Genomic DNA, 57,671 nt, shown 5'->3' with positions numbered 1-57,671 from the left:
ACAGCTCGCCCGTTACACCGACAGGGACCGGACGCATCCTGTCATCAACAATATATAACTTATGATTCGGTAGAGCTCTGCCGATAGGGACAATACCGGACAGAGGCAATTTTTCCAGCTCGTCCTCATAAAAACTAGATTCGATTGCGGCTTCGGTAACTCCATACGTATTAATAATCCGCATTTTGCTGCCAAAGCGGGTCAACATCTTACGGTAATCAGCAACAGCCAAGCTATCTGCTCCAGTAGTAAGCAGCTTTAGAGAACTGATATTTGTACCATGCTCATAGATGTAATTCAATAGCAGAGCTAAAAGCACAGGCGGCGTCTCAAACGTAGTAATCTCCTGCTGCTCCAACAGTGTAGCCAAGGCAGCTGGATCATTTCTCACGTTTTCAGGACAAATGACCAAGGTACCTCCATTGACAAATACCTTGGCCAAATCGCATGCAAACACATCAAACGACATGCTGGCAATTTGCAGTAGCTTAATAGGGAAATCTTTAAATCCTTGGCTGTGTCTGTAACCGAGTGCGGTGTTGACATATTGTTGATGTTCAACCATAACGCCTTTGGGCTTACCTGTGGTACCCGATGTATAAATGACATACGCCAAAGAGCTGGGCTCATATGTGGAGATATACTGCTTGTTCGAATCCATCTCGGACTGGAGTGGCAAGGTAGCGAGATCGACTACCTCGCCCATAAAATCCATTGTTTTCAGCCAGCCCTTCAGGTGAGATTGCGTAAGCACAATCGTCGTTCCGCAGTCACGCAGCATATATTCAATACGTTCTTCTGGATACACGGGATCTACTGGCACATAGGCAGCTCCGGCTTTCATAATGCCCAGCACCGCCACTATCATCTCAACAGACCTGTCAACCATGACAGCGACCAGACTCTCCCGTGTAATTCCACGCTTCTGCAAAAGATGGGCAAGAGCGTCTGCTCTATCATTAAGTTGTCTGTAAGTGAGCATCGTATCTTCATATATGACGGCCGCTTGTTCTGGTGTACGCTCCGTCTGCGCTTCGAATATCCCGTGAAAAGTAAGTGCAGGAAACTGGACAACGGGTCCGCTCCATAATTTCGTCATATTAGCCTCTTCTTCGGTTGTTAACAGCCGAACGTCACGGAGGCAAACCTCTGCATTACTGGCAATTTGCAGGAAGACATGCTTCAAATAATGGGCCAGATGCTTCATCGCTTCACTGCTATAGACCTTGCCGTTATAGGACAATATGAAACTCATTGCCTTCTTATCTTCAACCTCAATATTAAAGTCATACGGTATTTCTTCGAATAACCGAGCGTCCTCAATAATGAATCCGAGTTTGTCTTGCCAGTCCCGTCTCCCGATCATGTTTTCCAGCGGATAGTTCTCGAATACAACGATATGATCAAGCAAGCGTTGCTTGAGTGCAGATTGCGACTGGATTTCAGCAAGTGAACAGTATCCGTTCCTCCTTCCTTGGACAGAGGCTCTCTGGACATCGCGCAATAATTCAACAAAACTCTTTTCTTCATTTAATCTAATTCGTAATGGAATGGTATTAATGAACAATCCGACAATTCGCTCTACTTCATCCAATTCCGACGGGCGGCCAGATACCACCGTGCCAAAAACTACGTCTTTGCTTCCGTTGTAACGACCAAGTACAATTCCCCAGGCGGCCAGAAAAAGACTGCTGAGCGTGGTCCCATTGCATTCAGCAATCGCCCGCAAAGTGCTGGTCTCTGTTTCCGTCAGCGTCGTTCTATATTCCTGCAGCAGATAGCCGCCTTTTTCAGGAGTTGTAGCTGGAGTTTTTAGCATCGGAAGTCCAGCCGTTTGTTCGTAACCTTGTAATTCAGAACTCCAGTAGCCCTTGGCCGCCTCCTGATCCTGTTCTTCAAGCCAGTCGGCATACCCGGTGTAAGGTCGTGGTTCAGGCAATTGAACGGGACGGCCTGTACGATAAGCCTCATAGGCCGTTAACAACTCGTCCATTATGATGCCAAGACACCAGCCGTCCATAATAATATGGTGAAAACTTACAAGTAACGTATAAGCATCTTTATCCGTTTGAAGTACAGCCATCCGGATGAGCATATCCCTGCTCAAATCGTAATGGGTGTTACGGTCCACATCCATAAATCTACGAATAGCATCGGCTTGCTCCTTTCCGGTCAGCTCTGTCATATTCTCGTAAGTAATCGCCGTGTTTCGCTTCTTAAAGACAATCAGCCGCGAACGAGAAGCGGATTTATGATAAATGTTCGAGCGCAGTGTTTCATGACGCTGAACCAACAGCTGAAAGCTTTCTTGCAGGGCATTCCAATCCAGATCTCCCCGAATAGAAATACGTAATTGCTCGTAATAAGCCTGTGATTCTGGTTCCATCAGCGCATGAACGAGCATTCCTTCCTGTAAGGGAGTCAAGTTGACCACTTTTTCAATTTCAAGTCCTTTGATCATGGATATCCTCCTCGGACGAATCGTTATAGATTCTCATAAAACTGCTTCATGTCTTCAAACTCATCTAGATCCAAACCACGTGCTCCCACATCCGATGGTGTTAGTTGCCGTCTGGATTGGTCCAGACAATGCTGAATAATGCCCGACAAATGATGTTCAAAACGCAACTGAAGCATTCGGATAGTATCTGCTTCAAACGCGTGACGGTTATAAAGCATGCAGATGGAAAGCTTACCGTCTTTCAGCCGCCCATCCAGATAGAGGGGATAGGCTAAATCAGAAACGCTACAATTCTGGCCGGACCATAATTCAGCATCCATAGGCGAAGTATGAAAGTGAGAGGAACTGACCGGTTCAGAATGAATCAAGCGGAAGCCAATTTCCGGGTAATACTGAGCATTAAATTCTGATCTGCCAGAGGATGCAGCTCCATATTTTAGTAATCCATATCCTAAACCCTGGTTGGGTACTTGCCGGACCGTCTCCTTTACGTTTCTGAGCAAAAGAGAACTGTCTTCTCCAGGCTCCATATCCAGAACAAGCGGATATATGGAACCGAATTGACCTACGGTTCTTGAAAGGTCCGGTTTGTCCGAAGTCACAGTTTGTTGCTCCCGATCATAATGCTCAAATCCAATGGCAATCTTAGACTGTCCAGACCATTCCACTATAGTCAGTCCCAATGCAGCAAGCAGTAACTCAGCGGTCACCGTATTATAGGTTCGGTTAGCCCGTGTTAACAGCTGGCTTGTTTTCTCGTCCGAAAGCTGTATGATGCAATGCTCTACTGGACGAAGTGCTTCTGAATGTACAGGTGCCTTATGATCCTTCGGTATAAATTCGCCATCGAAATTAACTTTATCCAGCCAGTAGAGTTTCTCTTTGGCCAGCTTTTTGCTGTCTGCATAGTCTTCTAGCCACCGCATCCAGGAGCGGTAAGAATCTGTTTTGTCAGGAAGCACTATCGGTTCCCCGTTAAGAGCTTGTTCATAGGCAGTTGTGAAATCCTCAAGCAGGATACGCCAAGATGTAGGATCAGCCACTAGCGGATCTACAGAAAGAAAGAACTGGTCGGAGCCCGACATCCGGAATAAGCCTGCGCGTACTCTGGGTCCCTCAAACATTCCATAACTGTTTTGAATCCGGAAGCATTCGCTCTGTAATTGCTTGCTAGCTTGATGGTCATCATCTGCAAGTGAGAACACATCAAGTGTGAACCATTCTTCATTTTCATCTCGGTATACAAGGGTTGACGGTTCGTCGATCGACGCCTGACCAAGCCGTAATCCCTCGTGATGAGTAGTTAATGTTTGCAGCACAAACCGTAACAGATCCTCATCGAAATGCGGGTTGCCTGCAAATAGCATGGATGTTGCCGTCCGTAAGGTGTAAAATGTACCCAGTTCATGCATCTGCCGTTGAATCGATGTTATTGGAATCTCTCCATGTATTGAATTCTGGTCTGTGTAGCGGAATAAAGTTGTCACAAGCTTGCTGAGATCCTCAATGAACGGGTGCTCCATCAAGAGAGAAATGTCAAGGGAATAACCATGCTGACGCAGACGTGAGGCAACCTGAACGGCCTTAATAGAATCGCCGCCAAGCAGAAAAAAATGATCTCGAACGCCTATATGATCACTTCCCAAAACGTCTTGCCATACCACGACCAGCGCCCTTTCCACATCTGTTCTCGGAGCAACATAATCCGTCTGTAAAGAGTCATGTCGGTCCGGCTCAGGTAAAGCTTTTCGGTCCGTTTTTCCATTGGCCGTAAGGGGAAGCTGCTGCATAGGCACCACATATGCTGGAATCATATAAAACGGTAGCTTCTGCTTGAGCGCATTCTGCACGTTCAGCGGACTTAATGGCTCAGAAGCCACAAAGTATGCACACAAATCCTTGTAGCCGTCTTTGTTCTCCCGTGCTATGACTACTGCTGACTGGATTCCGTCTACAGACAGCAACTGCGCTTCAATCTCGCCCAGTTCAATACGATATCCTCTTACTTTAACCTGTTGATCGATCCGCCCCAAATATTCAATGTTGCCGTCAGGCATCCAACGCGCCAAATCTCCTGTGCGGTACATCCGCTCATAACCCTCCGCTCCGCTGTTAAACGGATTAGTAGCGAACTTCTCCTTGGTCAATTCCGGTCGATTAAGATAACCACGGGCTACTCCTATACCACTGATACAAAGTTCTCCCGCCACTCCAATCGGCTGCAATCGCTCCGTACCTTCCTGTACAACATACAAATGAATATTGTCAATCGGTTTACCGATCGGGATCACCGAGTGCTCTTCCACAGGCTCGCATTCAAAGAATGAAACGTCTACAGTAGCTTCTGTTGGACCATATAAGTTAATTAGTTTTGCGCTTCCAATCCCTGACATAATTCGATAGAAACGCGCCACCTGCTGAGGAGGCAATGCTTCACCGCTGGCAAATATATGTTTTAACGTTTTCAATTTTGCTTGCACTGTTTCCCTTGGCTGCTGCTCCAGATATTCCAGAAAAATATGCAGCATCGCGGGTACAAAATGAAGGGTGCTTACCTTGTCTTCATTAATCGTGTTCAAGATCTGTTCGGGAGACTTTTCTCCGCCGATTGGCAATAAGCTTACTTTAGAGCCTACCATCGACCACCAGAACAACTCCCATACGGATACGTCAAAAGTAAAGGCAGTTTTTTGCAAAATCGTATCTTCTGCGCTTAGGCCGTATCTATTGTGCATCCAGCAGAGCCGATTCACGACTGAGCGGTGTTCAACAATAACCCCTTTCGGTTTCCCTGTAGAACCGGATGTATAAATGATATAGGCCGCATGGTTGGGTTCTGCTATAGGTTCAAGGTTGGAGGCATCTTCATGCCAGCTACTCATGCAGTCGGTCGTAGGCTCCGTCGACCTGGATGCTTGCAAAGCCATGATCGTGGAAGCATAATCCAACACCATTACCTTGCAGTCCGCATATTGCTTCAGCTCTTCTGCAAACTGTGGTTGTGTCAGCACCAGTTGTGTTTTCGAATCTTCAAGCATATATTGAATTCTTTCTTGTGGGTATCCCGGATCAATGGGTACATAAGCTCCACCCGCTTTTAGAATTGCATAGATGCCAATCATCATCTCAGGTGAACGCTGAGCGATAATCCCCACCGGCTGATCTGGTCCTACTCCTTCCGCCCGCAACGTTCGCGCTAAACGATTCGCCAGCTCATTCAACTCTTGGTAAGTCATACACTTATCTCCAAATATGATTGCCATGTCATCTGGAGTCCTGCTAACCTGCTGCTCAAACCTTCCATGAATCGTTGCATCCCGCGGAAAATAGGCAGAGGTGTTGTTGAACTCATATAGTAATAAGTGCTTATCTTCTTCTGTCAGCATATCCATGTCAGCCAAGCGAATTCCGACATCTTGAGTTACGATTTCCAACACTTTTATATAATGGAGGGCAAATCGCTCAATTGTCTCCAGCCTAAACAGGCTGGTCGCATACTCCCAGGTGAAAGTTAACTGGTCTTGAGTTTCCGTTACATGTAATGAAAGATCGAATTTCGATACACCTGCATTAAACTCATTCGGTTGCAAACGAAGTCCGCTGAGTTCAATGACCTCTGTTCCCTTATTTTGCAGACTGAACATCGTATCAAAGATGGGATTGCGGCTTACATCGCGTACTCGATCTAGTTTGTCGACCAGTTGGTCAAATGGATATTCCTGGTGCTCCAACGCAAGCAGAGTGTTATGTTTTACGTCCTCCAGAAAAGCACTGAATGGCTGAGACGCCAGCGGTCGATTACGGATAACTAAAGTATTCACAAATATGCCGATCATCGCTTCCGTATCCGCATGCCCTCTACCCGCTGCCGGTGTACCTACGAGGAAGTCCTCTTGCCCGGAGTATTTGCTTAACAGCACATTATAAGCTGCCAAAAGCACCATAAAGAGCGTTGCTCCCGTGTCTCTTGCCAATTGATTAAGTCTATCCGTCAGCTTGGATTGCACAATGAAGGTAAGGCTGTCCCCTGCGAAGCTCTGACTTGACGGACGAGCAAAGTCAGTTGGCAGGTCTAATACAGGGAGCTCGCCGTCCAACGTGTCTAACCAAAATGCTTCATCCTTTGCTTGGCTGTCTCCGGCATAATGTTGTTTTTGCCAAACGACATAGTCTTTGTAGTGAACGTCAATGGGGGCAAGTGGCATACCCTGATACCGCGTGCTGATCTCATCCATTAATACTGCCATTGAGAAGCCGTCTGAAATGATATGGTGCATATCGATCAGCAACATAAACTGGTCACGATGGATTGCGAATAACTCAGCACGAATTAAAGGAGCCTTACTGAGGTCAAATGGCTGAATAAACAGTTCACGGGCGTGATTAGCATCCTCTTCGGAAATTTGAGTAACAGGAATGTCCAGTGAAAGCACATCCTGTACCTTCTGCACGGTTTCCCCGTCTACTATCTCAAAATACGTCCGAAAGGATTCATGCCGTGAAAAAACCTCCTTCACTGCATCAATGAACCTGGAAACGTGTAACTCTCCCTCTATATGCAGTTGACCCGATACATGATACGCTGCACCTCCACCCAGTTGATCCAGCACATACATTCTTTTTTGAGCGGGAGATACCGGATAAAAGGGCTGTAAATCTGCCGGAACAAGCGGCTCAAACTTTCGCTTTTGTCCTCCTTTTACATGTGCCGCCAGTTGTGCAACCGTTTGCAGTTGTAAAATTTGTACCAGCGGAATATATACTTCGAATTCCTTGTTAATTCTGCTTAGAAGAACAGTCGCTTTTAAGGAGTCTCCACCCATTTGAAAAAAATTATCGTTGTATCTGATATCAGATACATTCAAAACTTCCTTACATATGGATATCAGTTTGTCCTCAGTCATATTGCTGTCAGAAACCTGCTTCTGCGAGTCCTCTATCCTGATATCTTCTGGTTTCGGCAATAATTGAAAATCCGGCTTCCCATCAGCCAAAAGAGGGATGCTATCCATCAGAACCCAAAAGCGAGGTTGCCCATAATCAGGAAGTATTGAGCTAACACTCTCTTTCAGCTTCGCTATATCCCACGAATTAGAATTATTGTCCACTATATAAGCCACTAGATACGAAGAGTTACTGCTTTCACCGTCTTTCCGTGCCGTCAAAACACAGGCATCCAAATCTAGTGCTCGCAAAAGATGTTTCTCTATCTGCTCAAGATTCACTTGATGACCGCGAATAAGAACATCTCGGTTGGCTGCACCGATATGTCGAATTCTCCCTCCAACCTCGATATAAGCCCATTCCAGCGTCGTTCCCAGTAAACCAGCAGATGTGGCCAAATATACTTGTCCGATGGTACCCGTAGGAGACGGATTTTTATATTTGTCCAGGACACAAGGATAATTCCCTTTAGCATCCGCATATGTCGCCCACACTTCCAGAAGCCGCTCCCTTTCCGTACTTCGAAGCAAAGACAGCGCAGATACACGCATTCCGTCTTCTTGCACAATTGAGCTCAGCAGATGTAAAAAGTATTGCGCCCATATTTCCATAGTGTCTTGTTGAAAAAGACTCGCTGCATAGTCAAAATCAAGCCGTAACTGCTGACCAGACTCCGTAACATTCAGAAACAACTCATATTGAGTGGACAATATTTCATGCTCCAACAATTCTGTTTCCAGTCCGTAATAGTGAAACTCTGGAATGGGCCTATCCATATTGAACAACACCTTAAGGACGGGCAAATGCCTTAATCCTATCTGGGCAAGTCCGGCAAAGCTGTATTTCTGATAAGCATCCAGCGTATGCATTACTCGCTTGACCGTCTGTGTGAATTCCGTGAACGTTGCTCCAGAGTCTACCTCACAAATCACTGGGAGCAAGTTAACGCAGTTGCCAATTAGCGGGGACACACCCATATGAGATTGCCCTGCGGTTGGAATACCTACCATGATTTGATTCTGGCCTGTCACTCTGTGTAAAAAAAGCTGGAAAACAGATAATAAAGTCACAAACATGCTGTTGCCAAGCCGAATACTGACTGATTTCAGTTGCTTCACCAGAGGTGCATCCACCACAATGGTGTGCCGTGCTCCGCGCGAAGAAGGAGAGCTGATGTTGCGTTGGAGAGACGGCAAGTCAAGGGCGGGCAATGGCTTCGCAAGTACATCTGACCAAAAAGCAAGGGCAGCCGCTCCACCTACCTCTAACTGGTTTTGCTGCCATGCTGCGAAATCTCGAAACGGAACAGGGTCGGGAAGCGTGCAGTGTTCCCCCTGTACACAAGCGGAATAAAATTGTTCCAACTCATGGAAAAACACTCCGATGGACCAGCCATCTGCAATGAGATGATGAAATGTAAATGCAGCGATGTGCTTCTCATTCGACGTTTTTAAAAGCCGGATGCGGAATAAAGGTTCGCCCGCACTTATTGGGAATACGGTCTCCCTATCCTTCTCCATCCAAGCACGGATATCGTGTTTCTGCTCCTCTACAGAAAGACTGCTGATATCATGCAGCGGAATGCTGAGGGTCATTGCCGGGGCGATGATCTGCGTTTCTCCATCCTCTCCCATGAAGGTGCGTAAGGCTTCGTGACGTTTAACAATGCGATGGACAGCTTCATTAAATTCCTTAAGATGTAGCGGACCCCGGTAGCGCAGTAAAACAGTCTCATGAAGCGACTGCGATTCCTTTGAATCCGAGACCGAGGCGAACCATAACTGCTTCTGATCCGGAGTCAGCATAATCGTCGATTCCTTAAGGTCTGCAGTTGCAGTTTCAGGAATAAAAGGCTTGTTTAGATGGTTTTCATGAGGGTACAGATCCGGCAGAAATCCTCCTTTGCGCAGCTCATTAACACTCTCTTTAATTGCCTGTACAATCCGCTCTATGTCTTTCGAAGTATGAGCCGTTGACAAAAAACAGTTCCGGCCTTCCCATATATAAATTCCTTTATCCAGCATGTGATAGAAGAATAGTTCCAAGTCACCTTTAAGGATGAAACGGAACAAGGAACCGAAGTAAACGACCTTTATAGGTATCTGTTCCTCCGTAAAATAGTGATTCAGTTCTGCTGCGAACGCCTTCGTACGACTATTCAGCTCGTTATGCAATTGCCCCCTGTCCTTCTCCAACTGCTCTAGTACGGCCAGGGAAGCTGCCATAGCCAGGGGGTGATGGCAAAAAGTTCCCGCTACAAACGTCCGCTGTTGCTCATGCGGTGGATAAGAGTCATCTCCGAAGCTCCACACTCCTCCATCAATTCCATCCATGAACGATGCTTTCCCTGCCACGATACCGATGGGAAGCCCGCCCCCAATGATTTTACCGTAAGTTACAAGGTCGGCTTCAATCCCGTACCACGCCTGCGCGCCCCCCGGCTGAATACGGAAGCCTGTAATTACCTCATCAAAAATGAACGCGGTCCCGGATTGCTCCGTAATCTGACGTACTTCCTTCAGAAAAGCTGCGGGCTGGAAATCAGGGCGACGACTCTGCACTGGCTCTATGAGAACAGCAGCCAGTTCATAGGCATGGGAGCGGATATATTGGAGTGACTCGTCCGTTCCATAACTGAGCACAACGACATCGTCCACCATGTGCTGTAGTACACCAGGTGCCAGGGGAGTGGAATGTTGTTCCCTGTCATCCGTTGTCCCCCCCAATGCCAATATTCCATCAAAAGTACCGTGATAGGAACCAGAAAAAATCACCACCTTATCCCGTGCGGTGGCAGCCCGAGCTAACCGAAGAGCGACCATGATCGCCTCTGTCCCCGAGTTATATAGCGCAATTCGTTCCATGCCTGTCATCTTGCAAATCTTTTCGGCAATCTGCCCGGCCATATTGGACATCGGTCCAAGGCACATTCCGTTATGTATTTCCTTTTCTATCGATTCACGAATAAAGGATGGGTTGTGACCAAACAAATTGACCCCAAACCCCATCGTCAAATCAATATATTCATTACCGTCCAAATCCCAAATTTTAGAACCCTCTGCACGCTGAGATATAATCTGATACACCATTTCCTTGAGAGCAAGCCTAAATCCGGCCACATTCCGGTTATTGGCGTATACAGACCTGTATTGCTGAGTATACTCTTTAGTCTTTCGTGTGCGCATCGTGTAATGTTCAATCAGCTTTTGCAGATGCTTTTCCTGCCTAAGTGAAAGTGAATTATGGGCTTGCACATTTATTTTTTGATAGGGAACAAATGCTTTCGATTCTTTTCCGTCTGGCAAAACAGCTGAGACGGAAGCCTGGACGGAGGAAATAGAAGTAACTGTGGCAGCTACCTCCTGCATCGCGGATGTCTGAGGCTCGACAGCAGTTTGTAGTGAATGCGATTCAGACATTGCCACTGGTGCAAGACGAGACTGACGTAGTATTTCCATCTGCTGCGACATGAGTTGAAGTTGCATTTCTAAAATTCGTTCTCTCCCCGCAAATATATCCTCATTTGATAGCTTGCTTTCATGGGATGCGGGATCTTCTATAGGGGTAGTGGATTTTTGACTCCAGCCCGGCAAGACGGAAGGCACCGAAGAGGTGACACTGGACGACGCAGTCAACTGAAGCTCCTCCGAATTCCGGGTCAATTCTTCAGAGGTCGAGGCTACCCTATCAGCAATATAGTTTGTCAGCAACTCTAGCGTAGTCAGTGATTCAAAAAATTCGTTCATCGGGATTTCCAAGCCAAACGTACTTTTAATGCTGTGTCTAACCTGAGACAGAAGAATAGAGTCTAAACCCAGTTCTAAAAAATGTTTTTGCGGCTCTAATTCGTCTGGACTGAGTTGGGATACACTTTCGATTATTTTTGACAGTTTATTAGTAATCGTAGATTTTTGCGGATTGGAAGCAGATTCCGTCGAGAAATACTCATTCACCATCTTTTCAGACTCCTTTACTATGGGGTATTCAAGGAATTAATTTTATCCTTTCCAACTATGGGCTAGCCTAAAAAACACGATATGACCTAGCTATGGGTACAAGATAAAGTTCTCATAAGAAGGTAAATATGAACGGTCCACTGTATAAGAAAACTATCTTCATACTAATAAAATATAATTATCCATCTGTTAAAGCGAGGATCTAATTTGTTTTATTAAACCATCAATGGCTAAATGCGCTTATCTAACTTATTATGCAGGATATAGTTTTTTTCCAGTTTTGATTCTTAAAAACTCATTTTTTTCTTTTACTCGCTGGCATGCATCCTCATAAACTTTAAAATTCACGACATTCAAAGCTCAAATTAAAGACTCAAAAGCTTTAATATGGTTGCTCTGCCCTTTACGAGCGATTACAACCACCTGCAAAATATGACCTTTGTTGGCTCCTGTCGATTCAGCGCTGCCTCACAGTCCAATTGTGATTTTCTCCGATTGGCTTTTACATAACTGATGCCCTCACTACTAAAAATGCCAAGTCCTAAGAATAGAACCTGACATTTCATCAAATTTGAAGCGTAAAGACGTCGAAGTGCACTTTATTCAATTTTTCGGCAAAATCAATACGGGATTGGCCAATTCACTTAACGTCTCACATTAATATACGTTCGCATGTCAAGAAGTCACTTCGTTTCTTGACATTAAGCGAACCAGAACTGCCTTTGATCTGGGGTTAGTGGGATGACCGTTTCATCCACGTCCACTGTCGATACTTCTGAAGGGTCGGCTATAGACACACTTCGCTTACCTGGACCTGGGCCTTTCCCGATCGGGGTCAGATCAGGCAAGAAGCCCCCTTTACGCAGCTCATCTACACTGTCCTTGACAGCTTGTATGATCCGCGCAATATCTTCCTCCGTATGAGCGGTCGACAAGAAACAGTTCCGTCCTTCCCAGATGTAAATACCCTTTTCCAGCATGTGATAGAAGAAAAGCTCCAGATCACCCTTGAGTACGAAGCGAAATAGTGAGCCAAAGTGAACAATTTTTATGGGTATCTGCTCATCGGTAAAGTAACTATTTAACTCTGCTGCCAACGCCGAAGTATGGCTGTTCAACCGATTTTGCAGCTGCTCCCCGTGGTTTTCCAAATAATCCAACACCGCCAAAGATGCCGCCATCGCCAGCGGATGATGACAGAACGTACCGGCTACAAAGGTTCGGCGATGCTCATTCTGAGGATAGGAATCGTCTCCGAAGCTCCAGGAGCCTCCGTCAATCCCATCCATAAAGGCGGCTTTCCCTGCTACGATACCGATTGGCATCCCTCCGCCAATAACTTTACCGTAAGTCACAAGGTCAGCTTGTACCCCAAACCACGCTTGAGCGCCTCCCGGTTGAATTCGGAAGCCTGTAATCACTTCATCAAAAATAAAAGCTGTACCAGATTGCTCCGTGATCTGGCGAACCTCCTGTAAAAAGGCCTTCGGCTGAAAATCAGGACGACGACTTTGCACCGGCTCCACTAGCACAGCAGCCAGCTCCTGCCCATGGGTACGTATATAATCCAGCGATTCGTCCGTTCCATAGTTAAGTACAACGATATCATCAACCATGTGCTGCAAAATGCCAGGAGCAAGAGGTGTGGAATGCTCCTTATTGTTGCCAGCGCTACCCAACGCAAGCACCCCATCGAATGTACCGTGATAGGAGCCGGCAAAAATGGCTACTTTAGCTCGCCCGGTGGCAGCACGCGCCAAACGGAGGGCAACCATAACCGCCTCGGTGCCGGAATTGTACAAGGCGATCCGTTCTACACCGGTCAGCTTGCAAATCTTTTCGGCGACTTGTCCTGCCATGTTGGACATGGGTCCGACACACATGCCGTTCTTTAGCTCTGCCTCAATTTTTTCACGAATAAAGGCTGGATTGTGTCCAAACAGATTAACACCAAAACCCATGGTCAAATCTACATATTCATTCCCATCCAAATCCCAAATTTTGGACCCGTCTGCACGTTGAGATACAATTTGATAGACCATTTCCTTTAAAATAGGCCGGAAGCCAGCTACATTACGGTTATTCGCGTAGACAGACCGATACTGCTGAGTGTATTGCTTGGTGCTTAGCGTCCGAGCAGTATAGCGCTCAATCAGCTCTTGCAGATGTTGTTCTTGTCGGTGTGAAAGCAATTCATGGGCTTTGACCTCCAGCTTTTTATATGGCGTAAACGGTTTTGCTTCATGGACTGCCTTCTTCGGAACAGCTAGTACCGGTGGAACAGTAGCTAATGCAGTTGCGACTTCCTGTTTGGTTTCAATGCTCTCTGCGCTTTCTATATTTTCTGACGGTAAAGCCCTTCCCGGTTGAGTTCGGAGCACATCAAGCTGCTGTGACATCACATGCAGCTGCTGCTGCAAAATCTTCTCGACACTCGCAGAAGTCTCTATAACCGTTGTGCTTTGAGATGGCTCTTGCCCGGACGTAACTATTCCATGAGACGATGTACCAATTGCGCTGGATTCCTGCCCTGTCCAAGTTGATACTGTAGTAGCATCTACCCGATTAAGGGGTATTTTCGGTTGTCTTTCCACAGCACCAACTGCTGCTGTCTCGTCTGAATAGGAAATACTCACCTGATCTGCAACGTAGCTAGTCAACAGTTCGAGCGTGGTCAGCGATTCAAAAAATTCATTCATTGGGATATCCAGGTCGAATGTATCCTTGATACTGTGGCGGACCTGGGACAAATTAATGGAGTCCAGCCCTAGTTCTAGAAAATGTGTTTGCGGTTCCAGTTCCTCAAGACTAAGTTGTGATACATTACCGATCATTTTCGCTAACTTTTGTTGAATGGAAGATTTATGCTGTTCAGTAAACGACGCTGACGTCGAATACTCATTCTCCATAATTTCAGACTCCCTTACTATTGTATTTTTATAAACGGATGCAGTCTGCTCCGCTCGAATCTGTTCTGGCACATGAATCCAGCACCTTTTCTTTTCAAACGGATACGTAGGCAAAGAAACCCTTTTGTACGAGTGACCTGCGTATAGCGTGTCCCAGTCTATCTGTGCCCCCTGTACGTACTTCACTGCTACTTGTTCCAGTGCTTGCAAAGTGTCTGAGCTTCCGACGGCTGTTTTTGTACCACCACTGCTATCTACTTTTCCAATGTATACACCTTCAATGGCCTTGCCCTGCTCATGAAGCTGAAGTAATTTCGCTTTCAGAGCCTCCGCTCCTTCGGCTATCACAGCCACTCGGTATGTTAAGTGGCTTCTGCCCGTGTTAGCCGTATAGCAGACATCCTCCATCTGCAATTCTTCCTCATGTTCAAAGCGATCCACGTACCGTGCAATCAACTCGCTTAAAGCTCCTTCACTTCGCGCGGACAGTGTCAGCAGCAATGGCGATGATTCATTTTTTCGGTCGGTGGCTTCTTGATCCGCACCCTTTTTCGCTATATATTCTTCCAGCACCACGTGGCAGTTTGTCCCGCTGAAGCCAAAGGAACTCACCCCGCATCTTCTCGGAAATCCGTCTGTCTTCCATTCCCTTAGTCTAGTGTTGGCATACACCGGAGATTCTTCGAAATGGATGTTCCGGTTGGGTGTGCGAAAATGAACGAGCGGTGCAATCTGCTGATGCTTCATCGACAGCACACATTTGATCAATCCCGCAATCCCAGCAGCTTCGTATAAATGCCCAATATTCGTTTTGACCGTGCTTATCGCCACAAACTGCTTGCGCTGTGTAAATCTGCGGAAAGCCTGGGTAATGCCCTTAATCTCAACGGGGTCACCCAGCTTGGTGCCAGTACCGTGAGCTTCAATATAACTCACTGTCTCGGGATCAATCCGTGCATCACGCCACGCCTGCGAAATGACTTCTGATTGAGCCAGCGCATTGGGCGCAGAAATTCCAATCGTACTGCCGTCCTGATTAATCGCGCTTCCTTTGATCACACCCAGAATGTGATCTCCGTCTTTTTCCGCTTGACGAAGCGGCTTTAAGAGAACGGCTCCAACGCCTTCTCCCCAGCCTGTGCCGTCCGACTGATCGTCGAATGCTCGTGCCCGGTCATCGGAGGATTCCATGCCAATACCAGCTTTCAACGGCAGCAAAATAGTCTTCACTCCACCGGCCAAAGCCATCTCACAGTCTCCATTTAAAATCGACTTACATGCCAGGTGCACCGCCACGAGTGACGAGGAGCATGCCGTATCAATGGTCAGTGCTGGGCCTTTTAAATCAAGCAAATACGCAATCCGGCTGGAAATAATGGACGATAAATTACCAATGGCAAAGTTTGGAATCGCGCCTGGTTCCACCTCGGACAACAAACGCTCGTATTCAAAGCTGGTTTTGGAAAAACCGACATACACACCGACCTTTTTGCCAGCCAGCTGCTTCCCTCCATACCCCGCATCCTCAATCGTACTCCAGGCTGTCTGTAGAAATAAACGTTGATTCGGATCCATGAGTGAGGCTTCCCGTGGAGTCAACTTAAAGAAGGAGTAATCAAACTTGTCTACTTCATCCAGATAGCCGCCTTCTGCGATTTGCATATTCCTTCCTTCCGTATTCAGACGGGAAATGAAATCTTCGGCATCTTTTCTTCTTTCGTCGCTGTACGGGCCGATATTGTCAACGCTTGATGCCACATTCGTCCAAAACTGCTCCAATGTTTCCGCTTGAGGAAACTTACCTGACATACCGATGATGGCGATATCCCGGTCCTCCGACTCCTCTTTGGATTCCAGTTGCGGTGCTATAATCACCTTATGACCTAAATTCTGACTGGATATATATCCAGCTAGCTTGGCGATAGTCGGATAAGAGAAGAAGTCCGTTACCTCAATATGAATCCCGAGTTGTTCCTCTAATTGGTCCACGATCTGAACGAGTTGTAAGGAAGTTACGCCGATATCAAAGTAGCTGTCTTCCTTCCCAATTGATTGTACATTTAAAATAGCTTGGCAGATCCCAATCAGTTTTTGCTCGATTTCACCCTGAGGCACAGGGGCATAGTTCCCTTCCTGTATATTTCGAGCGGCCTCGGTCAGGGATGCCAAAACTACATCAAATTCTCCCTGCTCGTAGCTCTGAGCCAGCTTGTAGCGCTGAACCTTTCCACTAGTAGTTTTGGGAATACGGCGGATTGGAACTACATCTTGAATATGCCATCCTCCCCGATAATTCAAATGGCTTTTCAGCCTTTGGACTAGTGGCAAAAATAACTCTATTTTTTTCGTGTGCATCACAAAAACAACAATACGATCCTGTCTAGTTTGTGCATCATGTACACCGCAGACGGCTACTTTCCCTAGATCCACCCCGTCCAGTTCCTCCGCAATCCTTTCGATATCATGCGGATAAATGTTCTGGCCGTTCACGAAAATAATATCCTTGGCTCTGCCTGTAATCACCAATCGTCCGTTTCTCATAAAACCCAAATCTCCGGTAATGAGCCAGCCATCTTCTGTCTTGACCTTTGCGGTAGCCTCGGGATTGTTATAGTACCCGGCAGTCACATTTTTGCCGCTAATTTGGGTGTATCCGATTACATCATCCTTTAGCACCTGATTTTGCTCATCACAAATACGAACAGAGGTGCTGGCCATGGGGTAGCCCAAATCCGCAAATGTAAGACAACGTTTATCAGTTGAATCTACTTCTTCTATAGGTTCACCTACATGCAGTTGCTGCCGATTTAAATGAATAGTAACAAAATTATCTTTATCCAAAGGTGGAGTAGAAACACCTACGCTTGCCTCTGCCAAGCCGTATACAGGATACATGATATTTTTTTTTAATCCATGTGCACTCATGGCTTCCATAAACACATGGCAAAGCTCCACCGATATGGGCTCAGCCCCATTTAAAATCATGCGAACACTTGACAAATCCCAGTTATCCGCCGTTTTAGATTTATATTGATCCAGGAAAAATTTAAAGCCAAAGTTAGGAGAGCAGATTTGAGTCACCTTATGTTCCGACACCTTTTTTAGCCATAAAGACGGACGTCTTATAAAAAGTGCTGTCGGCATAATAAGCTGCTTAGCATGAGCAATGACACAGGTTAAATGGAAAGCGATCAATCCCAAATCATGTGTGAGCGGCATCCAGCCTAGATACGCGTCACTTGAAGTCATTCCCGTTTGACTGGCGATATCCCGAATATTGTATACGAGATTCTCATGCGTTAGCATGACTCCCTTGGGATCACCTGTCGAACCAGAGGAAAATTGAATAAACGCCAAATCTTCCGGTCTGGAATCATGAATGATCCCTTTGTTCTGATCGGAATAATCAAAATCATGGCTAGAAAAGGTCGCTTTTTTTACAGAATCAAAGAAATCCAGCATCTCATGCTGGTGAGAATACTTTTCTAGCTGCTCTAATACCTTATGATCCGCAATCATGTAAGGGGAAGTAAGGGTACTCCAGATTTTAAACAGCTTCATTTTATGTTCATCATTATTCCCGATACTTACAGGTACGGGGACGATTCCTCCGAGCAGACAGCCCCAAAACACATTCACAAAGGTGTGATTTTCTTCAATTTGCATAATCAGCTTATCTCCAGGCTGTACTCCTTTTTCCTGCAATTGATAAAGCACCTGCAGTGCTTGCTCCAGAAGTTGACTGTAGCTTACATATTCCTCCTGTGTATCACCCGAAATGAAAATAATCCCGTTTTCAGCTCTACTGGCTCGGTCCTGAATGATTTCAATTAATGTTTGAAACTGCTCCATTCTGATCCCTCCTTAAAAGGTCTAAAACTTGCTCCTGCTCTCCTGCAGATACTTGTTTGGTTTGCAATATCAGGCGAATACACTCCAGCGCTTCGCGTCTTAGTTTATAAGCAGAAGAAGATCTGCCCGATTCTATGCTTTTGAGTAACTCCTCCAACCTGCGAATAGGTAAAATAACCCCATTATGATACTCATCCTCATTCCAATTAGCATTGGGTGTAGACACCGCCACCGCCAGTGGTTTGACCAACCAATCACGGAGCGAAAAACGACGTTCCAGTTCAATCCGATCCAAGTCTCTGTCCAAGGAAAGAACTTCAAAAGCGATGTTGGTTTCCTTCGCCAAGTTTTTCAGCACCGTTCGCGGTCCTAATTCAATTCCCTGCTTCACCCCATGTTTCTCCATATACTGCATCGTTTGTATCCAACGCACTGGATGGATCATTTGCAAATGCAAACCTTGACGAATGCTGTTGGCATCCGTATATGGCATTGCTGTAACATTAGAAATGACAGGCCACAGCGGTTCATGAAACGTATATTTTTGCAGTTCCAATGCTAATCGATCAGCAGCATGCTGCATAAGCGAGCTGTGAAAAGGGCCGCTTACCTGCAAACGGGTAATTTGGAACCCACGTTGCTCTAATTGCCCTTCCACCGTAGCAACAGAGTCATGATGACCAGAAACGACGTATTGATAAGTAGAGTTATAACAAGCGATGGTAATAGGCTGACTGGTTACTGCATAGTGATCGCACAGCTCTTCTAGCAGCTTTAAATTAGCTCCCCGAACAGCAATCATGCAACCCACTCCGGCCTCTGAGGCTTCTTCCATAAAGCGCCCCCGTTCTTGTACCACCCGCAAAGCATCGCCAAACGACAAGACTCCGCTGCTTACCAATGCAGAATACTCACCCAAACTATGCCCTGCCGCAAATTCGGGAATAATCCCAACATCGTGCATGTAACGTTTGAATGCGATTACACTGATCGTGAGTAGTGCAGGCTGGGTGTAAGATGTTCTTGATAATTGGGAGATGGGTCCTTCCATACATAAAGTTTTCAAATCATATCCCAAAATATCAGCAGCTTCTTCAAAGATGAGATCTGCCTCTGAAAAACCTCCTTGCCATGCCGCTCCCATCCCGACATACTGAGACCCTTGTCCCGAAAAAAGCAAAGTCATGCTACTCATGTCTAACCCCTTTCCTCACCATAAAAGGCGGTAAAACAAAAATGTTTTTTGGGATTCAGATGTTCACATTCCTATGTATTTAAGATAGATACAGCAAAACAGTAATTGACTGTAAAAGTGAATCGTTTTTGAGTTTCAAGATGTAGTTAGAAATAAAAGTGTGTTTGTAGTCTGGGAAGTGTAAAAAAAAACTGGAGTGTGCTGGAAGTTCAGACTTGATACTTAGAAACTTCAGCATCATAGATGAGTGTAGTAAAATATAGATTAAGGCTATTAATTTAATATAAACATTAAAATGAATTAAAGTACAGTGATATATAATACATATATTTTATAAACGCAAGTAATAGATTGTGATTATATTTCTTGCTTGGCAACCAACTTGTAATGCGTTGCAGTCATTCCGCGCGAAACTGCGGATGCTTTTTTCGTGAAAGCTAATAACTGGCATCTGTCGTTAAAATAAAAAAGCCGCCAATTTGGCGACTTCATATACATAGTTATTGTCCTTCCAGTAATCGACGTTTAGGCATCGTCATAGATACGTAGCTAAATAAGTAGAAAACTGCAAAGCCGTTTATCTCCTTATGTAGTTTCCTTAATGACTACAATGAGCAAGCGGATAGTGTCGATCATCCACTGACCTCCTTGGTTAAGATTTGGCTTAATCTTCGCCTCAATGGCGGGTAGATGGACTCTTTGTCAGCAGATGTGACATCCAAGAGCATCCTTGATCCAGTGCAAGGTGCATTGGAGAACACAGCGTCAAACTGAACATCTGTCCGAAAATGACAAGCCTCTTGCAGGTAGATATTCAGTTCAGATCAGCGGTTTGAAATCTCAATTTTCCCACATATTCATCAACATACTTTTAGATTTGTTTATTTTCTGAATTCGGCTTATCAAAACCTAACAGCACTACCCTTTGAGGTGTAGAGGTGTAAATGAAGGCATTTGTTGAATCTTTTTTTGCTTTTATCTGATCATCATTGATCCTAAAAATCACTTCGTTGTGGCCTCGTACAAACGCTGTAAAATGGTAACAGCTTCAGCCCGTGTGACTAGCGCTTTTGGGTGAAGGTATCCTTCATTAGCGGTAAGGACCCCCATCTTGGTTAGGGTGTAGAATGCTTCTGCCTTTTGATCCTGGGAATCTCCATCATAGGAGTACTCTTCTCCAGTCTTGTCGATGTACAGCACCGGATAGTATGCCGAGAAATTATCATTGTAATTGGCTTGACGAACTTTCATATCCTTGTACTGCGCAGCTGCGGAGATCACTTCCTCAATCTCAGGATGAAGCGTCTGATTGGTATAATTCGTCCGAAGAGAGGCAATCATCATCACATCCCAGCGGGTCAGTGGTTTGTCAGGCTTGACATAGAATTGATAGTTTGGATATTTTCCCCCAACACTTTCAGCATACGGCCAAACATAGTCCCCGTTGAATATTGCTGCAAAATCTTTATTCGCCCAGTGTTTATGCGCATCCACAAAATCGGAAGATTCGCCGGAAGAACGATCAATTTCTGGAAAAAGCTTGTGAAACATATGTACAAATTCCGCTTTCGTTATGGTTTTGCTTGGCTTGAAGGTCCCATCTTCATAGCCCTTGACAATGCCCTTATCGACCATGAAACGAATTGATTCGGCAGCCCATTCATATTTTGTTCCTTCCACATCAGAAAACGTGTTTGCCGCGAAGGCAGATTGACCGAAAAACAGTGTCGTCGCAACCAACGGGGCGATAAGCCATTTCTTTTTCAACATCTCTTTCCACTTCCTTTAGGTAAAATTTATGTATAAAATAGTTCTCTAGACTCAATTTCATATCGGCATTTCAAAAGAAAATGATGATATTAATGAGAAAATAGCGTTGAACTATCGTTCTCAGTTACTTTAGCGAACTTCACCCTCCAGTATTCGCATTCCTTTCTGCTAAACCCCTCCTACTTTCTTCATTTGATATTTCCAATAAAGCAATTCTTCATCCTTGTGACAAATTTGAAATCCTAACTTCAATAACAAATTCTTAGAACTGATGGAGTGAGTAATTCCCTTCTATCCCCCTTTGCTAAAAATTAGAAAAGGGCAGGAATGAACATACGTCATTCCTACCCTCATATCAACTGCTATTTGGGCCACAAAAAAATCCGCGCTGAAACAACACGGATTGGACTCATTATAACAGGTATCCCTAAGGACCTGGTAATATCCGTTGTTCTTAACTAATTCCGAAGCTTTCAAATCCCACCCGTAATACAAAAATTGGGCAGAGAAATAGTAAGTACATGAAAATCCCTTTTTATGGAATTGGATTAGTAAAGAACAGCTCTAGACAATAAAATCTCTCCTTAGTGAATTACCCTTATTATACCAAGGCCAATTTTATCTGCTGACCTTTCACTTGTTACAAAAGCGTTTTCCCAGGTCCTCCGATTTTGACTATATTTTGATACCATTCATCCGGAAAGTAACCATCTGGGATTGCACATCGAATGTAGCCTCCGACCTTTAAATATCTAAAAACATAACTTAGCTGCTTGAACTCCTTCAGCGTAATATGCAACAATAATTTTCATTAATGTGATTAGAATACTCGTTATTTGAGTGATAACCCTACAGGCCTTTTCCGCCTAGGGCACGCAGTTTAATAGGCTCCGCTCCGACAATCAACGGTCGGCCGCGTTGTATCGACGCCAGTACCTCTTCGTTCTTAAGACTGGCTGCATGAGCATCTGCATCTTTCCACACTTCGGTCACATACACCGCATTCGGGTCGTCGTCTGACACATTGACTATATACAAATAGCAGTCAGTATTCGACTTCAACAGATCGGCCGCTTCTAGCAAGATGCCTGCAAGAGCATCCCTTTGCCCTGGAAGTGCCATCAACTTTCCATACATAGCAAATTGGTTCATGATCCTCATCCTACCCTCGAGTGAAATTTGACTTCATCTTATCATAATGTTCCGCAATGTCAGCGTAATTTCAGCAAGTTTCTCCACAAACGCTAAAAAATAGTCGGTACCATTCCTCCATCCATACGGATTGGAGAACCTTTAAATGCAGATGCATAAGGGCTACATACAAATGTAGCTAGTCTTCCTATTTCAATAGGCTTGATAAATCGCTGTATTTCAGATTGAGGCAGGTTTGTAACCATAAAATCTTTCTCTTTTTCTGAAAAAGTCATATCTTCATGAGGATACATACTCTCAATTATTTGGTGCACATTCTCAGAGAGCGTTGGTCCCGGCATGATCGTATTGACTGTAACTTCTGTTCCTATTGTTAATTTAGATAAGCTTTTTGACAATGACAACAACATAGATTTTGTCATACCATACTGAGGCATTTGTCCTGAAGGCATAATTGCTTCTTCACTCGCAATAAAAATAAGGCGACCATAATCATTTTTCAACATTTTAGGTAAATAAAATTTTGATAGTCCATTTGCAGCAAGAACGTTAGTGCGGAAGTATTTTTCCCATACTTCATCGTCTACGTCCACATATTGCATAATTTCATAAATACCCATATTGTTAACTAAAATATCAATTTCGGGGTATTTTTCAAATAAGGCTTCTCTTTGTCCAATATCCACAATATCGGCTGTAGCATTTTGAGGGGAGGTAGCTGGGAAATCTGACTTAATTTCATTTACAGTTCGTTCTACCTCTTCATAATTTCGTCCATTAATTAGTACATTAACACCTTCTTTGGCTAGTTCAATGGCAATTGCTTTACCTATGCCTTTCGTTGATCCTGTAACTAAAGCTGTTTTATATTTTAATCCCATATCCATAATACACTTCTCCTTTTTTAAACAGTCTCGTGCTCCGGATAGTGATTATATTATCTTGTCTGGATTGTCCAGTAACTAGCATATTGCGCCAAAGTTCTTGTTTAACACGCCAAATGACAAAACTCATTAGGCAGTCCTAGTGTGCTCCTGATATCGAGTTTGTACCTAAATGTTCAGTTCGCCAATTTGAAGGTGTATCCCCCTCCCATAGGCGGAAGGCGCGGTAAAACGAGTTTTGATCTTCGTATCCAATCAAGAATGCTACCTCTTTAATATCGAGCGAGGGGTCTGCCAAGTACTCTCGTGCCTGCTCATGTCTAGCTTTTGTCAATAGAATCTTGAAGCTCGTATTTTCGTCAGTAAGCCGGCGCTGCAAGGTACGATCGCTCATACTGAGCTCCTTCGCCACAGCCTGAATGTCGGGGCGCCCTCTTGTAAGGCTGCGTTTCATGATCCATTTGACCATCTCGGTAATTGAACGGCTGCGCTGCTGTTCATCCAACGATCGGTCCAGAACAGGAGTCAAGATTTCCAGCAACTCTTCGTTGTACGAGACAAAGGGGCGGTCCAGGTCTCTTCGATGTAGCGTCAATCGGTTACATTTTGCACCAATCCGGATACGACAGCCGAAATAAGCTTCAAGGGCTTGCATATCGCCCATGTAGTGCGAAAATTCAACAAGCTGCGCTTTCAAAGGTTGACCTGTGCCCCGGCGCCCAATCTCCAGAAGACAAGCCAGCGTGCTACCAACCAGCATCGGCGGACCAGACTGCTCGGGAGATAGCCACTCCAGATCAATTGTACAGTGCTCGCCCTCCTCCGTGATATGTAGGTTTTCCGGGGGACACAGTTGTTTGTACCGAGCCATTCGGTTTAGAGCGTCGCGGTAGTCCCGAGCGTGGTAAGTCGCTAAGACAGTCGGTGGGTACTTCGCTGTATCAAAGACGGTCACAAGCTTGATGATTCCTTGGGCTGTGTCACCAATGAGATCAGAATATGCCTGCCAGATCGCGAAATATTGGGCGGTGGTGACTACTGGTTCAGTAATAATGGTGATCGGCAGTCGTGCTTTACGTGCTACGTCGTGGGCGCCAAACCCTAACTGACATAATCCTGTCCACAATCCTGGCGGGATTTTAATACGGTCAGAGGTATGAGACTTCATATATATGGGCCTCCTTTATATACTTACATATTCATTGGTTTTGGTTGCGATGGGATCCCTCTTAAGTACACATAAGAATACTCTTAAGTACGTTAAGGTGTCTACATTAACGTAATAAGCTGTGGAAAATGTTACATCATCTTGTTACCTGGGCTACTTTCAATCAATGATGAGTGATTTGGCGAATTACTTAATCATGATAAAATTCTGTTAATGCATGAACGACTCATTCTCAACACCAAAAAACACACCCATATGTTTATGAGTGTGTTTTTAAAACCCCAAATCACCGACACTCCTAGGAATGTCATTATCTTAATACTGATTATTCTAGGTCTTTCATGGATTATTTTATGTTTACATGGAAGATTTAGAGTGAAATGTGTTGATTTATAAGGAGGAAATAGCGGATTTAATTTTTATGTAAAAACATCTTCTTCTCTTTACGTGTAAATTAAACCTATTCGAAATCTCAGCAACTTAAAAATGATCAAGCCATAGAATTCGGTTGTGGAGCGGTACCCGCTTGAGTTTTATGGTGGGCAAAATTATTTTGCTCACCATTTCAAAGGTTTACTGATTACTTAAATGCATCCCAAAATTTCATTGAATAAATCTGTTTGGTTCTCTCCAGGTTCCTATATATCTCTCTTATGATGGATCGAAAAATAGAGCAAATCTAAATAGTTCTTCGAATCACGCTTTTGGTTGCTGCCGCCTCAAAAATCGTCTCAATCAGCACCAATACACGGTGTACTTCTTCATTTTTGATCGCAATCTCCGCTTTTCCTTCGATGGTGGAGACAAAATTCTCATAAAAGCTTTCTGCAGCAGCAGGTATTTTCTCAATCGGGAACTTAAGGGTAGATTCCTCAGACGGCGGCGCCATCGTTTTCGTCAATCCTTGACCTGCTTGAATCGGCTTGGGTTCCACGTGAGCAACATCTGGATTTCGGGTGACGATCTCTCCACTCAAATCCCAATCTCGAATCACTGCGGTTCCTTCGGTTCCTTTAATATACCAGCGTGGCAGCTTTACGTAATTGGTTGTACCCACTTCAATGACTGCGGTCAGGCCGTCCTTGAACTCAATAAAGCTGGCAAAGCCGTCATCCACTTCAGTCCCCAAAATATAGCTTAGGGTAGCAGCTACGCTTTCTATTTTGCTGTCCGTAATCTGAAGCAGCTGGTCCAACAGATGTACTCCCCAATCCAGTAGCATTCCTCCTCCATACGCCTTTAGTTGCCGCCAGTCACCTGGAATGCCATTAGCTCCCTGAACTCGCGATTCCAGCTGGAAAAGCTCGCCCACGGTCTTATTGCCAATTATATCTTTGATAATTCGGAAGTCTTCATCCCATCGACGGTTCTGATGTACCGTAAACACACGATTTTCTTTCTTTGCCACCTCAACAATATCCAAGAAATCCGCGCTCGTTATCGTAACCGGTTTTTCGCAAATGACATGCTTTCCGGCTTGTAGCGCCTGGATCGCGATTTCCTTATGAACATCATTAGGTGTTGCTATCAAAACAATATCGACGGCCTCATCGGCCAGAACGGCGTCCAGGCTCGCGTAGGTTTTATAGCCGGCAGCCGCAGCCAGTTCCATCCGGTAATCGACAATATCATATACACCGCCAACGGCAAGTTGCTGATTAGATTCGATCAATTGAACATGGTAGCTTCCCATGCCTCCATAACCGATGATGACTACATTGTATATACGATTGTCCATTTTCATCTTCCTCCACTCCTGATTTAAGCCCACCGCATATCAATCGGTTGCTCACGTATCCATAAATCTTAATGTCTTCGTAACTCACCCTTCACTTCGTCGGATAGCTCTATCATACAAATCTCATGAAAAGCTTTCCTCCTCATTTCTTGCTGTTTTATTCCCGAATATTGTCCTGCGGTATTTCAATGGTGATGTTCCTGTCGCTTCCTTAAAGAGATGATGAAACGTCTTTACACTACTGAACCCTGCCGCCTCTGCGACCTCAGTAATCGGATTGTTTTCATTCAACAAGATCCATTTTGCCTTATTTAGTCTGTAATCATTCAAAAATGCTACAAAGGTCATCCCCGTATTCTTCTTAAACAGCCTGGCGAAATAATAAGGACTGAACCCCATATAATCAGCGACATTCTTCAGCGAGATGGTTTCATGATAATGACATTCCACATACTCAAAAATACGTTCCAGTTTATAAAGAGTGTCCTTGGATTGTGTTAAGGTTCTTTCTGAGAGTTCAGGAAGCCTTGGGGTTATGCTTCTCGGCACTTCACGCATAATAAGAGTCAACATCTCAAACACCTTGGCTTTGATCATATAAGCATGGCCTTCGTGTCGGTTGACGTTCTCATCATAAATGCTTTGAATCAGAGGAAGCATTTTAGCTGCTGTTTCTTCTGGCCAGTTCCAGCTTGATTGCTCCATCTCCGTAAATATATATCTTAGAGGGCGTTTCTGATCACTTAATGTGGAAACCTCTTGAAAAAAGCTCAGATCAAATTGAATAACCACCCGTTCGCTGTCGGGAGAGGCCAAGAAATAATGAACATCCCCCCCATTTATAAACTGAACTTCACCTTGTTTCATGCGTATCGAAATATCGTTAATTCCCAGATCCAAGGTTCCCTGGGTCACATAAATAATTTCAATTTCTTTATGCCAATGAGGATAGCAAAGCACGTCGCCTTTATTAATAAAACTCCGGAAAGGAAAATGTCGGTCAAGCTCCGGGATTTCTAAATAAAAATTCATTTTGGTAGACTCCTTTTGCAGTAAAGTTCAAAAAGCCGTGCACATGACTAATGATAATTATGCTGCACTGCATTCCTTTCTTCCCTTCTTTATGCTTCTCCTTCTCAACTAGCGAATAAAATCCCCTCTCCCTTTTGAATTGTAAGCGTTTAACATTCGTTTTTCTACCCTATCAATCATAGTTGCTATGAAGTAAAGCAACTGTTAGGCATCTTTACTAGGTATCCTTACTAACATTATTGCAAACTCAAAGTTATGACTTAATTATGAGCCGTTTGGCGTTCGAGAACAATTTGGACTGATCTTATTCCCTCCTGCCGCTTGCAGTTTCTTTAGATAAAGGTTTCACCTTAACTGGATTAAACATAATTGAAGTTATATACGTGTAAAATTGTCAAATTAATTTTTTACATTTCCTATATAAAAATATATATACATTTCCAATGTGATGGTATATTCTAGTAAAAAAAATACTCATATAAAAAATATGACCTACTGGAGGGACAGGCCTTGAAGAGACTATTCGCTTTAAGTTGTGCTTTCTATCTGTTAATCGGCGTCACCAGTGTGGTGCTTGGGGCATTACTGCCGACTTTACTATCTCACTATGGACGGGGGTACAGCGATGGTGGATTACTGCTGTTCCTGCAGTTTTTCGGATTTCTTGTCGGTGTTCTGCTCACCCCCTTCATGGCTCTGCATCTGGGTCGCAAGTCCATGTTATCCATAGCCCTGGGTAGTATCGTGGCAGCGTGCATTATCTTGGGTGTACTACCCTCATGGAATTGGGTCATCGCAATGGCCATCTGGGTTGGTTTCGGCTCAGGCATCATTGAATCGTCCATCGGAGCGTTTACCATTGAGTTCACGGAGGAGCAAAAAGCCGTGGCCATGTCTAAGCTGGATGTCTACTTTGCACTTGGTGCACTGCTTATTCCGGCGATCGTTAGCCTGTATATCTGGCTTGGAATGTGGAATCTAACCTTTTACACCATCTCCCTTCTCACTTTTGTCTTAGCGCTGTTGTGGCTTACCATGCCTACATCCGCCTCCTCTCACCTTACCCAAGCAGACATCCGAACTACTGAACGTTCAGTTGAACAAGCCCGTTACTCTGGACAGCATCGTGTATTGCTAGGAATCTTCATTATATTCTTCTTTGTTTATATGGGTCTTGAACTGGGGCTCATGAACTTCCTACCTTCTATTCTGACAGAGACGCTACATCTTCAAGGATCCGTAGCCTCGCTGGGTGTCAGCGTGCTTTGGATTGCAATGATCATTGGTCGTATGTTCTCAGGAAGGATTGCAGAGTCAGCAGGATATATTCCTTACCTGCTATGGAGTGCAATCGGTACTTTCTGTTTCCTGGTTGCCATGGTGTTTATATCCAGCCAATGGGCTACATACCTAATAATTTTCGGTGCAGGTCTATTCATGTCTGGACTCTTCTGTATCGCGCTTGTCTATGCCAACGTGCTGATTCCAGGAATGACCGAGCGGACGACCAGCATTCTGATTGCGTCGGGCGGAATTGGCGGCTCGGTGCTTCAATATGTAATTGGCTGGAGCATGAGCGAATGGCCAGTGGCGGCTAGCCTCTGGATTTTAGGAGGGTTTACTCTGATTTTGCTGCTGGCACTTATTCTCACGCATCTGTGGAATGATCGGGGCAGCCGAGTCGTTGACTCTCTTGCCCATCAGGGCAAGGAAGGATGATATTGTTTTAGTTCTTAGGGGAGGTGAGGCCTATCGCAGAAGCACCGGATTATGCTCCCTTGTCCATGAGGGCAAGGAAGGTGGATTTCTTATTTTGGGGAGGTGAGTTCAGCCTCGTTATGCTCTGATAGGGTGGTAGACTTTATAAAGATGACTTAATAAGAATGTATATTCTGATATGGAGGGGAAATATCGTGCATACGTTGACCAAAGAACGTTTCAGATATGGTAAAGGCATTACTCTAATTGACGATTCGGGTAAGGAGTATTTGGATGGCGTATCCGGCACCTTCAACTTGTCGCTCGGTTATAACCACCCTCATGTCGTAAGCAAAGTACAGGAGCAAGTCGGCAATCTTGCACACATGTCTTCTACTTTTACAGAGCCTTATGTCGAAGAAGTCCTAGATCATCTAATCCAGTATGCCCCGAACGGCATAGACGCCGGATGGATGAGAGATATTACCGGCTCCACAGCGAACGAATGTGCTGTGAAGCTGGCCCAAAAATACACCGGAGCAACCGATATCATCAGTCTGCATCTGTCACATCATGGACAAACCCAGTTTGCAACAGGCATTTCCGGTAATGCCTTTCGTCGCAAGAATTTCCCTAACTCAGTTGCAGCAAATTCTCTGCATGTGCCTGCCCCCTACTGTTATCGCTGTCCTTTTAATTCTTCACCAGACAAGTGTGGTCATCATTGTATTGACGCTATATCGGACGCCATTGAGTATGGAAGCTCAGGGTCTGTGGCCTGCATGATTATTGAACCCATTCTGGGCAACGGAGGTAATATCATCCCGCCTGCAGGATATTTCAAGCGCCTCCGTCAGCTATGCGACGAGCATGGGATGATTCTGATTGCAGACGAAGTGCAGACCGGAATCGGGCGGACAGGTTACATGTTCGCAAGTGAACTGTTTGACATCCAACCGGATATTATTACTCTCGCTAAGGGTCTGGGTGGTATTGGAGTCCCGGTTGCGGCGGTATTGATGCAGTCTCGTCTCGATGTCCTGGAGAAGCACGAACATTCCTTTACTTCGGGCAGCAATCTGATCTCGGTCACGGCAGCCAAATCCACATTGGAGGTTGTAACCGAGCCCGGTTTTCTGGAAGCCGTCCGGTCCAAAGGAAGCCTGCTCGGATCCCTACTGACGGAGATGGCCGACAAGTATGATTGCATTGGTGAGGCTCGTGGCGTCGGACTGATGTGGGGACTGGAAATTGTAGACGAGGACGATGCCCCGGATGCAGTGAAAAGCAACGGGATTATCGATCGCGCATTTGAGGAACAACAATTAATTCTGAGAGGTTCCCGTTACGGTTATGGGAATGTGGTCAAAGTCAGACCTTCCCTCACGGCTACCGAAGATGAGATTGCCGAAATTGTTAAACGGCTTGACGCCGTTCTTGCTACCCTTCACTAAAGATCTGCCCAATAAGCAAAAGGAGGAATTATACATGCTCGCACTTGTATATAAATCAGCTTGGGATGTCGCACTTGAGGAAAGACCTATCCCGGAGATAAAAAAAGATAACGATGTACTCGTCCGGATTCGGGCGACTGGCGTATGCGGTACGGATCTAGGTATCATCAGTGGCAAATATCATGCCGTGCCTTCTACGATTTTGGGGCACGAATCAGCGGGGGATGTGATCGCTGTAGGACCAGCCGTCAGTTCACTGCAGCCTGGAGACCGAGTGGTGATTGATCCAACTTACTACTGCGGCCAATGCGAAATGTGCCGGACAGGAAGACAAAATCATTGCACACACAAATCCGTAACAGAGACCGGAGTCAGCGCAGACGGTACGTTCACCGATTATTATGTGACTGAGGACCGTTTTTTGTACAAGTTGAAGGACCATATCAGCTACGAAGAAGCGACGCTGACCGAGCCGCTGAGCTGTATGCTGACCGGAATCAACCAGATTAACCTGCTGCCGAACTTCACAACCGTTATTATAGGCGCAGGTCCGATCGGGATTCTGTACAGCTATGCTCTTGCTTCGAAAGGCGTAACTGGTTGCCTTGTTGACATCTCGGAGGAACGGCTCGCCATAGCGGATTCTATTGCCCCCGAACGGTGGTCCGCGCACGCCACACTGGAATCGGCCATTCATAAGCTGGCTCCGTTAAAAAATCAGGTGGACATGATTGTGGACACCACAGGAGTGGTCGGCACTGAGGTACTAAGCCAGCTTGCGAGCGGCGGGTATTTGATGCTGGTGGGGCTGAGAGATGGGATAAGCTCGTTTAATCCGAAAGAGGTAGTTGACCGTAGCCTTAAAATCATCGGTTCGATTGATTCTCTGGGCACGTTCTCCACGGCGCATTACCTGATTGAGCAGCAAATCATTCCCGCCAAAAAAATCATTACCCACTCGTATCCGCTGGATGACTACCATGAAGCCTTTAAGACGCTTGGATGCAATATCAGCGAGCGGACACTTCAGCCCTCGTCTCAGGCGATCAAGATTGTGCTGCAATCTAGTGGCTCCGACAACTAAATTTAGCTACTAACAAGGGGGAGAATGGACATGACGAGCATCCATCATGTTACACCGACGAATAATGAATGCACAGGAGACCTATCCGCGTCCGTTCCAGTCAAAGCGGTCATTTTCGACATGGACGGGGTGTTAGTAGACAGCGAACCGATCTACTTTGAGGTCGAACGCAGCTCCTTTGCCCATTTCGGTGCGCCCATGACGGAAGAAGAGCATCACACCTATGTCGGAGTGACACTCGAATCCATGTGGCGTCAAGTGCTGGACAGGCATCAGCTCACCAATACGGTGGAAGAGGCCTTGTCCTATCACCGAAAAAATGTGATGCAGACAATGATTGCACACGAGGGCCTTGCGGCGATCGATGGACTGGAGCGGTGGCTGGACTGGCTGCAAGAGAAAGGGATTCCGGTCGCGGTGGCCTCTTCCTCTCCGCGGGCGCTGATTGATCTCATTATGGAAAAGACAGGACTTGGCCGTTACTTTGACATTCGAATCACCGGTGAAGAGGTACTGCAGGGTAAGCCGGCACCGGACATCTTCTTATACGCCGCCGAGCAGCTAGGCATTGCACCGGCCCATTGCATCGTTATTGAGGATTCACATAACGGGGTCCAGGCAGCCAAAAGTGCAGGAATGTACTGTATCGGCTTCCATAACCCCGGCTCCGGCCGGCAGGATCTGTCCAGAGCTGATCGCTGTATTCTCAGCTATGACGATCTGTGGGCGATCAAAGAGAATTTGCCGTTTGATGAGCAGTTGCTTGCCAAGAGCAAGAGTCGAAACATACCGGAAGGCATACCCCCTTTATAATCATATGGAATCGTCCGATCTTTACTATGATTGAGGGTATTAAATAATGCCCCTTGGAATATACACTGGAGAATGTCATTTTTCCTTCCCTGTGTGTACTCTAAGGGGCGTGCTTTACGTCAAATCGGTATAGTTAGAACACGTACGTTTCCGGTTCAATAGAAAAAAGGGGTGCTGTTAACACCCCAAACTGGATTCAACGATATATGCCCTGCTTCATCTGAACGGTAATTTTGCGTATATTCAGCTCTTTCTGTCTTCTTCGGTAATCAGAGAACTGTAAGCCGGAATTTTAACTGTTCCTTTCTTCACCTTCACATCCTTTGAGGTGGAGAAGACCACTTTCCATTTACCCTTATCGGAATCTTTCATCTGCAAGGTAACCGGCTCTCCAGACAGGTTATGATATACATACAGTGCTTCTTTGCCTGAAGTACGTTTAAATGCGGTCACGCTGGCAGAGCCTGCTTGTATAGGTTGCAGACTGTCGCTGCGTAAAGCTTCATGTTTTTCCCTCAGACGGATGAGTGTGCGATAGCTTTCCAGCAGGGAATCATCGTCTCTCAGCTGCGCTTCCACTGATACCTCGCCTTTGTTGTATTTGGGTTTCTCCCATGTCGTTTGACCAGGGCCCTCTCCCTTGTACCAGCGCATAGGCTCACGAAGAAACTCATCAGGCTTCTCTCCCTTCATACCAATTTCTTCGCCATAATAGAGGAACGGCTGACCCGGAAGCGTTAAAAGAATGGAAGCGGCCAGCTTGGCTTTTCGCACATCCCCGCCTAGCTCGCTCATGACACGAGTCTGGTCATGGTTGCTCAGGAACGGAGCATCGAGTGCCGCCTTATTATATGATTTGTACAGTTGCAGCGTTTTCTCGGCGAATGCCGCGATACCCTGATCTCGGCCGTTTTTCACGGACTTCAAAATCGTTCCGCCCAGGTCAAAATTAAACAAGGAGTGGAGCTGTCCGTAATAAGGAGCTATGGTCTCCGGTTTGTCCCATACCTCTCCTGCCAGATATACATTTGGATTTACCTTCTCCATCTCGGAACGAAATTCACTCCACCAGGCAATGTTCTTATCCGCACCATCTTTCGTCTGTCCTCTAAAAATATGCATCGCCGCGTCAAGTCGGAACCCGTCTGCACCTTGCTGCAGCCAATACTTGCCGACTTTGATCATTTCTTTGCGGACTTCGGGATTGTCAAAGTTCAGATCCGGCATGCCCGACCAGAACGTACTGTAGAAATACCCTTCGCCATTCGGATTCTTATGCCATACCTGCTGACCCCACGAGCCCTTTTCTTCCAAATCTGTGTTCTCATCCGCCCATACGTAATAGTCGTGGAATTTGCTTTGCGGGTTGGCACTGGCCTCCTTGAACCATGGATGCTCGCTGCTTGAATGATTGATAACAAGGTCCATGATCACCTTAACGCCCTTTCGGTCCGCTGCTTTCATCAAGGTGCGGAAATCATTTAGACTCCCATACTGTGGGTCCACCTGATAGTAATCAGTTGCATCATATTTATGGTAGCTTGGAGATGGATTTAGGGGCATAAGCCAGAGGCCGCTGACCTGCAAATCCCTACCCGAATGGGGTTTTCCATCGTTTAAGTAATCAAGCTTTTGTGTGATTCCTTTCAAATCACCATGTCCGTCTCCATTCGAATCATAAAAAGAATTGATATAAATTTCATAAAATACGCCGCTTCCAGTAGAAACCGGAGGCTTATGTCCGTTCGATTCCTGCTCTGCCATTGCGCTTGAAGCGAACATCGTGAGCATAGGCACCGTTAACATGGCGGTGGACAATCTTCTTAAGCGTTTGTTACGTGTCAAAACAAATCAGCTCCTTTGATTGTTATGGGTGCGCTTTCATTATAAATAGAAACAATCCAAAAAAAGGGGATATTTATTATCTATTATGGTGGAAAATATCGATCTTATTGTTTTATCTCTGTATTGAGCGAAAAGAGGAGCAGACTCTATGTCTACTCCTCTTTTCATCCAATCAGTTCAAGAAATATATCTCAATTTAATACGTTGGGAAGCTCTGTGAAGCGAAGACTTCACTGCATTCTCACTCTTGTTTAAAATTCTAGCCGTTTCCTTTATGGAGTATCCTTGGACTAATCGCAATTCAAGTACCGTTCTTTGCTCGGTATTACTTGCCATCAAGAGAATTTGATTGACCTCCTCCTGAATTTCAAAATCAAGGATATCCCAGTGATAGTGGAGCAGCCCCTTACGTAAAATGTATTCCTCCATCTTTTTTCGTTTTCTGATTAAATCTATAGCTAAATTTTTGGCAATTCTCAAAAGGTAAAACCGAATACGATCTTGGGGCAAGTCAGGCGAAGCTCTTATAAACCGAATAAAACACTCATGCAACAAATCTTCAGCATCCTGTTTGTTATGCAATATCCTCAATAGATAGCCAAAGAGGTCTGATTTGCAAGATAAATATAGATCCTCCAGATCTTTAACATCCATATTATTGCGTATCCCTTCTGCTTTGATTGAAATCGGTACGTTACTTGATAGTCTTAAATTCATATCCCTGCTTTTTTAAATATCTTATGATTTCAGGCAAGGCTTTGGCTGTTTCTTCCTTCCCATAAGTGTCATGCATGAGTACCACTGCTTTTTCTCTAGTCCCAATATTTCTCATGAATTCACTAATTAATTGCTCAGCATTCTTACGTGCACCCTCTGCATCTTTAGGTAACACATTCCAGTCAATCTGATGGTAATCCTTATCCTGTAGTGCTTTGTCCAGTACTTCCATACCATCGGGATCATTTCTCTGCCATGTCATGTGGCCGCCTGGAAATCGAATCGCTCTTGTGGAAAAATTCTGCCCCAATATTTGCTTTAAAACTTGATTTGTTTTTTCAATATCATTCATAAAACTGCTCGAATTCACAGTCTGATTCGGATACAAATAACTGTAGTCATGTGAGTAGGTATGATTTCCGATCGCATGTCCTTCCTTAACCAATCTTTTTGTTGTTTTTTTAGTCACTTCATTTTCCTCTACTGCTTTTCCTACCACAAAAAACGTTGCTTTCACACTTTCTTTTTTAAGAATATCTAATATTTTAGGCGTTACGGTAACCGATGGACCATCAGCAAAAGATAAATAGACTACTTTTTTACCGTCGATCCCCTCAGGTCGCTGCCCTTGCATTTGCTGATTTAAGTACTTTTCAACAAATGCTGCATCTTCAACATCCGAAACATTTTGTAGAGAAGATTCGCTCCCTTTGGATTTGTTATTTAGTTTGTCGGTTGATACTGATTCTATTTTTTCTGCATATTCAATCGTTTTAACTGGCTGTGGTTTACTACTGAAGATGTCAAAGAGTTTTATAATCATTAGAACCATACAAATGAGAATAATAAACAGTAGTCTTCTTCTCTTCCTCTTCATTCGATGAGCTCTGGTTCTATTTTGCACATAGCTTTTTTCCATAGTATATATTCCTCCAAAAATCTAGAAGCAGTTCACGTTTTATGTTGCGACCATGTGCCCATTCAATTATTCGTATCTCAATGCATCTATTGGTTTTAATCTTGCTGCTTTATAAGCCGGATATACCCCAAATAGAATGCCTGTACCTGCAGAGCTAAGAAACGAATATAGGATCGGCGAGATTGTAAATTCAATGGTCATGCGTGCTGTTGCTTCGATTATTTTGGAGGCGCCTACGCCTGTAACAACCCCGAGCATCCCCCCTAGCAGACCAAAAATGACCGCTTCGGACAGGAATTGAATCATAATATCTCTTGGCTTGGCACCAATAGCTTTTCGAATACCAATTTCTTTCGTGCGCTCTATAACCGACACCATCATAATATTCATAATTCCGATTCCCCCTACCACAAGTGAGATCGCAGCTACACCTCCCAGCAAGCTGGTCATGATATTATCTACACCGGATGCTGCACCTGCTGCTTCGGACAGACTCATTACTTGAAATTGATCCGGTTCCGAAGGTTTTAGCTGATGCGTCACACGCAAGCTTTCCAATATGTCTGATTGAGCCTGACCCATCAAGCCTGGTGACTTGGCGGATACCTCCAGACCAGTAATGTTTTTCTCACCCAGACGGTTCATCATGGTTGTAGCCGGGATGTAGATTTGATCATTTGTACTGTAGCTTAAATTCGTAACAGGCTGAGAATTCAATACTCCGATTACTTTGAAAGGGATCTGTTTGATTTGAAACGTTCGTCCCAATACGCCTTTGGTATCTCCACCAAAAAGACGCACAACCGCTTGGCTTTCCAGAATGGCAACATTCCTACGTTTATCCATCTCATCGTTGGTAAATGTTCTGCCCTCGGCAAAGGAAAACTTTTTGGCCTTGTAAAATGAAGCAGATGTCCCTACAATGGTTGCATTATAGTTATATCGCCCCCATGCAGCTTTTGAACTGCTTGAAATACGGGGCATCATTGCTGCAATCGAACTCTTTTGTTCCAATGCCTCGACATCTGTCCACGTAAATGAGGGCAAGGTATCCTGATTTATTTCTTCCTCAGTCATTGGCATGACGGGAGCAACCAAAAGTACGTTATTTCCTAACTTATTGATTTCCTCCTTAATACTGGCCTTTGAGCCATTCCCGATGGCCATAATGGCAATCACCGCTGCCACCCCGATAATAATACCGAGTATCGTTAAAAATGAGCGCATCTTGTTGGTAGTTAAGCTGTTCATCGATACACGGATCGTTTCCATCAGATTCATAGACTTACCACCCTTGATGAAATTCGTCTATTTGCAATAGGCTCATCTCGCTCAATGTTACCATCCCGAAAGCTGATCAATCGTTTGGCATATTCCGCTACTTCCAGTTCATGAGTAACCAGGACAATGGTTTTTCCTTGCTCATTCAAGCCTTGGAACAGCTCCATAATCTCGATGCTCGTCTTCGTGTCCAGTGCACCCGTAGGCTCATCTGCCAGCAGAATGACCGGATGATTCACCAAAGCTCGGGCGATGGAAACCCGCTGCTGCTGACCGCCAGAAAGCTCGTTAGGCTTGTTATACATCCGTTCTGCAAGACCCACCATCCGAAGCGCCTCTATAGCTCTTTCCCGACGCTCCTTGGCAGGAACACCTGCATACATCATAGGCAGCTCCACATTTGCTAAAGCTGTAGTACGAGGCAGGAGATAGAATTTCTGAAACACAAATCCTAGCTTCTGATTTCTAATCTCTGAAAGTTCGTTCTCACGAGCATCCAATATGGAGTAACCATCCAGATAGTATTTACCGGTATCCGGATGATCCAGGCAACCAATAACATTCATCATGGTGGACTTGCCTGAACCAGAGGGTCCCATGATAGCAACAAACTCCCCTTCGCTAATAGATAAGTTCACACTGCGTAGAGCCTGAATCTCCTGACCGCCTACTTCATACCTTTTTTTCAGCTCTTTAATTTCAATAACGGTGTTATTGGATTGAGTTTCACTCATTGTGTCTGCCCCCCTCCACTGCCATTCGGGTCAGCACTGCTGTTCTGAGGAGGAATAACAATGGTTTCACCTTCCTTGACACCGGACTTGATTTCGGCCTGATCCGCTGTATAGACACCCAGTTTCACGGGTCTAAACTCATAATCGGCCGGATTCGCTGTGTTCTTCGCCACATATACTCCATCCACACCGCCTTCAGACCTCAAGGCAAACAATGGCACAGACAGCGCATTTTTGTGTTCAGCTAACAGTAGAGATACATCCATATTCATCCCCGGTTGCAGCCTTATGTTTTGGCTATCCAAAGACAATTCAATTTTGTATGTAGTCACATTGGCTTCCGTCACCGGCTCTGGAGAAACAAAGCGTACTTCGCCTTTAAATTGTTTGTCCGGGAATGAATTCGAGTGCATTGTCGCCTGAAGTCCGGTCTTTAATTTAGCAATATCACTTTCGTTCACCTTGGCAAGAACCTTCATAACCCCTGTGTTGGAGTTATTCATGACAATAAAAGGTGCAGTAGGACTAGTGCCCACATCGCCGTTGACCTTCAAAATAATCCCGTCCCACGGCGCCGTAACCTGTAATTTACTTAGAACACTTTTCTTCTGCTCTAATGCCGTTTCAGCCTGCAATAAAGAAGCTTGTGCAGATTGGATGTTGGAAGCTTCAGGTGGGGACTGTGCAGCCTTTAATTGTATTAATGCTGTTTTATAGCCCATTTCCGCCTCTTCGATCGCCTCAGTTTGCTTGGTCTGTGCCTTCTTGTACTGCAGCTCTGCATTGCTCATATCCAGTTTTGCCTTATCCAGATTTTGCTTGGCTGTCGCCAGGTCACTTTCTGCTGCCGCATCATTCTGAACCAGATAAGCCTGGTCATCATAATCCTTCTGGGCTTTATCCAAAGTCACCTTGGCTGCCTCCTTTTGCGCAGCAGCTTCCTCTAATTCCATCGCGTTCTTGGCTGTTTTAATCGCCATCTGTGCCTTTAAGACATTTGCTTTCTGTAGCTCGATATCATTTGTTTTGGGTCCGCGCTTGGCTTCGTCCAGTTTGGCCCTTGCAATTGCGACATTAGATTCGGCATCCTTAATTTGCAGCCTGGCATCTGAATCATCTAGTCGTGCTAGCACCTGACCTGCCTTGACGCTATCTCCTGCTTTGACATTGACAGCGACGAGCTTGGCACCCTCGATATTTGTAAAATTAATATTTACTTCCTTGGAAGCCTGAACGGTTCCAGTCACGCTAAGCGACTCGGTTATGTTAGCTTTCTGTACCTGTACGACCTGATTCGCCGGAGCCTCCACAGGTTTTTCCTGGCCCCTTTTCATGTAGAGCGTACCGCCAATTCCCGCTATAATGAGCAAGATCAGAATACCTATGCTCCTTTTCACTCTTCTTTTCTTTCTTAATACTTGTAATGAATTTTTATCTTTCTTTTCTGTTTCCGACAATGTTATATCCCCTTAAATTGTATTTTTGCTAAATCCTATACACTCCACGGCTTGTTTAAAGCATGTTGCAGCAGCGTCATTTGAACAATGAGTTCATCCATATTCCGTTCGATTTGCTTTACTTTCAACTGATTCGTGGCGACCTCCGTACCTGTTGCAAATCCACGTGCCTTTCTTTTGCGAGAAATGTCCAACACTTTACTAAGGTTCTGTAGATTACTTCGCATTTGTTCGTATTGTTCTTCATTTTGCTGTAAATTAAAGTACATACTTTTCAGTGTTTCTGCCAGTTGATCCTTGGTATTTTCCAGTCCACCTTGTGCTGAATCTACATCTATCTGTTTAATTTCATAGTCATCCGTTCCCGAGTTCCACGTGTAATATTTAATTTCCATTTTTGCTAGCTTGACTGCCTCCTCCTGTCTCCATACCGAAGGACTCGCTGAGATGGCACGCGACACTAGTGTATCCAGATTCGTGTTATCCATTTTCCGGTAAACGGGTCTGTCCACCAGTTCATATAAATTTCCTTGTGACTGTCCCATTTGTGTATTAAGCGAATCCTGCGCTTTTTGCAGTGCAGCTTTAGCAATGTCTACATTCTTTTGAGCCTCTATACGAGTCTGAATAATCGTACTTCGATCACCTGGAGAAATTTTTCCACGGTTGGCCTTCGCTTCAGCAGCTTTTTCCTCCAATAGCGCAAGCGAAAGTGCATCCTCACTACTCTTTACTTTGTTATCAGCCAGAAGTACGTCATAATAATTCTTCATTGCAGTGTAATCTGTCTGATCTTGGGCAAGTTCGATTTGCTTTTTGGATTCCAAATAAGAAACTGTCGATGAAGCATACCCCTTCCATGCTGAACTACTAGCCGCATCTTCTTCACCGTTGCCTTGACCTGCCGGAATGAAGTCCAGATTCTTGCCTGCATTTTTTAGCATAATCCGGTTGCGATCTATCGTCTGCTGGGCTTCCTTCAAGCTAAAACTATTGGATTGTGCCCACTGCTGGGCTTGACTCAGTGTTAATTTCACACTTGCTTTGGTAACCTGCTGCTGCGCCTCCTCTGCTTGAACAAAGGACTCTGATAAAGAACTGGCCGACAAGGCGAGCAGCAATAAAATGAACATACGTTTTTTCATAGATATCCCCACTTTAAAAATATGGTAACGACTAAGGTCGGTTCTTAAATAAGTTGTTATATGAATTATGTGTTTTCTTCTGTATCCCACTTGAGACCTTACCTTCTATTCGGTGCACATTCCAGAAAGGAGGAACACCGTCCTGCCCTTCTGCAACTTTTTACACACAACGTACCGTTCCTTATAGTATCTTTAAATCTAATTGACGAAGATACAGAGAACGTACAATAAGAAAGGAAAGAAATTGGATGGCCCAGAAGCACAGCATAATCTGAATCAGCGTAAGATGAACGGGTACTCCATATATTACAGATGGTTCTGACATCACTAAACAAAGCACCATTCCCATAGACGATACGACTAATGGCAGAAGAAACAGGAATGCAATTTGTCTGGAAGCCGATTGTCTCATTTCCCTTGAGTTTAGTCCAATTTTCGATAAAGCTCGGTATATTTCTTCATCTCGCTGAAGATCTACATATAGTCTGAAATACAGCAGGCTTACTGTACTTGCCAACATAATAATGGCGATAAATCCGCCAATAAATTCACTAATAACCAGATCCATCTCCGATGTCAAATAGTCTACGGCCCTAGAGTTAAGCACCCCTTTATTCACCCTATTGGCCAACACAGAATACAACCATACCTCTTGTTGAGTTTCAGAAGTTTCTAAGGAAAGCTGGCCATTCTTCCATTTTGGCACAAAATAATAAGTAGATTTAAATGCCAACGGATCATTGAAATACCGATGTTCAATTAAATAGTCGTAAGTTCGATCAGAAACAACAAGTAGCCTTCCTAGTTCAGAGACGATATTTCCATCAAACTTCAGGTTATGATCTATCGTCTTAGTATCCATAATCTCAAGATTCATCATATGAGATTTCCCTTGCTTGTAAGTTAGCTTTTTTTCAAAAAGGGTTTTCTTTTCTTCGAGAGGCATCTCGTTTGGATCGATAATGAAAAAACCTTGATTCTCCCGAAGCGTAGGTACCTGTTTTAGCTTCTTAAACTTGGAAGCAAGTGCTTCATAGTTGGATTGTTTCATCACTGGCGCAATCTGTTCCCGAAAAGGGAAGACTAATACTTCACCTTTTCCATAATCCACTCCAGCCGTATACAGATTTTGGTCAATCTCTTTTTCAAGCTCGTTAGAACTTACAACATCAGAAGTAAATGCAAATGAATAAGATTGCTCCCTAAGAAATCTTTTTTGCTGTTGCATGGAGTCAAAAGTTGATGCGGCTCCTACACAGGAAATGATAGAAATGAGGGTAATCAATGAAAAAAGCCCGGCATTATTCCTCATTTTATATGTGATCTCAGATAACCATAACAAACGCGATCCGCTCCAAGACCATTTCCTGTTAGCTCTAAGCAATTGAATGAATAGTACACATGATTGAGTATAAAATAAGTAAATACCCAGAGATCCCATTATAATTGTATATTTAAAGGTGTCTCCAACCGAATAGTGCAATATATAAAAGGAAAGGGTCCCTAAACGATAAGGTGCCAGATAAATGTAGGGTGAAAAATCAAGCTTCATTAAATATACAGCCGCTCCGATTAATACTACGGCAAGAATGGACAGACTCCATGAAGCTTTAGGCTCTTTGTTGAGCTGAGGAGCCTTGCTAAAAAGCTGCTGTAGTTTAAAACGTCGGATAAAGAAAACAGACACAAGTGAGATCAATATAAACAAAAACATAAAGCCGATTCCTGTAAAAGCCAGTGCCTTCCAGGGAAAATAAAATCTCAAATATATTCCTGTGATTTTGGAGCCCAAAAGCAGAAAAAACTTCGCTGAAACAAATCCCCCAATCATACCAGTAACCAATGATAAAAAGCCTATAATTAGATTTTCAATAGCTATCAAAAAATAAATTTGCCTATGACTTGCTCCTAAAATGGTGAGTATACCCAATTCTTTCTTACGTGCAGCAACAAAGATATTATTTGTGTATAATACGAAAAAAAAGGAAAATACAAAAATCAACAAATCCGCAACCTGTAATCCCTTTTTTACATTAGCTGCTGTGATTACATTCGAGACATCCGGGTGAAAAATAAATACCGCATATACGAAAAAAATCGTAATCATCAAGGAGCTGCTTAAATAATAAGGAACGTAAGCACGCGCATTGCGTTTGAGATTATTCCATGCTAACAGACGAAAGCTCATGTGCATGTCTACTTCCCCCCAAAAAGGAGAGCATATCTATGATTTCCTGAAAAAATATTTGCTGACTATGACTACGACGGATTTCATTATATAACTCACCATCTTTAATAAAAATTACCCGGTCGCAATAGCTGGCTTCCAAGGCGCCGTGTGTTACCAGCACAATTGTAGAATAGTCTACACGGTGGACAAGGCTCAGCATTTCCATTACAACATGCGAAGACTTGGAATCGAGATTTCCGGTTGGTTCATCTGCAAGCAGGAGCGAAGGAGAATGAATCATAGCCCTGCCTATGGCTGCACGTTGTTTTTGTCCCCCCGATACCTCATAAGGCCGTTTGTCTAAAACATCTGTAATATCCAGTTTTTTCGCTACCTCTTCCAGTTTGTGCTCCATTTCCTTTAACCCTTTTTTATTCAGCATCAGAGGAAACAGTATGTTTTCTCCCAAAGTGAGGGTTTCCAGCAAATTATAATCTTGAAATACAAGGCCCAGTTCTTTGCGGCGAAATAAAGCCAGCTTATCCTTCTTGAGCAGATGTGGATTTTCTCCTTTAATGCTAACCTCGCCAGAAGTCGGCATATCAATGGTCGAAATCATATTTAATAATGTAGTCTTCCCACTACCAGACGGCCCCATAATACCAACAAACTCGCCTTGTTTGATCGTTAAATGGATATTGTTAAGAGCTCGGTAGGGAACCTTGCCATAGTATATTTTGGTAACTTGATCCATTCGTACAATCTCCATCGTTCATTCCTTTCTTTTCCTATGCTATGATCATAATCCATCCAGATAAGTGAAGCGACCGATTAACATTACAAAAACCTTAAATGTGTTGTAAGGTTTCTCATTTGCCAATGGAAAACAGGATTTGAACCGTCGTCCCTTTACCAACCGTCGATTTCAATTGAATATCATGATTCAGTCTTTTGCAGATTTCAGACACCAAATAGAGTCCCATCCCGGTTGATTCACGATACTTCCGCCCATTTTCACCTGTGTAATAAGCCTCAAATACCCGTTCTATGTCTTTTTTAGGGATACCAATCCCCTCATCCTTTACTTCCAACACAATGACATGCTCTCTTACGTCAGACATCAGCTTCAGACTGCGGGCATGACCTGAAGAGTACTTTACCGCATTGGTCACCAATTGGTTAATGATAAATCTTAGCCATTTGGCATCGGTAATCACACTCAACTGCTCGTCCACTTCATTGGAAGGATAAATTTCGTTGCGGATCAATAATCTTTTGTTATCATAAATCACATCACTAACCAGCTTTCGTAATACAACAGGCTCCACATGAAAGTCAGGTTCAAAGGATTCCAATCGTGACATATACAAAATCATGTCCAGTCCTTTTCCCATTCGATCAATCTCATCGTGAATCTGATCCGATTCGGGGTCTATTCTTCCTTTAAGGATTAAATGAATAACAGAAAGAGGAGTTTTCATCTGATGAACCCACTGATTGATAAACGTAATATGATCGCGCTGCTGATGCTCTAACTGATGAATTCGGGACTGATACAATCGATAATATTGCAAAAGCAAATGTTGTAAAGAAGCGGCTAACGGATTAAGTACCTTCATCTGAATAAGCTCATCTAAATCTTTAATGTTTGTAGTGGATAATATGCGATATAAACCAGAATACATAACGAACCGGAACAGCAAATAGCCCCCCAATAGGATGGACCCAAAAAAGACGGAATATAGGGCCGTCGACCAGTTACGGTAACCATCCATCCAATAGATACTTAACACAAGAAAAAGTTGGATGATATTAAAAATGACCAGCGAAAAATGGTCGCGCCAAAAAAGCTTCACCGTTCTTCCTCCTCAGTCAAGTGAAGCCGATAGCCAGCCCCTCGAACCGTCTCTATGATATCCCCTAGTCCCAGCTCGCTCAGTTTTTTGCGGACACGAGTGACATAAACATTCAGAGTGTTCTCCCCTACATATTGGTCATCATCCCATAAAGCCTCTAAGATATGAACTCGCCCTACAACCTGCTTAGGATATGTCATCAATAGCTCCAGTAGGGCCGCTTCTTTATGGCTCATCTCTACCTGCTTGTCATGGTATACAAGTTCCATAATGTCGGGATACAAAGTCAAGCCTGACACCGTTAAGGATCGTGATGGTGGAGCAACGGCATAGGAACCATAGGCACGCCGTAAATTACTTTCTACTTTGGCCAGTAGTACTTCGGGATAAAATGGTTTCGTAATGTAATCATCTGCTCCGTTTTGCAAAGCAATGACCTGATCCATTTTATCATCACGTGCAGACACAAAAAGGATGGGGCATGTAGACTGAGTCCGTATTTGCCTGCACCAATAAAATCCATCAAAACGAGGTAGATTCACATCAAGTAGTACCAAATCAGGCTTTACCTCTTCAAAGATAGCCAGAACTTGATCAAAATTTGAAACAATAATTCCTTGATAACCATATTTCTCAAGATAGGATTGGAGCAAGGAGCTGATTTGAGGGTCATCTTCTACTATTAATATCTTTTGCATCGTGTTTTCTACCTTCTTAGTGCTTGAATTTTTAACAACTGATTTCTCTATAATGCCTTTATTTGATCATTCAAGCAATAACAACAATCTAATCCCCTTTGGTTGTAGATTTAAGAGGTTTTCGTGGTAGTGTATATAGAACCCCGGATAATATGCATGGTGCCAAATACCAGAGTGATTAACAATGTAATTATAATAACGACAACTATGACTGTTATAATAGTTCTTTTACGATTTTTTAATATTTCATTGAAACTTTGCTTTGGATCTTTCAAACTGCTCACTTCTTTCCTTGCCTAGCTATTTACCAGCATAATTAGCTTCTACATAACGAACAACAGTTGAATCTTACAAAAACATTTCTTTGCTGTAAGGTTTCTGATTACCTACAGACCATCGTCGGATTGAACTAACGTATGTACATAACAAAACTGCCCGGGGTTGAGAATCTTTTTCTGATTCTCAACCCCGGGCAGTTTATCCTTTCTATCCTTTTACAGCGGAACCTACCGTCATCGCCCGCTCCACTTGTTCACTCAAGAACAGGTAGACAAGTACCATCGGTAAGGAGGCCATAGTCATAACAGCTCCCATGGCTCCCCAATCCGTACTGTAGGAACCCTGGAAGAAAAGTAAGCCTAGAGGCAATGTTTTCATATTTTCATCAGAAATTAGAATATAGGCCAAAGTGAACTCATTCCAGTTGTTCAAGAATTGAAAAATGGCTACCGTCGCAATTGCAGGCAATGCAAGTGGCATAATGATTTTCAGGAACAGTCTATAAATATTAGCTCCATCCATGCATGCCGCCTCTTCAATCTCTTTAGGAATTGCTGTTAGGAATCCATAGAAAATCATTGACGAGAAAGGAAGCCCAATTGCGATATAAGGAAGAATAAGAGCTCCGTACGTATTCGTAAGATGAAAATCGCGAACCAGAATCGCCAGCGGTATCATGATAACCTGCAGTGGCATAAACATTCCTATGATCATATAAGTTCGGACAGCAGAACGAAACCTCCATCTCATACGAGCCACTGCGAAGGCAAACATCAGAGCCAGCAAAAGGATGAACAAAGTCGAAATCGTTGACACAACCAGACTGTTCAGAAAGTAACGGGGAATATTAAATTGCGTCCACGCATTGATGTAATTTTCGTAACGAAAATGCGTTGGCAGTCCAAATGGGTTAGAGACAAAGATCTCATCGTTGTTCTTGAACGAGTAGGAAACCATCCAGAACAACGGGTAGACCGAGACAATAAAATACAACCACAGCGGTATCTGCAGAACAGCTTGTCTGAACTTGCTCAAAGCAGTTTTACTCATTTCGTTCTCCTTTTCAATACACGCCTTATCAGGCGGTTTGTCCGCGGTCGAACAGCTTATTGATAACTACAGTTGCCAGTAGTGAGATTAGTACAAGCAGCACGGATACAGCACACGCATACCCATAATTGCTTTCCATAAAAGCATAACGGTAAATCATGAATGTCAATGTATAGTTTGTAGTGCCGGGCCCTCCGTTTGTCATAATCAGCATCTGCACAAAGGCCCCTATTCCAGAGGTAATCGCAATAATGAAGCAGAATTTGTACGTTTCCCTCATCAGTGGAAGCGTGACATGCCAGTGCGCTCTCCATTTGCTGCAACCGTCAATCGTGGCGGCTTCAAAGTAGTCTTCGGGTATTGACTTAACTCCCGCATATAACAACGCAAATTGATAACCCATAAACTGCCAGGCATTAACGAAGGCAATGGCAATAATCGATGCTGTCGGGGAGCTCAGCCAATTTTGCTGGTACGGGATGTTCAAGAGATCAAACAGTCGGTTGATCAATCCGTTAGTTGGGTCATAGATTGCGATCCACAGCTGGCACACCACGGTTACCGATAGGACAACTGGGATAAAATAAGACGTTTTCAGTATTTTTCGCCCGCGTGTGCGCGGGTCAGCACAGATTAGCGCTAATAGTGTTCCCAGTCCGATCTGAAAGACCGCCAGAACAATGGCAAATATTAATCCGTTCTTAAGCGAAGTAGCAAGTAGAGGATCGGAGAACAGTTCCCGATAATTACTCAGTCCCGAAAAGGTCAGCGTACTCAGTCCATCCCAATCATAAAAGCTGCGAAGAACGGTTTGCAGAACGGGATATATCAAAATTACGCTATACAGTATCAAAGCAGGGAGGAGAAACAGTGCGAGTGCCGGTTTGTTCCCCAAATATTTATTCATATCTTGCTTCCACCCCTTATCTTCGGAACAGCATCCCCTAGCGACTTATGCCGCCAAGGGCAGCCGAGTTCCTGAATTCTCAGTTTTCTTTATCCAATGTGCTATTCAGATTGTTCACAAAATCGTTTTCAGAAAAGTTGTCTACCATCAAATTCTGAGTATTGTCATTAATAGTGTTCTGAATTTTTGTACTACTCAGAAGTTGAGCATATTCCTGCGCATTTGGCAGCAACTCTTTGACAACTCGCTGCATCATTGCTGGAACATTGGAGGCGATTGGCTTATCCACTTTCTGCGAAACAATTGGGCTTCCAAGTTGAGTGTATCTGTATTCGGCTGACTTTGTGGCAAGGAACGCCGCTACCTTTACGGCTGTTTCCTTATTTTTGCTACTTGATGATACTGCGTAGCCCTGCGGAGAACCTGAGCCGTCAATGAAATATTTGGATTTCTCGTAGGTTGCTTCATCCTTTGCAGGCCAGTACATCCAGTCGACCTGGTCGCCCAGCTTTTCCTGTGAGCTGTAAATTTCCCATTGTCCATTCACGAACATGGCAGCTTTGCCCTGATAAAACAGGGACGAAGCCTGATCATAATTGGTGTTCGTCGCGTTTGCATCGAATAATCCGGCTGCTTGCAGTTGCTTCATCTGCTGTGCCGCTGTTACGAATGCTTCCGGCAATGCTTTTACACCCTTCTCATCAAGTGCTCCAAATCCACGCGGCTGCTCCCTTGTAACCAGCCCATTATAGAAAGCGGTCGTAATCCATTTTTCTTTGGCAAAGATTGACATAGGTACGTAACCAGCAGCTTTCAACTTTTTCGCTGCATCGGTCATCTGGTCAATCGTCTTAAGCGGTGTTTTAATTCCTACCTTCTCGAAAATTGACTTGTTGTAATAGATCATTTGGAATTCAATGCCGGTTTCGGGATAAGCATATACATGATTGTCTGGAGCTACCAAACGCGATTCAACACCCGGATTAAGATTCTTCTTGAATTCGGCCGTTGTGTCATAGTTGTCCAGCACCTCAACATTTTTCGATTTTGCGAAAGTTTGCAGGACAGCCCAATCCGCTAAATAGACATCCGGCATATTGCCCGTTGCCGCATAAGTTTTAAGCTTCTGTCCTCCGTCCTGTACGGCAGGATCCAGTTCAATTTCTACGTTTGGCATCTTCTTTTTAAGCTCTTCCACCGCATAATCGAACGGCTTTATGGTATCGTCATCAAAATGTTGTGCATACACCTTTAATTTGATCGTACCGTCCCCTGCCTCGCTCTTGGAAGAGGTCGAGTTATCTTCCCCACAAGCAATCAATCCAATCGACATAGTGAGCACTAGCAAAGCTGCACTCCAACTTTTGTAAGTTTTTTTCATTTGCTTAATCCCCCTCATGCAGTGTGTTTTATGTTTGCGCTTTCATTTGCATGACTACAGTATACTGCCGCTTCTATTCTTGATTAAGGAATAAAACGGGCATAACCAGTAAAAAACGGGACAAATAGAGCAGCGGTTCTCCGTATATAGGAAAACCGCCAGGCTTAAATCGAAGTTGTCCTGCCTCGCAGGACAGGCGCTACCTTTTTTTGAGTTGCTCATATTCAGTGGGTGTCATGCCAAAGCGTTTCTTGAAGCATTTGCCAAAATAATTGGGGTCACTGTATCCTACACTTTCAGCGATTTCTGACAGCTTCCGATTTCCTTTCAGCAAAAGCTCCTTAGCCTTCTTCATTCGGATGTGTGTAATATGATCCACTATGGAAAAGCCAGACTCCTTGCGAAATACGCGGCGCAGGTAGCTGGGATCGACGAATACTCCGCACGAAACCTGCTCAGCAGACAGCTCTGAGTCTGCATAATGTTCCTCAATATAGTTGATCGCCGCCACAAATAAATTGGAAGCCTTCGTAGGACGCATATTCTCCATCAGTTGGATCAGCTTGCGGTATAGAGCGAGCATCCAACCTTCAGCAGCCTCCCAGGAATCTAACTCTCGCAGCCGTTCGTAAGGAGAATTGTCTCCTCCATTTTCCCATAGCCGGTCATAAGGAATGCCTCGTTCACTGGCAAAGGAAAGGGCTAAAGATACGATTCCCATAAGCATCGCATCTGCGTATTCGTCTCCCCATTTATATTTACTAAGCTGACGGATTGCCTTACGGACCTCCTCTAGCGTTTCACTGTCTTTCATTCGGAGGTCAAGCACAACCGCATCGCGTAGATGGCCCAAATCAGGCATACCTGCTCTGCTATGCAACACTTCGCCGCCCTGTCCCCTTAACTCTGCACTTTCGCTCTCCTGTGGAAGCACCGGTAGCTTCGGCTTAATGCGTTCCAACATCGAGAGCATTTCTTCTGCATTGAACGGCTTCAACAAATAATCCTGTACTCCGGTTCGAACCGCCTTCTGTAGGTATTCAAATTCGTTATGTCCAGATATGAATACAATAACGATGCGTTCGAACTTGACTTTCAACCTCTTGGCTAATTCAATTCCGTCAATGAAGGGCATATTGATATCTACGAGGGCGAGATGTGGCTGATGCCGCTCGGCTTCCTGAAGTGCTTCCTGTCCGTTCCTTGCTTCGCAGCAAACCCGAAAACCATGAATTTCCCAATCTATCTTCATACGCAGAAAGTCTCGGAACAGCGGTTCATCATCGACAATCATCACTTTATACATTTTGGTGTTCACTCCCCTTTGGCAGCATCGGCAGCGACAGGTCAACAGTTGTTCCCTTCGTGAGCACACTTTGCACGGATATCCCATACTCCTCGCCAAAATACAGGCTCAGCCGCTGCTGAACGCTGTAGGTGCCGATTGATCGTATTCCTTCTTCCGGCAAATGTCTGGACATAATGGTCTGAACCTGTATTTCGTTCATCCCCACACCGTTGTCCTCCACTCGAACGACCACCTTATCGCCCTGTCTAAAGGCAAAAATGCGGATAAAACCTTTTGTTCCTTTCTTCTTAAGGCCATGGTAAATCGAATTCTCGACAAGCGGCTGAAGCGAGAGCTTCGGGATCGGTGTACCTTCAAACTCGGGAGGAATATCCACTTCATAGCGAAACACATCGGGATAACGGATTTGCAGAATCGTCAGGTAATCATCAGTAATCTGAGCTTCCTTTTCTAAAGTGATTAGTTCCCGTCCCTTGTTCAGCACCATTCGATAAAAATCTGCCAGCGCTTTTGTAGTATCTCTAGCCTCCTCATTACGATCTAACTCATTGAGTGCATAAATGGTATCCAAAGTGTTGTACAGAAAATGCGGTTTAATTTGGGCGCTTATCAGTGCAAGCTCATATTCACGCTTACGGTTCTGTTCCTGCCTTACCTCATCCAGCAGTTCCCGAACCCGTCTTACCATAAAGTTAAACGCTTCCGCAATGGTACCGATTTCATCTTCAGTACGGACTGTCGCAACAGGTTGCAAATCACCAGTTACTACTTTTCGCATGGCCTTAGTCAATTGTTCGAGAGGACTAACGACCATTCTGGACAGAAAGCTGGCACCCAGCCAGGAAAAAACAAGGCATAACACACCGATTAATAGCGACAATCTAACATTTTGCCGGACATCAGCTGTAAGCAGGCTAAGAGAAACAATATTGACCAACTTCCATTCCATACGGTTATAATCAGTGACCGTTATCAGGTTGCGCTCATACTCGAATGAACACGTTCCATGGGATGCATTAGGGGCACAACGTTGGATGGCCTCACCCAACTGCGGATTCACCGGATTCATCAGCATCTCATTGTCTTCTGCCACAGCCACGCGCATTTCGTTATCTAAAAAATAATAAGATTTAGGCGCATCTGGATCGCTGGAACGAAAGTAATCGGACAAACCTTCTTCCTTCACTAACAGAAAAAGCGTTCCATATGGTTCGCCGGTGTCTATATTAATGACCGTCTTCCCCAGCGTCAAAACGGGAGAGCTCGGATCTGGTGTTAGGAAATCCCTCTTCTCCATATCAAACCAGAGGGCCTGTCCATAACTTTCAGATTCCCTTACCCGCTTAAGCATGCTATAGATCTTGCGATCATCCCCGCTTTCGGTATAAGAGGCGAAAATCTTCCCTTCGTTATCAATGAAGACAGCGGCATCCACCTCACGAAAGATTGACAAATCAATGGATAGGCGGCTCTGCATCAAGTTTCCAAACTGAATAGGCTCCATGGCAGTATCAGGTTTGGCACCGTATGAATCATACATCCGGTTAATATTCGTGACCATAATATTGGCCGCCGTCTCCACACTCCTGAATATGTAATCGGTCCTAGACAAGATAAGCTGAGACTCATCGACCACATTGCTGGTAGTTTGGTCTATCAAAGAACGGCTGAAAAGTTGGTTGGACAATAGTCCAAGAATAAGCAGAGAAACAATAATTAGCGGAAGAAATACCGCTATAACCTTGCTTTTAAAGCGAAGTCGACCAAACCACTTACGAGCTAGTGACAGAATATTCACCTAGAACCCCTCCGTCATCAAGAGAATATCCATCATGTTAACACAAACAATCTCTACAGTAGTAGATCAAAAATAAAGTTTAAAAAATTCAACCGTCCATCTTGAAAGTACTTTAGAGATGTGTTAGGATAAAGTCGATTTTTAGTAAAATTATTAACTAAAAAGGTGTGAGCTCTTTTGGCAACCATTAAAGACATTGCCCGCGAAGCGGGTGTGTCTGCCGCAACCGTTTCAAGGGTTTTAAATAACGATCTGTCACTGTCCGTAAGCTCAGACACCAAAAACAGAATTTTTTTGGTTGCCGAGCAACTCGGGTATAAGCCTACCCGGCTGAGGCAATTAAAGCAGAATACGGAACGGGCCGGGAAAATGGTCTCCCTCCTGCTGTGGTGTTCTATTGAGGAGGAAAGAGACGATCCTTATTACGCCTCGATCCGCCGTGGAATCGAACTGCGCTGTGAAGAGCTTGGCCTGACGTTGGGACAGACCTTGCGAGGCCGCTCGTCCATCGGCACCTTACAGAAGGCGGATGGTCTGATTGTTGTGGGCGGCGTTGATCCTGAAGAGGTATTCAAGCTTCATCCTGACAAGAACACCATTGTCCTTGTCGACCAGTACCATGAACAGTTGGAGTATGATTCTGTACGACTTCATTTCAGACAAGCTGTTGATCAGGCACTCGGACATCTACTTGAGCTTGGCCATCGACAAATCGGATTTATCGGCGGTAAGAGCGACGGTGAGCGAAGGGCGCATTATTTTGAACGATTCATGCGGGAACAAGGGTTGTACAATCCTCAATTCGTCCGTATAGGTTCCTGGAGTACCGCGGATGGTTATCTCATGATGAACGAACTCCTAGCCCAACAGGAACGACCGACAGCCTGCTTCGTCGCAAGCGATCCGCTCGCTATTGGTGCCCTCCGCGCCCTTCATGGACTTGGAGTCAAGGTACCAGAGGATATGGCTGTTGTTGGCTTCGACGACATTGAGATGGCAGCCTTCGTGCAGCCTCCGCTAACCACTATCCGTGCATATCCCGAACAGATGGGAAAGGCTGCCGTGCAACTGCTCTCTGAACGGTTTGAGGGGCGTGAACCACCTGCGTATAGCGTGATCGGGACTAAGCTTGTCATTCGAGAAAGCTCATGCAAAAAAGGCTAAAATTAGTACTTGAGAGTCTTATTGTCATTGATTAATATCCTTTCGTAAAACAATCAATATGATAACCCCTGAGGAGTGAATATCATGAACATTCATGTTAACGAAGCGCTTGGTTTGTTTCATTTGCAGTCCAAGGATTGCAGCTATATTATCCAGCTAGTAGAAGGATATCCCGCACATGTCTATTGGGGAGCTCAACTTCATCATGACCAAAGTCTCGCAAGTATATTGGAACTTAGGGAGCGTTGCTCCTTCTCTCCCACTCCCGTTTCTTCCAGTCGTATAATTTCTTTGGACACGCTTCCTCAGGAATACCCCCAGTATGGAACAAGCGACTTTCGTCAACCGGCTTACCAGGTTGCACTTGCGGACGGAACTCGAACTACTGAGCTAAAATATAGTGGTTACCGTATTGAACCGGGTAAACCCAAGCTCGAGGGACTTCCTTCCGTCTATGCCGAATCGGATGATGAAGCCACAACCCTCTATTTGATCCTTGAGGATCAATACTCGGGGCTTAAGACTACACTGCTCTATACTGTATTTGCGAACCACAGTGCCATTGCTAGATCTACTCTTTTTGAACAAAAGGGAAGCGCTACCATGAATATTGAACACGCCATGAGCGCCTCTGTCGACTTCGCCGATTCCAACTACCAAGCCCTCTACTTACCTGGAGCCTGGGTTCGGGAAAGACATATCCAACGCCGCGACCTCGGACCTGGCTCCATTCGGCTCGAGAGTAGACGGGGCTCCAGCAGTCACCAAATGAATCCCTTTCTGGCACTGCTTCGGCCTGATGTGACTGAAGATCGTGGGGATGTGTACGGTTTCAGTCTAATCTACAGCAGCAACTTCGTCGCACAGGCAGAAGTAGAGCAGTTCAGTCAGACTCGTGTAAGTATCGGAATCAATCCCTTTGACTTCTCCTGGCGGCTTGAGCCGGGTCAGTCATTCCAGACTCCTGAAGCCGTATTGGTCTTTTCCGAAGAAGGTCTTGGGGGCATGTCACGCACCTATCACCGACTCTATCGCACACGTCTGTGCCGAGGGGCTTACCGTGACAAAGAACGTCCGATTCTCGTGAACAATTGGGAAGCCACATATTTCGACTTCGACGCCGATAAAATCGAGGCGATTGCCAAAGAAGCGGGGCCTCTTGGAATTGAGCTGTTTGTTCTTGATGACGGTTGGTTTGGTAAGCGAGACAACGACAACAGTTCGCTTGGGGACTGGTTCGAAGACCGCCACAAGTTGCCCGGCGGTCTTACTGACCTGGCCAAACGGGTTAATGAACAAGGATTACAGTTTGGTTTGTGGGTTGAGCCGGAAATGGTATCACCTGATAGTGAACTGTACCGCAACCATCCCGACTGGTGCCTGCATGCGGAAGGTCGGCGGCGGACGGAAGGCCGATCCCAACTGGTGCTCGATCTCTCCCGCAAGGAAGTATGCGACTACTTGTACGAGACGCTTAGCTCCGTATTTTCGATCGCTCCAATCACTTATGTCAAGTGGGACATGAACCGTAACATGACGGAGATTGCTTCGGCTACAGCCCCTAGCGAACGACAAAAGGAAACTGCGCACCGTTATATGCTCGGACTTTACGATCTGTTGGAACGTCTGACCTCCCAGTTCCCGGACATCTTGTTCGAAAGCTGTTCTGGAGGCGGTGGGCGATTTGATCCCGGAATGCTCTACTATATGCCGCAGACATGGACCAGTGATGATACCGATGCCATTGAAAGATTGGCTATCCAGTATGGAACAAGCATCGTGTACCCGGCCAGTACCATGGGCGCACATGTATCGAACGTGCCGAACCACCAGGTGGGACGAAACACCTCCCTCGCCATACGTGGCGACGTGGCAATGAGCGGGAATTTTGGCTACGAACTTGACCTTACTGCATTTACGAATGAAGAAAAAGAACTCGCTGCCAAACAAATTGCCCAGTATAAAGAAATCCGTTCCCTTGTACAGCAGGGAGATATGTATCGACTTCTTAGTCCGTTTGAAGGCCGAGGCGACACGGCCTGGATGTTTGTTAGCGAGGACCAATCCGAAGCGTTTGTCGCTTACTTCCGCGTACTTGCTGAACCAAATGGGCCCATCCGGCGACTAACTCTAAAAGGACTTGGCCCAGATAAAAAGTATATAATCGAACACGGGGCGACAGGCAGCACTGCAGTCCATACGGGTAATACCTTAGTGGAAGATGGCGGTTCCCCCTTCCGCGTAGCGTTTGATGGCGAAATTTTTGGAGGCGACCGCCTAATGAAAATTGGGCTTGTTGTCTCGGATCTCTCTGGAGACTTCACCAGCTCTACTTTCCGCCTTAAAGCTATTTCCTGCTAATTGTGAATCTGGCCAGTGACGATAAAAAAATCAAAACAAGGCAGACCGATTTTCCGGCCTGCCTTGTTTAATCACTTTGGTGCCCGTGTTGCTAACCGTGACTCTCCATGTCACTTACCAAATACGCTCGCTTAGTCTCAATTTCGTCCTCTATATCTTCCAGCATATGACCAATGCCTTCTTAAGTGAACGTGTCTGTAATCACAACTCTAAACAATTCATTCAACTTTTCGGTGTCTTTAACTTCCGTCTTCTGATTTCGACATTATTCATCCTGATTTCCAATTTCTCATTCATCTAGATTTCCGCCGATGTACGATTCAGGATGGGACGCTTTGAAAGCACACGATTCGATAACTCCATCAGGCTTTTTATTTCATAAGTAGGTTGAATGCCAGACGCGTTTGTTTTCCCAGCAGGGTTGAACCAACAGGTATCCATTCCGTATTTGTTGCCTCCATGAATATCGGAGGTCAAAGAATCACCAACCATGAGAACCTTACTCTTATCTGAAATGTCTAGCTTAGTAAATGCGTAATCGAAAATACCAGCTTGTGGCTTTTGGCAACCCACTTCCTCTGAAATAATTATCTGTTCAAATACATCACGCAGCGGTGAAAGCTGAATTCTGGAGGTTTGCACCTCTTTGATTCCATTCGTAATGATCGCCAAGCGACAATCAGACAGCATATCACATAATTCAACCGCTCCGTCCATTAAAAAAGCACCTTCACCCAAATAACGTAAATATGCAGCACTAAAAGCATCTGGATTAAAGTCTAGATCATGAAAAGTAAATAATCGCTTAAACCGCTCCACACGCAGTTGCGCTGAGGTAATATGTCCTTCCTCTGCCTCTCGCCACAATACGCTGTTGATTTCATCATAACTAGCTTTATACTCCGTGGCCCCTTGTGGCAAGCCAAATTGGGTAAACGTATTATGTAGCGCATAACTCTCTGCCTTTTTAAAATCAAACAGCGTGTCATCGACATCAAATAAAATAATTTCGTATTTCATAACGACCTCCATATCATTGCTTTACGACTATTGTTCAGTTCCATGAGTCTTAGATTGTTTCTGATAGTAGTACAACGAAAAACTAACAATACATTATTACCTTTCGGTTATTATACAGAACCTAGTTAAACCGTCAAGTCACTAATAACAAAGTCATAGTATTTTGTCATCGGTGCAAAAGGTAAATAACGCTCAATAAGAATGCCCGTAAAATGAAGGTGATTCTCATTTTACGGGCTTCTGAGCATCTAAGAGATGATTTAGCAAAAATCCTAGTGATCTTCATTAATCCATTTAGCTAATGTTTGATCAAAACAATGAGGTTCTTCAAACATTGGGTTATGCCCACTATATTCAAAAATCACTTTTTTCACGTTCTCGTAGGTGTCATCGACCCTATCCCATAAAGAAACTGGCGCAACCAAAAAATCATACCTTCCCAAACCAATATATACAGGTTTATGGATATCCGCCAAGGATTGTATTAAATTCATGTTACCGAAAGCTTCTCCCCATAAATAATCAATGATAGGCATATTCGTGTATACATCCTTCCACATATAAGCCGCATCGTAAGCATAATCATAAAAGGTTTGGGCTCCCATTCGTATACACATGTGAACAAATCTTCTATCTGGGTCTCTTTTGATATCTTCCTCTAATAAAACAATGTCCTTTTCAAAACGTTCCTTTCTTTCTGGGCTGGCCGTTTCATAAAAGAATGAAGAGCTTTGCCGCTGTCTTTCTTGGCTGTTCGTAGGTGCTGAATTTAATAGCACCACTTTTTGAACATAATCCGGGTATTGTTTAGCATATTCCAAAGCCATAAAGGCATGCCCGGAATGTCCTAATATGATAAATTCATTTAGATGAAGGCATTGTCTTGCTGTTTCTATATCATTAATAACTTTATCCAAAGTATAGTCTTCTGGTTTTAAAGCTCGATTCGGTTTTGCAAACCCTCGATGATCCAGAAAAATAAACTGAAACTTTTTATATAAATGGTCTGAAAATAAACGAGGATAATATACACTACTGCCGATCACCAATATCGGCCTTCCGTTACCTCTTATAGCATACTTCAGCTCAAATCCATCACTAAAAACTGTTTGATAAGTGCTCATTTATAATCACCTTCTCTTTTTCAAATCACTCCCTTTCCTTTGTGTAATTCCCTTGTATTCTCCATAGAACGTTCCAACACTTCAACTCACCTCAGAAAGTACATTTATTTTTATGAGAAAAGTTTAACATGTTTTTTTCAAAAAAAAAACGGGTTTACTTTTGTCTTACTTGTCTTGACTTATGGCATTCATACAGGATTTTTGACAAACACATCTTTTGGGAAACAAAAAAACCGCGATTATCGCGGTTTTTTATATAGAGGTCATACTTTTATCGTGCTTGGCGACGTCCTACTCTCCCAGGACCCTGCGGTCCAAGTACCATCGGCGCTGGAGGGCTTAACGG

At 44.5% G+C, this 57,671-nt stretch carries 34 protein-coding genes and 1 pseudogene (1 of these 35 running past the window's edge); 6 read left to right on the top strand and 29 right to left on the bottom strand.

Annotation, left to right across the window (positions count from 1 at the left end):
• The 11 genes and pseudogenes from G9G53_RS23400 to G9G53_RS23355 form a co-directional block, all read right to left on the bottom strand.
• On the bottom strand, positions 1 to 2,461 hold the 5' portion of the coding sequence (locus G9G53_RS23400; protein WP_165150604.1) for a non-ribosomal peptide synthetase. The gene continues 2,165 nt to the left of window position 1, outside the view; only the first 2,461 of its 4,626 coding nucleotides appear in the window; the start codon lies at positions 2,459 to 2,461; the stop codon falls past the left edge of the window.
• Positions 2,462 to 2,484: 23 nt separating this feature from the next.
• Positions 2,485 to 11,358 carry an amino acid adenylation domain-containing protein gene (locus G9G53_RS23395; RefSeq protein ID WP_425312666.1) on the bottom strand — a complete coding sequence of 2,958 codons (8,874 nt, stop codon included), beginning with the start codon at positions 11,356 to 11,358 and terminating at the stop codon, positions 2,485 to 2,487.
• A gap of 704 nt (positions 11,359 to 12,062) precedes the next feature.
• Positions 12,063 to 18,122 (bottom strand): aminotransferase class III-fold pyridoxal phosphate-dependent enzyme, encoded by a 6,060-nt coding sequence (locus G9G53_RS23390; protein ID WP_238438021.1) that lies wholly within the window; start codon positions 18,120 to 18,122, stop codon positions 12,063 to 12,065.
• Positions 18,097 to 19,317, bottom strand: coding sequence for an ACP S-malonyltransferase (gene fabD / locus G9G53_RS23385; protein ID WP_165150600.1), 1,221 nt, complete (start codon positions 19,315 to 19,317; stop codon positions 18,097 to 18,099). Before fabD ends, G9G53_RS23390 begins: the two co-directional genes overlap by 26 nt.
• A 1,002-nt stretch (positions 19,318 to 20,319) precedes the next feature.
• Entirely contained in the window at positions 20,320 to 21,087 is a 768-nt protein-coding gene (locus G9G53_RS23380) for an S-layer homology domain-containing protein (protein ID WP_165150598.1), read from the bottom strand.
• 655 nt (positions 21,088 to 21,742) lie between these two features.
• A pseudogene (locus G9G53_RS26850) lies at positions 21,743 to 21,878 on the bottom strand (class I SAM-dependent methyltransferase); the annotation flags it as partial.
• A 58-nt stretch (positions 21,879 to 21,936) separates the two neighbouring features.
• Positions 21,937 to 22,239: a putative quinol monooxygenase gene (locus G9G53_RS23375; protein ID WP_165150596.1), complete on the bottom strand. Its 303-nt coding sequence runs from the start codon at positions 22,237 to 22,239 to the stop codon at positions 21,937 to 21,939.
• Between the two features lie 92 nt (positions 22,240 to 22,331).
• The gene (locus G9G53_RS23370) at positions 22,332 to 23,126 is read right to left on the bottom strand and encodes an SDR family NAD(P)-dependent oxidoreductase (protein WP_165150594.1); all 795 of its coding nucleotides are present in this window, start codon (positions 23,124 to 23,126) and stop codon (positions 22,332 to 22,334) included.
• Positions 23,127 to 23,262: 136 nt separating this feature from the next.
• Complete coding sequence (locus tag G9G53_RS23365; protein WP_165150592.1) at positions 23,263 to 24,291, bottom strand: helix-turn-helix transcriptional regulator; 1,029 nt, start codon at positions 24,289 to 24,291, stop codon at positions 23,263 to 23,265.
• A gap of 679 nt (positions 24,292 to 24,970) precedes the next feature.
• Positions 24,971 to 26,035, bottom strand: a complete 1,065-nt coding sequence (locus G9G53_RS23360) for a Gfo/Idh/MocA family protein (RefSeq protein ID WP_039275006.1) — start codon at positions 26,033 to 26,035, stop codon at positions 24,971 to 24,973.
• A 117-nt stretch (positions 26,036 to 26,152) separates the two neighbouring features.
• Positions 26,153 to 27,061, bottom strand: coding sequence for an AraC family transcriptional regulator (locus G9G53_RS23355; protein WP_029518478.1), 909 nt, complete (start codon positions 27,059 to 27,061; stop codon positions 26,153 to 26,155).
• A gap of 510 nt (positions 27,062 to 27,571) precedes the next feature.
• Here G9G53_RS23355 and G9G53_RS23350 point away from each other — a divergent pair.
• The 4 genes from G9G53_RS23350 (at position 27,572) to G9G53_RS23335 (ending at position 32,110) form a co-directional block, all read left to right on the top strand.
• A complete protein-coding gene (locus tag G9G53_RS23350; RefSeq protein ID WP_029518479.1) occupies positions 27,572 to 28,780 on the top strand; it encodes an MFS transporter in 1,209 nt (402 codons plus the stop codon).
• Between the two features lie 164 nt (positions 28,781 to 28,944).
• Positions 28,945 to 30,213 (top strand): aspartate aminotransferase family protein, encoded by a 1,269-nt coding sequence (locus G9G53_RS23345; RefSeq protein ID WP_238438022.1) that lies wholly within the window; start codon positions 28,945 to 28,947, stop codon positions 30,211 to 30,213.
• Between the two features lie 34 nt (positions 30,214 to 30,247).
• Positions 30,248 to 31,297 carry a 2-amino-2-deoxy-D-mannitol dehydrogenase GutB1 gene (gene gutB1, locus G9G53_RS23340; protein ID WP_029518481.1) on the top strand — a complete coding sequence of 350 codons (1,050 nt, stop codon included), beginning with the start codon at positions 30,248 to 30,250 and terminating at the stop codon, positions 31,295 to 31,297.
• A 30-nt stretch (positions 31,298 to 31,327) separates the two neighbouring features.
• Positions 31,328 to 32,110 (top strand): HAD family hydrolase, encoded by a 783-nt coding sequence (locus G9G53_RS23335; protein ID WP_029518482.1) that lies wholly within the window; start codon positions 31,328 to 31,330, stop codon positions 32,108 to 32,110.
• Between the two features lie 243 nt (positions 32,111 to 32,353).
• Here the strand turns inward: G9G53_RS23335 and G9G53_RS23330 are convergent, their stop codons facing one another.
• From G9G53_RS23330 to G9G53_RS23255, 16 genes are all read right to left on the bottom strand, one after another.
• Positions 32,354 to 33,955, bottom strand: coding sequence for an alpha-amylase family glycosyl hydrolase (locus G9G53_RS23330; protein WP_029518483.1), 1,602 nt, complete (start codon positions 33,953 to 33,955; stop codon positions 32,354 to 32,356).
• Positions 33,956 to 34,132: 177 nt separating this feature from the next.
• Positions 34,133 to 34,609 carry an RNA polymerase sigma factor gene (locus G9G53_RS23325; protein ID WP_029518484.1) on the bottom strand — a complete coding sequence of 159 codons (477 nt, stop codon included), beginning with the start codon at positions 34,607 to 34,609 and terminating at the stop codon, positions 34,133 to 34,135.
• A gap of 40 nt (positions 34,610 to 34,649) precedes the next feature.
• Positions 34,650 to 35,591: a polysaccharide deacetylase family protein gene (locus G9G53_RS23320; protein ID WP_165150590.1), complete on the bottom strand. Its 942-nt coding sequence runs from the start codon at positions 35,589 to 35,591 to the stop codon at positions 34,650 to 34,652.
• Between the two features lie 66 nt (positions 35,592 to 35,657).
• The gene (locus G9G53_RS23315) at positions 35,658 to 36,872 is read right to left on the bottom strand and encodes an ABC transporter permease (protein ID WP_029518486.1); all 1,215 of its coding nucleotides are present in this window, start codon (positions 36,870 to 36,872) and stop codon (positions 35,658 to 35,660) included.
• Complete coding sequence (locus G9G53_RS23310; RefSeq protein WP_029518487.1) at positions 36,869 to 37,606, bottom strand: ABC transporter ATP-binding protein; 738 nt, start codon at positions 37,604 to 37,606, stop codon at positions 36,869 to 36,871. Before G9G53_RS23310 ends, G9G53_RS23315 begins: the two co-directional genes overlap by 4 nt.
• Complete coding sequence (locus G9G53_RS23305) at positions 37,603 to 39,063, bottom strand: efflux RND transporter periplasmic adaptor subunit (RefSeq protein ID WP_165150588.1); 1,461 nt, start codon at positions 39,061 to 39,063, stop codon at positions 37,603 to 37,605. The genes G9G53_RS23310 and G9G53_RS23305 overlap by 4 nt, the downstream gene beginning before the upstream one ends.
• A 35-nt stretch (positions 39,064 to 39,098) precedes the next feature.
• A complete protein-coding gene (locus tag G9G53_RS23300; RefSeq protein ID WP_029518489.1) occupies positions 39,099 to 40,208 on the bottom strand; it encodes a TolC family protein in 1,110 nt (369 codons plus the stop codon).
• Between the two features lie 181 nt (positions 40,209 to 40,389).
• Entirely contained in the window at positions 40,390 to 42,402 is a 2,013-nt protein-coding gene (locus G9G53_RS23295; protein WP_165150586.1) for an ABC transporter permease, read from the bottom strand.
• Positions 42,368 to 43,147, bottom strand: a complete 780-nt coding sequence (locus G9G53_RS23290; RefSeq protein WP_165150584.1) for an ABC transporter ATP-binding protein — start codon at positions 43,145 to 43,147, stop codon at positions 42,368 to 42,370. The genes G9G53_RS23295 and G9G53_RS23290 overlap by 35 nt, the downstream gene beginning before the upstream one ends.
• Before the next feature lie 100 nt (positions 43,148 to 43,247).
• Positions 43,248 to 44,234, bottom strand: a complete 987-nt coding sequence (locus G9G53_RS23285; protein WP_165150582.1) for a sensor histidine kinase — start codon at positions 44,232 to 44,234, stop codon at positions 43,248 to 43,250.
• Positions 44,231 to 44,932 (bottom strand): response regulator transcription factor, encoded by a 702-nt coding sequence (locus G9G53_RS23280; RefSeq protein WP_069011312.1) that lies wholly within the window; start codon positions 44,930 to 44,932, stop codon positions 44,231 to 44,233. The genes G9G53_RS23285 and G9G53_RS23280 overlap by 4 nt, the downstream gene beginning before the upstream one ends.
• 486 nt (positions 44,933 to 45,418) lie before the next feature.
• On the bottom strand, positions 45,419 to 46,261 hold the full coding sequence (locus tag G9G53_RS23275; protein WP_029518494.1) for a carbohydrate ABC transporter permease: 843 nt from the start codon (positions 46,259 to 46,261) through the stop codon (positions 45,419 to 45,421).
• A 28-nt stretch (positions 46,262 to 46,289) separates the two neighbouring features.
• A complete protein-coding gene (locus G9G53_RS23270; RefSeq protein ID WP_029518495.1) occupies positions 46,290 to 47,168 on the bottom strand; it encodes a carbohydrate ABC transporter permease in 879 nt (292 codons plus the stop codon).
• 79 nt (positions 47,169 to 47,247) lie between these two features.
• Positions 47,248 to 48,549 (bottom strand): ABC transporter substrate-binding protein, encoded by a 1,302-nt coding sequence (locus G9G53_RS23265; protein WP_069011309.1) that lies wholly within the window; start codon positions 48,547 to 48,549, stop codon positions 47,248 to 47,250.
• Between the two features lie 199 nt (positions 48,550 to 48,748).
• On the bottom strand, positions 48,749 to 49,855 hold the full coding sequence (locus G9G53_RS23260; protein ID WP_029518497.1) for a response regulator transcription factor: 1,107 nt from the start codon (positions 49,853 to 49,855) through the stop codon (positions 48,749 to 48,751).
• A complete protein-coding gene (locus G9G53_RS23255; protein ID WP_165150580.1) occupies positions 49,848 to 51,656 on the bottom strand; it encodes a cache domain-containing sensor histidine kinase in 1,809 nt (602 codons plus the stop codon). The genes G9G53_RS23260 and G9G53_RS23255 overlap by 8 nt, the downstream gene beginning before the upstream one ends.
• A 177-nt stretch (positions 51,657 to 51,833) precedes the next feature.
• Here G9G53_RS23255 and G9G53_RS23250 point away from each other — a divergent pair, with 177 nt between their 5' ends.
• Positions 51,834 to 52,820 (top strand): LacI family DNA-binding transcriptional regulator, encoded by a 987-nt coding sequence (locus G9G53_RS23250; RefSeq protein WP_029518499.1) that lies wholly within the window; start codon positions 51,834 to 51,836, stop codon positions 52,818 to 52,820.
• Positions 52,821 to 52,904: 84 nt separating this feature from the next.
• Entirely contained in the window at positions 52,905 to 55,181 is a 2,277-nt protein-coding gene (locus G9G53_RS23245) for an alpha-galactosidase (protein WP_165150578.1), read from the top strand.
• 297 nt (positions 55,182 to 55,478) lie between these two features.
• On the opposite strand, the gene G9G53_RS23240 is transcribed toward G9G53_RS23245, so the two are convergent.
• Positions 55,479 to 56,201: a YjjG family noncanonical pyrimidine nucleotidase gene (locus G9G53_RS23240; RefSeq protein ID WP_165150576.1), complete on the bottom strand. Its 723-nt coding sequence runs from the start codon at positions 56,199 to 56,201 to the stop codon at positions 55,479 to 55,481.
• A 272-nt stretch (positions 56,202 to 56,473) separates the two neighbouring features.
• Positions 56,474 to 57,325, bottom strand: a complete 852-nt coding sequence (locus G9G53_RS23235; RefSeq protein ID WP_029518502.1) for an alpha/beta fold hydrolase — start codon at positions 57,323 to 57,325, stop codon at positions 56,474 to 56,476.
• Positions 57,326 to 57,671: the final 346 nt, after the last annotated feature.

The organism is Paenibacillus sp. EKM206P, assembly GCF_011066155.1.
In the GTDB taxonomy this organism is placed as follows: Bacteria; Bacillota; Bacilli; order Paenibacillales; family Paenibacillaceae; genus Paenibacillus; species Paenibacillus polymyxa_D.
This window is presented reverse-complemented; position numbering and strand designations above follow the sequence as displayed.

Excerpts from the sequence above, each read along its gene's own strand:
- G9G53_RS23375 (WP_165150596.1), bottom strand. The coding sequence starts at position 22,239 with ATGAACCAATTTGCTATGTATGGAAAGTTGATGGCACTTCCAGGGCAA.
- G9G53_RS23320 (WP_165150590.1), bottom strand. The coding sequence starts at position 35,591 with ATGGAAAAAAGCTATGTGCAAAATAGAACCAGAGCTCATCGAATGAAG.
- G9G53_RS23365 (WP_165150592.1), bottom strand. The coding sequence starts at position 24,291 with ATGAAGTCTCATACCTCTGACCGTATTAAAATCCCGCCAGGATTGTGG.
- fabD (WP_165150600.1), bottom strand. The coding sequence starts at position 19,317 with ATGAGTAGCATGACTTTGCTTTTTTCGGGACAAGGGTCTCAGTATGTC.
- G9G53_RS23380 (WP_165150598.1), bottom strand. The coding sequence starts at position 21,087 with ATGTTGAAAAAGAAATGGCTTATCGCCCCGTTGGTTGCGACGACACTG.
- gutB1 (WP_029518481.1), top strand. The coding sequence starts at position 30,248 with ATGCTCGCACTTGTATATAAATCAGCTTGGGATGTCGCACTTGAGGAA.
- G9G53_RS23335 (WP_029518482.1), top strand. The coding sequence starts at position 31,328 with ATGACGAGCATCCATCATGTTACACCGACGAATAATGAATGCACAGGA.
- G9G53_RS23270 (WP_029518495.1), bottom strand. The coding sequence starts at position 47,168 with ATGAATAAATATTTGGGGAACAAACCGGCACTCGCACTGTTTCTCCTC.
- G9G53_RS23245 (WP_165150578.1), top strand. The coding sequence starts at position 52,905 with ATGAACATTCATGTTAACGAAGCGCTTGGTTTGTTTCATTTGCAGTCC.
- G9G53_RS23280 (WP_069011312.1), bottom strand. The coding sequence starts at position 44,932 with ATGCAAAAGATATTAATAGTAGAAGATGACCCTCAAATCAGCTCCTTG.
- G9G53_RS23370 (WP_165150594.1), bottom strand. The coding sequence starts at position 23,126 with ATGGATATGGGATTAAAATATAAAACAGCTTTAGTTACAGGATCAACG.
- G9G53_RS23275 (WP_029518494.1), bottom strand. The coding sequence starts at position 46,261 with ATGAGTAAAACTGCTTTGAGCAAGTTCAGACAAGCTGTTCTGCAGATA.
- G9G53_RS23315 (WP_029518486.1), bottom strand. The coding sequence starts at position 36,872 with ATGAATCTGATGGAAACGATCCGTGTATCGATGAACAGCTTAACTACC.
- G9G53_RS23360 (WP_039275006.1), bottom strand. The coding sequence starts at position 26,035 with ATGAAAATGGACAATCGTATATACAATGTAGTCATCATCGGTTATGGA.
- G9G53_RS23295 (WP_165150586.1), bottom strand. The coding sequence starts at position 42,402 with ATGCACATGAGCTTTCGTCTGTTAGCATGGAATAATCTCAAACGCAAT.
- G9G53_RS23260 (WP_029518497.1), bottom strand. The coding sequence starts at position 49,855 with ATGTATAAAGTGATGATTGTCGATGATGAACCGCTGTTCCGAGACTTT.
- G9G53_RS23265 (WP_069011309.1), bottom strand. The coding sequence starts at position 48,549 with ATGAAAAAAACTTACAAAAGTTGGAGTGCAGCTTTGCTAGTGCTCACT.
- G9G53_RS23390 (WP_238438021.1), bottom strand. The coding sequence starts at position 18,122 with ATGGAGCAGTTTCAAACATTAATTGAAATCATTCAGGACCGAGCCAGT.
- G9G53_RS23240 (WP_165150576.1), bottom strand. The coding sequence starts at position 56,201 with ATGAAATACGAAATTATTTTATTTGATGTCGATGACACGCTGTTTGAT.
- G9G53_RS23325 (WP_029518484.1), bottom strand. The coding sequence starts at position 34,609 with ATGGATGTTAAAGATCTGGAGGATCTATATTTATCTTGCAAATCAGAC.
- G9G53_RS23355 (WP_029518478.1), bottom strand. The coding sequence starts at position 27,061 with ATGAATTTTTATTTAGAAATCCCGGAGCTTGACCGACATTTTCCTTTC.
- G9G53_RS23345 (WP_238438022.1), top strand. The coding sequence starts at position 28,945 with ATGTATATTCTGATATGGAGGGGAAATATCGTGCATACGTTGACCAAA.
- G9G53_RS23300 (WP_029518489.1), bottom strand. The coding sequence starts at position 40,208 with ATGAAAAAACGTATGTTCATTTTATTGCTGCTCGCCTTGTCGGCCAGT.
- G9G53_RS23235 (WP_029518502.1), bottom strand. The coding sequence starts at position 57,325 with ATGAGCACTTATCAAACAGTTTTTAGTGATGGATTTGAGCTGAAGTAT.
- G9G53_RS23290 (WP_165150584.1), bottom strand. The coding sequence starts at position 43,147 with ATGGAGATTGTACGAATGGATCAAGTTACCAAAATATACTATGGCAAG.
- G9G53_RS23310 (WP_029518487.1), bottom strand. The coding sequence starts at position 37,606 with ATGAGTGAAACTCAATCCAATAACACCGTTATTGAAATTAAAGAGCTG.